The 54392-nt window shown below is 44.8% G+C and carries 73 protein-coding genes, 1 tRNA gene and 10 pseudogenes (2 of these 84 running past the window's edge); 46 read left to right on the top strand and 38 right to left on the bottom strand.

Features of this window, described 5'->3' with window-relative positions:
* The 3 genes and pseudogenes from JCM11216_RS17420 to JCM11216_RS06700 form a co-directional block, all read right to left on the bottom strand.
* Positions 1-59 (bottom strand): annotated as a pseudogene (locus JCM11216_RS17420) (acyl--CoA ligase); it reaches 1156 nt to the left of the window's first position.
* A gap of 1 nt (position 60) precedes the next feature.
* Positions 61-708, bottom strand: coding sequence for an alpha/beta hydrolase (locus JCM11216_RS06705; RefSeq protein ID WP_243675582.1), 648 nt, complete (start codon positions 706-708; stop codon positions 61-63).
* Between the two features lie 222 nt (positions 709-930).
* Positions 931-2232 (bottom strand): MFS transporter, encoded by a 1302-nt coding sequence (locus tag JCM11216_RS06700; RefSeq protein WP_054853697.1) that lies wholly within the window; start codon positions 2230-2232, stop codon positions 931-933.
* Between the two features lie 338 nt (positions 2233-2570).
* Between JCM11216_RS06700 and JCM11216_RS06695 the strand changes: the two genes are divergently transcribed.
* Genes JCM11216_RS06695 through JCM11216_RS06680 form a run of 4 tightly spaced genes read left to right on the top strand, consistent with a single transcriptional unit; the run spans position 2571 to position 5572 of the window.
* Complete coding sequence (locus JCM11216_RS06695; protein WP_054853696.1) at positions 2571-3095, top strand: penicillin acylase family protein; 525 nt, start codon at positions 2571-2573, stop codon at positions 3093-3095.
* Between the two features lie 49 nt (positions 3096-3144).
* Positions 3145-3516: a hypothetical protein gene (locus JCM11216_RS06690; RefSeq protein WP_054853695.1), complete on the top strand. Its 372-nt coding sequence runs from the start codon at positions 3145-3147 to the stop codon at positions 3514-3516.
* Positions 3517-3551: 35 nt separating this feature from the next.
* Entirely contained in the window at positions 3552-5192 is a 1641-nt protein-coding gene (locus JCM11216_RS06685; RefSeq protein ID WP_054853694.1) for a penicillin acylase family protein, read from the top strand.
* The gene (locus tag JCM11216_RS06680; RefSeq protein WP_054853693.1) at positions 5192-5572 is read left to right on the top strand and encodes a hypothetical protein; all 381 of its coding nucleotides are present in this window, start codon (positions 5192-5194) and stop codon (positions 5570-5572) included. The genes JCM11216_RS06685 and JCM11216_RS06680 overlap by 1 nt, the downstream gene beginning before the upstream one ends.
* Before the next feature lie 42 nt (positions 5573-5614).
* On the opposite strand, the gene JCM11216_RS06675 is transcribed toward JCM11216_RS06680, so the two are convergent.
* The 6 genes and pseudogenes from JCM11216_RS06675 to JCM11216_RS17405 all read right to left on the bottom strand — a co-directional run bounded on the left by JCM11216_RS06675 (position 5615) and on the right by JCM11216_RS17405 (position 8454).
* Complete coding sequence (locus JCM11216_RS06675; protein WP_054853692.1) at positions 5615-6022, bottom strand: PIN domain-containing protein; 408 nt, start codon at positions 6020-6022, stop codon at positions 5615-5617.
* Positions 6000-6236 carry an AbrB/MazE/SpoVT family DNA-binding domain-containing protein gene (locus tag JCM11216_RS06670; protein ID WP_054843021.1) on the bottom strand — a complete coding sequence of 79 codons (237 nt, stop codon included), beginning with the start codon at positions 6234-6236 and terminating at the stop codon, positions 6000-6002. Before JCM11216_RS06670 ends, JCM11216_RS06675 begins: the two co-directional genes overlap by 23 nt.
* Positions 6237-6384: 148 nt before the next feature.
* Positions 6385-7063 (bottom strand): annotated as a pseudogene (locus JCM11216_RS06665) (enoyl-CoA hydratase-related protein).
* Between the two features lie 21 nt (positions 7064-7084).
* On the bottom strand, positions 7085-7639 hold the full coding sequence (locus JCM11216_RS17415; protein ID WP_243675630.1) for an FAD-linked oxidase C-terminal domain-containing protein: 555 nt from the start codon (positions 7637-7639) through the stop codon (positions 7085-7087).
* Positions 7626-7991, bottom strand: coding sequence for a hypothetical protein (locus JCM11216_RS17410; protein WP_243675581.1), 366 nt, complete (start codon positions 7989-7991; stop codon positions 7626-7628). Before JCM11216_RS17410 ends, JCM11216_RS17415 begins: the two co-directional genes overlap by 14 nt.
* Positions 7969-8454 (bottom strand): FAD-dependent oxidoreductase, encoded by a 486-nt coding sequence (locus tag JCM11216_RS17405; protein ID WP_243675580.1) that lies wholly within the window; start codon positions 8452-8454, stop codon positions 7969-7971. The genes JCM11216_RS17410 and JCM11216_RS17405 overlap by 23 nt, the downstream gene beginning before the upstream one ends.
* Positions 8455-8554: 100 nt before the next feature.
* On the opposite strand from JCM11216_RS17405, the gene JCM11216_RS06655 reads away from it, so the two are divergent.
* Both JCM11216_RS06655 and JCM11216_RS06650 read left to right on the top strand, forming a co-directional pair.
* The gene (locus JCM11216_RS06655) at positions 8555-9643 is read left to right on the top strand and encodes an alpha/beta fold hydrolase (RefSeq protein WP_054853691.1); all 1089 of its coding nucleotides are present in this window, start codon (positions 8555-8557) and stop codon (positions 9641-9643) included.
* A 115-nt stretch (positions 9644-9758) separates the two neighbouring features.
* Positions 9759-10055, top strand: coding sequence for a hypothetical protein (locus tag JCM11216_RS06650; protein ID WP_054853690.1), 297 nt, complete (start codon positions 9759-9761; stop codon positions 10053-10055).
* 139 nt (positions 10056-10194) lie between these two features.
* Here the strand turns inward: JCM11216_RS06650 and JCM11216_RS06645 are convergent.
* The 4 genes and pseudogenes from JCM11216_RS06645 to JCM11216_RS06625 form a co-directional block, all read right to left on the bottom strand.
* Positions 10195-12038, bottom strand: a pseudogene (locus JCM11216_RS06645) (thermopsin).
* 621 nt (positions 12039-12659) lie between these two features.
* Positions 12660-13256: an MFS transporter gene (locus JCM11216_RS17400; protein WP_243675578.1), complete on the bottom strand. Its 597-nt coding sequence runs from the start codon at positions 13254-13256 to the stop codon at positions 12660-12662.
* The gene (locus tag JCM11216_RS17395) at positions 13234-13803 is read right to left on the bottom strand and encodes an MFS transporter (protein ID WP_243675576.1); all 570 of its coding nucleotides are present in this window, start codon (positions 13801-13803) and stop codon (positions 13234-13236) included. Before JCM11216_RS17395 ends, JCM11216_RS17400 begins: the two co-directional genes overlap by 23 nt.
* A gap of 35 nt (positions 13804-13838) precedes the next feature.
* Positions 13839-14939 (bottom strand): ATP-binding protein, encoded by a 1101-nt coding sequence (locus tag JCM11216_RS06625; protein WP_054853686.1) that lies wholly within the window; start codon positions 14937-14939, stop codon positions 13839-13841.
* A gap of 254 nt (positions 14940-15193) precedes the next feature.
* Between JCM11216_RS06625 and JCM11216_RS06620 the strand changes: the two are divergent.
* Positions 15194-16272: pseudogene (locus JCM11216_RS06620) on the top strand (amino acid permease).
* 235 nt (positions 16273-16507) lie between these two features.
* Here JCM11216_RS06620 and JCM11216_RS06615 read toward each other — a convergent pair.
* Both JCM11216_RS06615 and JCM11216_RS17390 read right to left on the bottom strand, forming a co-directional pair.
* Positions 16508-17629 carry a cytosine permease gene (locus JCM11216_RS06615; protein WP_243675573.1) on the bottom strand — a complete coding sequence of 374 codons (1122 nt, stop codon included), beginning with the start codon at positions 17627-17629 and terminating at the stop codon, positions 16508-16510.
* Positions 17623-17832: a hypothetical protein gene (locus JCM11216_RS17390; RefSeq protein WP_243675571.1), complete on the bottom strand. Its 210-nt coding sequence runs from the start codon at positions 17830-17832 to the stop codon at positions 17623-17625. The genes JCM11216_RS06615 and JCM11216_RS17390 overlap by 7 nt, the downstream gene beginning before the upstream one ends.
* 31 nt (positions 17833-17863) lie before the next feature.
* Between JCM11216_RS17390 and JCM11216_RS17385 the strand changes: the two genes are divergently transcribed.
* From JCM11216_RS17385 to JCM11216_RS17350, 11 genes are all read left to right on the top strand, one after another.
* The gene (locus tag JCM11216_RS17385) at positions 17864-18001 is read left to right on the top strand and encodes a hypothetical protein (protein WP_243675569.1); all 138 of its coding nucleotides are present in this window, start codon (positions 17864-17866) and stop codon (positions 17999-18001) included.
* Positions 18002-18443: 442 nt separating this feature from the next.
* Entirely contained in the window at positions 18444-18593 is a 150-nt protein-coding gene (locus tag JCM11216_RS17380; RefSeq protein WP_243675567.1) for a hypothetical protein, read from the top strand.
* Positions 18594-18617: 24 nt separating this feature from the next.
* Positions 18618-19400: an MBL fold metallo-hydrolase gene (locus tag JCM11216_RS06605; protein ID WP_243675566.1), complete on the top strand. Its 783-nt coding sequence runs from the start codon at positions 18618-18620 to the stop codon at positions 19398-19400.
* Positions 19401-19456: 56 nt separating this feature from the next.
* A complete protein-coding gene (locus JCM11216_RS17375) occupies positions 19457-19639 on the top strand; it encodes a hypothetical protein (protein WP_243675565.1) in 183 nt (60 codons plus the stop codon).
* Positions 19640-19664: 25 nt separating this feature from the next.
* A complete protein-coding gene (locus JCM11216_RS17370) occupies positions 19665-20498 on the top strand; it encodes a serine hydrolase domain-containing protein (protein WP_243675564.1) in 834 nt (277 codons plus the stop codon).
* Positions 20499-20500: 2 nt separating this feature from the next.
* Positions 20501-20707, top strand: coding sequence for a hypothetical protein (locus JCM11216_RS17365; protein ID WP_243675563.1), 207 nt, complete (start codon positions 20501-20503; stop codon positions 20705-20707).
* Positions 20708-20815: 108 nt separating this feature from the next.
* Positions 20816-21028 (top strand): hypothetical protein, encoded by a 213-nt coding sequence (locus tag JCM11216_RS17360; protein ID WP_243675629.1) that lies wholly within the window; start codon positions 20816-20818, stop codon positions 21026-21028.
* 232 nt (positions 21029-21260) lie between these two features.
* Positions 21261-21425 (top strand): hypothetical protein, encoded by a 165-nt coding sequence (locus JCM11216_RS17355; RefSeq protein WP_243675562.1) that lies wholly within the window; start codon positions 21261-21263, stop codon positions 21423-21425.
* The gene (locus tag JCM11216_RS06595; protein WP_243675561.1) at positions 21391-21633 is read left to right on the top strand and encodes a cupin domain-containing protein; all 243 of its coding nucleotides are present in this window, start codon (positions 21391-21393) and stop codon (positions 21631-21633) included. Before JCM11216_RS17355 ends, JCM11216_RS06595 begins: the two co-directional genes overlap by 35 nt.
* 126 nt (positions 21634-21759) lie before the next feature.
* Entirely contained in the window at positions 21760-22665 is a 906-nt protein-coding gene (locus JCM11216_RS06590; RefSeq protein WP_243675560.1) for an aminotransferase class I/II-fold pyridoxal phosphate-dependent enzyme, read from the top strand.
* Positions 22587-22973, top strand: a complete 387-nt coding sequence (locus tag JCM11216_RS17350) for an aminotransferase class I/II-fold pyridoxal phosphate-dependent enzyme (protein ID WP_243675558.1) — start codon at positions 22587-22589, stop codon at positions 22971-22973. Before JCM11216_RS06590 ends, JCM11216_RS17350 begins: the two co-directional genes overlap by 79 nt.
* Positions 22974-22980: 7 nt before the next feature.
* Here JCM11216_RS17350 and JCM11216_RS06585 read toward each other — a convergent pair whose 3' ends face one another.
* Positions 22981-23466 carry a hypothetical protein gene (locus JCM11216_RS06585; RefSeq protein WP_054853685.1) on the bottom strand — a complete coding sequence of 162 codons (486 nt, stop codon included), beginning with the start codon at positions 23464-23466 and terminating at the stop codon, positions 22981-22983.
* Between the two features lie 367 nt (positions 23467-23833).
* On the opposite strand from JCM11216_RS06585, the gene JCM11216_RS17345 reads away from it, so the two are divergent.
* Both JCM11216_RS17345 and JCM11216_RS06580 read left to right on the top strand, forming a co-directional pair.
* Positions 23834-24064: a hypothetical protein gene (locus JCM11216_RS17345; protein WP_243675557.1), complete on the top strand. Its 231-nt coding sequence runs from the start codon at positions 23834-23836 to the stop codon at positions 24062-24064.
* Positions 23968-24636: a hypothetical protein gene (locus JCM11216_RS06580; protein ID WP_243675556.1), complete on the top strand. Its 669-nt coding sequence runs from the start codon at positions 23968-23970 to the stop codon at positions 24634-24636. Before JCM11216_RS17345 ends, JCM11216_RS06580 begins: the two co-directional genes overlap by 97 nt.
* 293 nt (positions 24637-24929) lie before the next feature.
* Here JCM11216_RS06580 and JCM11216_RS17340 read toward each other — a convergent pair whose 3' ends face one another.
* The gene (locus JCM11216_RS17340; RefSeq protein WP_243675628.1) at positions 24930-25247 is read right to left on the bottom strand and encodes a phospholipase D-like domain-containing protein; all 318 of its coding nucleotides are present in this window, start codon (positions 25245-25247) and stop codon (positions 24930-24932) included.
* Positions 25248-25406: 159 nt separating this feature from the next.
* Positions 25407-25994, bottom strand: coding sequence for a phospholipase D-like domain-containing protein (locus tag JCM11216_RS17335; protein WP_243675554.1), 588 nt, complete (start codon positions 25992-25994; stop codon positions 25407-25409).
* Between the two features lie 131 nt (positions 25995-26125).
* Between JCM11216_RS17335 and JCM11216_RS06570 the strand changes: the two genes are divergently transcribed.
* From JCM11216_RS06570 to JCM11216_RS06560, 3 genes are all read left to right on the top strand, one after another.
* Positions 26126-26199 (top strand) — tRNA-Lys (locus tag JCM11216_RS06570).
* Between the two features lie 95 nt (positions 26200-26294).
* Positions 26295-26990, top strand: coding sequence for a hypothetical protein (locus JCM11216_RS06565; protein WP_054853684.1), 696 nt, complete (start codon positions 26295-26297; stop codon positions 26988-26990).
* A gap of 58 nt (positions 26991-27048) precedes the next feature.
* Positions 27049-27579, top strand: a complete 531-nt coding sequence (locus JCM11216_RS06560; protein WP_243675627.1) for a site-specific integrase — start codon at positions 27049-27051, stop codon at positions 27577-27579.
* Positions 27580-27730: 151 nt separating this feature from the next.
* Here JCM11216_RS06560 and JCM11216_RS17330 read toward each other — a convergent pair whose 3' ends face one another.
* Genes JCM11216_RS17330 through JCM11216_RS06535 form a run of 6 tightly spaced genes read right to left on the bottom strand, consistent with a single transcriptional unit; the run spans position 27731 to position 29655 of the window.
* Entirely contained in the window at positions 27731-27946 is a 216-nt protein-coding gene (locus tag JCM11216_RS17330) for a hypothetical protein (RefSeq protein WP_243675552.1), read from the bottom strand.
* On the bottom strand, positions 27906-28436 hold the full coding sequence (locus JCM11216_RS06555; RefSeq protein WP_054853682.1) for a hypothetical protein: 531 nt from the start codon (positions 28434-28436) through the stop codon (positions 27906-27908). The genes JCM11216_RS17330 and JCM11216_RS06555 overlap by 41 nt, the downstream gene beginning before the upstream one ends.
* Positions 28436-28756, bottom strand: coding sequence for a hypothetical protein (locus JCM11216_RS06550; RefSeq protein WP_054853681.1), 321 nt, complete (start codon positions 28754-28756; stop codon positions 28436-28438). Before JCM11216_RS06550 ends, JCM11216_RS06555 begins: the two co-directional genes overlap by 1 nt.
* Positions 28738-29034, bottom strand: coding sequence for a hypothetical protein (locus tag JCM11216_RS06545; protein ID WP_054853680.1), 297 nt, complete (start codon positions 29032-29034; stop codon positions 28738-28740). Before JCM11216_RS06545 ends, JCM11216_RS06550 begins: the two co-directional genes overlap by 19 nt.
* Positions 29027-29464 (bottom strand): hypothetical protein, encoded by a 438-nt coding sequence (locus tag JCM11216_RS06540; protein WP_054853679.1) that lies wholly within the window; start codon positions 29462-29464, stop codon positions 29027-29029. The genes JCM11216_RS06545 and JCM11216_RS06540 overlap by 8 nt, the downstream gene beginning before the upstream one ends.
* On the bottom strand, positions 29449-29655 hold the full coding sequence (locus JCM11216_RS06535) for a ribbon-helix-helix protein, CopG family (RefSeq protein WP_243675550.1): 207 nt from the start codon (positions 29653-29655) through the stop codon (positions 29449-29451). The genes JCM11216_RS06540 and JCM11216_RS06535 overlap by 16 nt, the downstream gene beginning before the upstream one ends.
* Positions 29656-30347: 692 nt before the next feature.
* Between JCM11216_RS06535 and JCM11216_RS17325 the strand changes: the two genes are divergently transcribed.
* From JCM11216_RS17325 to JCM11216_RS17320, 3 genes are all read left to right on the top strand, one after another.
* Positions 30348-30995, top strand: a complete 648-nt coding sequence (locus JCM11216_RS17325) for a cell division protein ZapB (protein ID WP_243675548.1) — start codon at positions 30348-30350, stop codon at positions 30993-30995.
* A 146-nt stretch (positions 30996-31141) separates the two neighbouring features.
* A complete protein-coding gene (locus tag JCM11216_RS06525) occupies positions 31142-31426 on the top strand; it encodes a hypothetical protein (protein WP_243675547.1) in 285 nt (94 codons plus the stop codon).
* Positions 31423-31572, top strand: coding sequence for a hypothetical protein (locus JCM11216_RS17320; protein ID WP_243675546.1), 150 nt, complete (start codon positions 31423-31425; stop codon positions 31570-31572). Before JCM11216_RS06525 ends, JCM11216_RS17320 begins: the two co-directional genes overlap by 4 nt.
* A 204-nt stretch (positions 31573-31776) precedes the next feature.
* Here the strand turns inward: JCM11216_RS17320 and JCM11216_RS17315 are convergent, their stop codons facing one another.
* The 4 genes from JCM11216_RS17315 to JCM11216_RS06510 form a co-directional block, all read right to left on the bottom strand.
* Positions 31777-31953, bottom strand: a complete 177-nt coding sequence (locus JCM11216_RS17315; RefSeq protein ID WP_243675545.1) for a hypothetical protein — start codon at positions 31951-31953, stop codon at positions 31777-31779.
* A gap of 52 nt (positions 31954-32005) precedes the next feature.
* The gene (locus tag JCM11216_RS06520) at positions 32006-33472 is read right to left on the bottom strand and encodes a hypothetical protein (protein ID WP_054853675.1); all 1467 of its coding nucleotides are present in this window, start codon (positions 33470-33472) and stop codon (positions 32006-32008) included.
* Between the two features lie 78 nt (positions 33473-33550).
* A complete protein-coding gene (locus JCM11216_RS06515; RefSeq protein ID WP_054853674.1) occupies positions 33551-33859 on the bottom strand; it encodes a hypothetical protein in 309 nt (102 codons plus the stop codon).
* Positions 33856-34161, bottom strand: coding sequence for a hypothetical protein (locus tag JCM11216_RS06510; protein WP_054853673.1), 306 nt, complete (start codon positions 34159-34161; stop codon positions 33856-33858). The genes JCM11216_RS06515 and JCM11216_RS06510 overlap by 4 nt, the downstream gene beginning before the upstream one ends.
* 158 nt (positions 34162-34319) lie before the next feature.
* On the opposite strand from JCM11216_RS06510, the gene JCM11216_RS06505 reads away from it, so the two are divergent.
* Together JCM11216_RS06505 and JCM11216_RS06500 are read left to right on the top strand one after the other, a co-directional pair.
* On the top strand, positions 34320-34760 hold the full coding sequence (locus tag JCM11216_RS06505) for a hypothetical protein (RefSeq protein ID WP_054853672.1): 441 nt from the start codon (positions 34320-34322) through the stop codon (positions 34758-34760).
* A 23-nt stretch (positions 34761-34783) separates the two neighbouring features.
* Positions 34784-34996, top strand: coding sequence for a hypothetical protein (locus JCM11216_RS06500; RefSeq protein WP_054853671.1), 213 nt, complete (start codon positions 34784-34786; stop codon positions 34994-34996).
* 287 nt (positions 34997-35283) lie between these two features.
* On the opposite strand, the gene JCM11216_RS06495 is transcribed toward JCM11216_RS06500, so the two are convergent.
* Entirely contained in the window at positions 35284-36036 is a 753-nt protein-coding gene (locus JCM11216_RS06495; protein WP_054853670.1) for an SDR family NAD(P)-dependent oxidoreductase, read from the bottom strand.
* A 395-nt stretch (positions 36037-36431) separates the two neighbouring features.
* Here JCM11216_RS06495 and JCM11216_RS17310 point away from each other — a divergent pair, with 395 nt between their 5' ends.
* From JCM11216_RS17310 to JCM11216_RS17295, 5 genes are all read left to right on the top strand, one after another.
* Entirely contained in the window at positions 36432-36701 is a 270-nt protein-coding gene (locus JCM11216_RS17310) for a hypothetical protein (RefSeq protein WP_243675543.1), read from the top strand.
* Positions 36640-37029, top strand: a complete 390-nt coding sequence (locus JCM11216_RS06490) for a hypothetical protein (protein WP_243675541.1) — start codon at positions 36640-36642, stop codon at positions 37027-37029. The genes JCM11216_RS17310 and JCM11216_RS06490 overlap by 62 nt, the downstream gene beginning before the upstream one ends.
* A 37-nt stretch (positions 37030-37066) precedes the next feature.
* Positions 37067-37693: a hypothetical protein gene (locus JCM11216_RS17305; protein WP_243675540.1), complete on the top strand. Its 627-nt coding sequence runs from the start codon at positions 37067-37069 to the stop codon at positions 37691-37693.
* Between the two features lie 71 nt (positions 37694-37764).
* Positions 37765-38154: a hypothetical protein gene (locus tag JCM11216_RS17300; RefSeq protein ID WP_243675539.1), complete on the top strand. Its 390-nt coding sequence runs from the start codon at positions 37765-37767 to the stop codon at positions 38152-38154.
* Positions 38154-38930: a type II secretion system F family protein gene (locus JCM11216_RS17295; protein ID WP_243675537.1), complete on the top strand. Its 777-nt coding sequence runs from the start codon at positions 38154-38156 to the stop codon at positions 38928-38930. Before JCM11216_RS17300 ends, JCM11216_RS17295 begins: the two co-directional genes overlap by 1 nt.
* A gap of 2 nt (positions 38931-38932) precedes the next feature.
* Here JCM11216_RS17295 and JCM11216_RS06480 read toward each other — a convergent pair whose 3' ends face one another.
* The 5 genes from JCM11216_RS06480 to JCM11216_RS06465 all read right to left on the bottom strand — a co-directional run bounded on the left by JCM11216_RS06480 (position 38933) and on the right by JCM11216_RS06465 (position 41663).
* Positions 38933-39736, bottom strand: a complete 804-nt coding sequence (locus tag JCM11216_RS06480) for an AAA family ATPase (RefSeq protein ID WP_054853669.1) — start codon at positions 39734-39736, stop codon at positions 38933-38935.
* 90 nt (positions 39737-39826) lie between these two features.
* Entirely contained in the window at positions 39827-40075 is a 249-nt protein-coding gene (locus tag JCM11216_RS06475) for a hypothetical protein (RefSeq protein ID WP_054853668.1), read from the bottom strand.
* Between the two features lie 52 nt (positions 40076-40127).
* The gene (gene rnhB / locus JCM11216_RS06470) at positions 40128-40781 is read right to left on the bottom strand and encodes a ribonuclease HII (protein ID WP_054853667.1); all 654 of its coding nucleotides are present in this window, start codon (positions 40779-40781) and stop codon (positions 40128-40130) included.
* Positions 40753-40905, bottom strand: a complete 153-nt coding sequence (locus JCM11216_RS17290; RefSeq protein ID WP_243675536.1) for a hypothetical protein — start codon at positions 40903-40905, stop codon at positions 40753-40755. The genes rnhB and JCM11216_RS17290 overlap by 29 nt, the downstream gene beginning before the upstream one ends.
* A complete protein-coding gene (locus JCM11216_RS06465; RefSeq protein WP_054853666.1) occupies positions 40905-41663 on the bottom strand; it encodes a hypothetical protein in 759 nt (252 codons plus the stop codon). Before JCM11216_RS06465 ends, JCM11216_RS17290 begins: the two co-directional genes overlap by 1 nt.
* 18 nt (positions 41664-41681) lie before the next feature.
* Here JCM11216_RS06465 and JCM11216_RS06460 point away from each other — a divergent pair, with 18 nt between their 5' ends.
* From JCM11216_RS06460 to JCM11216_RS06435, 8 genes and pseudogenes are all read left to right on the top strand, one after another.
* Positions 41682-42812 carry a transglutaminase-like domain-containing protein gene (locus JCM11216_RS06460; protein ID WP_243675534.1) on the top strand — a complete coding sequence of 377 codons (1131 nt, stop codon included), beginning with the start codon at positions 41682-41684 and terminating at the stop codon, positions 42810-42812.
* Between the two features lie 185 nt (positions 42813-42997).
* Positions 42998-43513 (top strand): AAA family ATPase, encoded by a 516-nt coding sequence (locus tag JCM11216_RS17285; protein WP_243675533.1) that lies wholly within the window; start codon positions 42998-43000, stop codon positions 43511-43513.
* Positions 43479-43700 carry a hypothetical protein gene (locus tag JCM11216_RS17280; protein WP_243675531.1) on the top strand — a complete coding sequence of 74 codons (222 nt, stop codon included), beginning with the start codon at positions 43479-43481 and terminating at the stop codon, positions 43698-43700. Before JCM11216_RS17285 ends, JCM11216_RS17280 begins: the two co-directional genes overlap by 35 nt.
* A gap of 29 nt (positions 43701-43729) precedes the next feature.
* A pseudogene (locus tag JCM11216_RS17275) lies at positions 43730-43921 on the top strand (magnesium chelatase); the annotation flags it as partial.
* A complete protein-coding gene (locus tag JCM11216_RS06450; RefSeq protein ID WP_243675529.1) occupies positions 43918-44910 on the top strand; it encodes a hypothetical protein in 993 nt (330 codons plus the stop codon). The pseudogene JCM11216_RS17275 and the gene JCM11216_RS06450, both read left to right, overlap by 4 nt.
* Before the next feature lie 127 nt (positions 44911-45037).
* Positions 45038-45553, top strand: a complete 516-nt coding sequence (locus tag JCM11216_RS06445; RefSeq protein ID WP_054853747.1) for a hypothetical protein — start codon at positions 45038-45040, stop codon at positions 45551-45553.
* Between the two features lie 36 nt (positions 45554-45589).
* Positions 45590-46768: pseudogene (locus JCM11216_RS06440) on the top strand (acyl-CoA dehydrogenase family protein).
* Positions 46765-47935 (top strand): annotated as a pseudogene (locus tag JCM11216_RS06435) (acyl-CoA dehydrogenase family protein). Before JCM11216_RS06440 ends, JCM11216_RS06435 begins: the two co-directional pseudogenes overlap by 4 nt.
* Here the strand turns inward: JCM11216_RS06435 and JCM11216_RS06430 are convergent.
* Positions 47936-48592 (bottom strand): uracil-DNA glycosylase, encoded by a 657-nt coding sequence (locus JCM11216_RS06430; RefSeq protein WP_054853665.1) that lies wholly within the window; start codon positions 48590-48592, stop codon positions 47936-47938.
* Between the two features lie 51 nt (positions 48593-48643).
* Here JCM11216_RS06430 and JCM11216_RS06425 point away from each other — a divergent pair, with 51 nt between their 5' ends.
* The 4 genes and pseudogenes from JCM11216_RS06425 (at position 48644) to JCM11216_RS17270 (ending at position 51328) form a co-directional block, all read left to right on the top strand.
* A complete protein-coding gene (locus JCM11216_RS06425) occupies positions 48644-49096 on the top strand; it encodes a pseudouridine synthase (protein WP_054853664.1) in 453 nt (150 codons plus the stop codon).
* A gap of 50 nt (positions 49097-49146) precedes the next feature.
* Positions 49147-50269: pseudogene (locus tag JCM11216_RS06420) on the top strand (tryptophan--tRNA ligase).
* Between the two features lie 35 nt (positions 50270-50304).
* Positions 50305-51210, top strand: coding sequence for a membrane dipeptidase (locus JCM11216_RS06415; protein WP_243675527.1), 906 nt, complete (start codon positions 50305-50307; stop codon positions 51208-51210).
* Positions 51161-51328 carry a membrane dipeptidase gene (locus JCM11216_RS17270; protein WP_243675526.1) on the top strand — a complete coding sequence of 56 codons (168 nt, stop codon included), beginning with the start codon at positions 51161-51163 and terminating at the stop codon, positions 51326-51328. Before JCM11216_RS06415 ends, JCM11216_RS17270 begins: the two co-directional genes overlap by 50 nt.
* 32 nt (positions 51329-51360) lie before the next feature.
* Here the strand turns inward: JCM11216_RS17270 and JCM11216_RS06410 are convergent.
* From JCM11216_RS06410 to JCM11216_RS06400, 3 genes and pseudogenes are all read right to left on the bottom strand, one after another.
* Positions 51361-52579, bottom strand: a pseudogene (locus JCM11216_RS06410) (fructose-1,6-bisphosphatase).
* Positions 52580-52707: 128 nt separating this feature from the next.
* Positions 52708-53679: pseudogene (locus JCM11216_RS06405) on the bottom strand (DNA cytosine methyltransferase).
* A 38-nt stretch (positions 53680-53717) separates the two neighbouring features.
* Entirely contained in the window at positions 53718-54020 is a 303-nt protein-coding gene (locus tag JCM11216_RS06400; protein WP_243675524.1) for a DNA-directed RNA polymerase subunit M, read from the bottom strand.
* Between the two features lie 115 nt (positions 54021-54135).
* On the opposite strand from JCM11216_RS06400, the gene JCM11216_RS06395 reads away from it, so the two are divergent.
* On the top strand, positions 54136-54392 hold the 5' portion of the coding sequence (locus JCM11216_RS06395; protein WP_243675522.1) for an alpha/beta hydrolase. The gene runs 169 nt beyond the window's last position; the window shows 257 of its 426 coding nt (coding positions 1-257); it begins with the start codon at positions 54136-54138; its stop codon lies beyond the right edge, outside the window.

Below are 54392 nucleotides of genomic sequence, written 5' to 3'. Positions count from 1 at the left end.
ACCTTAATAGCTATTGAATCCTCAATTCTAGCCCTATGCCTAAGTAAGCTCTCAAGCATTCTAAATCACCATGGGTTCCTTTGATGGTTTAAATGCGCCGTTAATAACCTCATTTATGAAGTTAAGAACCAACCTATTATAGTCGTCGGCACGCTCGATGATTGCTAAATGCCCTGCCCCTCTAAGTATAACGAGTTTACTATTAGGTATTGATTGATTCATTATGCGGGAATTCTCGGGATTAACCACGTAATCCTCATCCCCCCCAGTCACGATCAACGTTGGAACAGTTATTGCCGATAACTTATCCTTAAAGTCAAATGTTAATACTGCAGCTAATTGATTATTATATGCCTTCGGGTCCTCCTCAAACCTCATCCTCAAATCCACAATATGCTCAATCTCATCCCTATGCCTCTCAAAGAAGCTTCTAGAAAATGCCACCTTCATCCTCTCAATAAGCATCTGCCTTCTATCAAGGCTAGGATTAGGAGGTTGCAATAGTACTTCAAGGGCCTCCTTACTTGGCGGTAATGATTTAACGCCGAAATTTGTCTCGCCAAGAATTAGACCTCTAACTCTACCTGGGTTCTTATATGCGAAGTGCATAGCTATCATACCACCCATTGAGACACCCCCCCATATAAACGCCCTGTCTATTGATAAATAATTCATGAGATCCTCAAGATCATTTGAAAAATCATCCATGGTATATGGTTTATCAGGTCTTGAGGATAATCCAGCCCCCCCCTATTATCATATATTATTAACTTCACATAGTTAGCAAGCGTTCTTTGCCTAACCCACATCCAATTAGCGTAGCCTAAACCCTCGATTAATATTAATGGTTCCCCCCCTCTCCATCAACTTCGTAGTATATTGACGTTCCATCCCTTGTAATTACATAACCACTCCTCATATTACTCCCCATCAGTCAGAAACTTGCTCAAGCCTTAATTTAGTTGTTCTCGGACCGGTGAGTACTATTGATGTTGCGATGATCTCAAATATACCAAGTAATACGAAGGTCCACACACCGGTGCCAAGCGGTTTTAATGGATTAAAGACGAGGTAAATTATGAAGGGAACAACGGCACCACCAAGATGACCAACCCCCCCGTCGGCTAGGGCAAACCCACTTGCTCTAGCCCTTGTTGGGAATAATTCAGCGGTATATGTATAGGCAGGCACGGCGAATGCTGTTGCGAAGGCGCCTAGGAATGCGCCTATTGTTAGTACTATTGGTGAACGTATAGCAACCGCAACAGCGTATAGGAACACCGCGAGCGTGGCTATACTAAAGGCCGATGCAACAAGGTATTTCCTCTCCCACTTATCGGCTATGGGCGCCATGGACAAGGCACCAACTATGTAACCGACACTACCCAGTGCTATGTACCATGTGGCTGTCGTGAATGTAAAACCTGCAGCCACGAAAATATATGGCGCAAACCCAAGCACGCCATACGCAAGCATGTAATCAAAGAACCAGAATAGAATAGCCATTATGAGCCTAGGCCCATACTTTCTATTGAATAATTCGGCAGTTGGAAACTTCGTTAATACCTTTTCAGGAAGTGGCGGTGGAACTGGCGGTAATGGCTTAATCCTTCTCTCAACAAAATCTTCAAGCATCTTAACGACTCTCTCCGCCTCATCGATCTTACCCTTTATTGTAAGCCACCTGGGGCTTTCCGGCATTAAGTATCTTAGTGGTACTATCGCTGCGGCAACAAGCGCGCCAAGCCCAAATAACCACCTCCAGCCTATTGGTGATATTGGTATCAAGGCAAATGCTATAAATGGTGTTACTGCGAAACCCAGGGCGCCTGCTAGGTATGTGAATTGAACCATCTTGCCTCTAATGTGGGCAGGCGTTATCTCTGATATGTATGTATTTATTATAGCTATTTCAGCTCCAATGCCCATACCCGTTATTAACCTACTTACTATCAAAACTATGGCATTAGTTGATAAGGCACTACCAAGGGAACCAACGGCAATTAATATGGCGTTGGTTATTAACCCCCCCCACCTACGCCCCCCCCAATAATCGCTTATTGTTGCCACGAAATAGGCACCAATTATATAACCAAACAGTGAAGCAGAGACTGCTTCACTTATCTCTAGCCTGGTCATTTTTAATTGTTGAACCATGGGTGAAACTATAGCGAATGATAATGTGAGTATATCATAGAACGCAAAGAAGTAGCCAAGCCCAATAATGACCATCCAAGAAACTGGGTAAGGCCTTATGGGAAGTCTATCTATCTCGCCCGAAGTTCACCAAGCTTAAGCTCTTTATCTGACACTTGACCCACCTGTCAAATTATACTGCAATGCCCTATTTAAGAATAGACATTAATAAAATTATAAATAAAATATACGAAAAATAAAATAAGGTCCTTATACTCATTATATTATGGTCATTAAAGACTTGAATATAATTTATTATATCGGGCGTAATAAAGCATTTATTTTTAAATATCTTCTTTTTATTTCATAGTATAATTTACATACTTTATAAAATTTCTATTTTTATAAGCTTAGCCTTAATCGTTAAATATTGTATGGCTGTATCGATTTATGTAAAGTTTGGCTTAGCGTTAGTTGGCTTGGTTTTAGTTGTGGTTTTGATGAGTGTTCCTATTAGTATTATGGCACCGCTTGGGCAGGTTCTTAACCCAGGTACTGGCATCTGGAGTAGTGTTCCTCCTCCCTCCAGTGTTGGTTGCCATAGCAGTGTTATAACGCTTAATGGTAGTTCCGCGGCTGTTGTTGTCTGTATAACTCCCGATGGCTTCATTAGGATTGCCTCCAACGAGACCTGGGCAGTGTTTTATGAGGAGGGTTACCTAACGGCTGAGTACAGGCTTGCCCAGATTTATTTCATGGCAATGATGAGTATGGGTAACCTATCATCAATGCTGGGTCCATCGGTACTTCCCAGCGATGAGTTCTTTAGAACATTATTAACGCCGCAGGTTACCCAGGAAATAGTAAACTCACTGAATAAGTCGGGCTTCACCTATGAGGCGCTGTATTATTATGTACTTGGCGTGAATGCCTATGTTAATTCCCTGACCCCCAAGTAGGATACCAATAATATTTAAGGTACTTGGATTCAGGCCACCTCCATGGACCATGGAGGATACCTTCGCCATACAGCAGTTGCTCACGTGGTCATTGAGTGGGTCGGCTGATCAATTACCGTTCACCGTGGCCCTCATTAAAATGCCACCGCAGGTCATTTATGCGTTTTACCCTGCGTACCCATCATCAATTCAATACCCTGTATATCCTAAGGAATGGAACCCAGGCATTTACAACACCACAGGGGGGGACATGAACTACCTAGACCTATACTCATTGAATCCACTGCCTCCCGGCATTACAAAACAGGAGTTTCTTAACGCGATTGATGAGGCAATAAAGTTCTATATTGAGGGTGATACGGCGTTCAGAGACTCATTAGTTAGTAAACTCCTACCTGGCATAAACCATTCGAGCACTTAGTAATAGGTTTAACCGATGAGGGCAGCAATAATTGGGTGGCTGTATCACCAAATGGGCAGGCATTTCTGGCGAATGATCCCCCCCACCTAACGACAACAGTGCCATCCATATGGATTGGGTTCCAATTAGTTGGGCCCGGCATGAATGTCGTTGGTGTCGTTTTTCCTGGGGTGCCCGGTGTAATACTCGGCCATAACCCATACATTGCCTGGGGCGCCACGGATGCCGAGCCCCCCCAGGTGGTTTATTACTACGTGGAGGTCACAAGCCCAGACCACCCAGGTGAGTATTACTATGATGGTTCCTGGTTACCCTTTGAGGTTATTCATGAGGAGATTTATGTTAAGGGTGTTGGTTATGTGCCATATAATGTCTACCTTGCACGCAATGGTGTGGTAATCGCGAATTACAGTAATGTGATTATAGTTATGAATTGGACCGGGATGTACCCAACAGATGAGGGCGCGACATTCCTGTACTTCGACATTGCGAGGAACCTCTCGGACTTCCTCAATGCCCTATCTTACTTCAAGGTCGGTATTCAGAACTTTGCGTATGCCGATAGGTACGGCAATATTGGAATATTTGCCTGGGGGGGGTTATACCCAATAGTCATGGGTGGCGACCCAAGGGCTGTCATGCTCGGTAATGGGTCATACGACTGGGTCGGTTTCATACCAACTCAATACCAGCCCTACGTATTAAACCCGCCTTCGCACTTCGCATTATCGGCAAATGAAATACTCGTATCACCCAACTACCCGTACTACGTGGGTTGGGTATTCGAAAGCGGCTTCAGGGCTGACGAGATTTACACATTACTATCGCAGTTCGAGGACGAGGGCAACATAACCTACGCATCCATGGAGGCCATACAACTCAATGTACATGATTACTCCACCAACCTATTCCTACCACCACTACTCAATGCGTTATCCACGCACCTAAGCCAACTAACGCCAATCGAGGTCGAGGCATACGAGTTATTGAGGAATTGGAATGGCGACTTCACGACCAACTCTGCCGCAGCAACGATATACTACTTCTGGCTTTGGAATTACCTAAACGACACATTCATGCCCTGGTTCCAGTACTACAACATAACGCCAGCCGACGGCTTAGGCCAGTTCTCACTATTCCTAGGACCAGACGCGGCATTCCACGGGCCATTAGTGCTGGACCTAGCCAACTGGACCAATAATTACCCAAACATTCAGTGGTTTGATGACCCATTAACGGGCCAAGAGAGGAATGCCACAATCGTCATGTTGCTGGCATTCAACCAAACAATAACGGAGTTAATGCATGAACTCGGTCCAAACCCATCAACCTGGTACTGGGGGGGAAGGGTGCATTACAGGGAGTTGACAAGTCTCTTCAGTATAAATGCGTTGTCCATCGGACCATTCCCAGCGCCTGGTGATTGCAACACGATAAACGCGGCCTATGGCCTAGTGTCTAATGAGGGCCCAAGCTGGCGCCAAATAGTCGACATGGCAAATCCACTCAGCGGAATTGGTGTTTACCCAGGCGGTATTTCTGAGAATCCACTAAGCCCGTTTTATAACGACACGACTGAGTACTGGCTCGTTGGTCAATACTACACGTTAATACCGCCCGGCTTACCGCAATACTTCTACTATCTATACATGCCAAATGCGTCATTGCCAGGGTGATGGGCATGGCCATGAGCTACATGACTCGTTTCTGGACCCTATTCATCATTAACCTAGTTATTTCATTCGCATTGGCGTATATGGGTTATTGGTTATTAATGGCTGTGTTAGGGTTAATAATTGGTTACGTGCTAAACGCCAATAAGGCATCATCAGCACTCACCTGCACAGGCGTGTCCGGGTTAATAGGCGTCTTAGTCGTTATTTTCATGAATCCATACGCGATATATGACGGTGAGGTAACCGCGGCAATAATCGGATTACCATACAGCATCATTGGCTCAATAACACTCCTAATAATAACATTATTAGTAGCACTCGCACTGTCAAGTCTCGGTGGATTGATTGGCCATTATTTACGCATGTTAATAAGGCATTAATTTAGAGATGAAACTAGTTATGTAGTTATGTTTATTCAAAGTCTATGGTATTACTGCTACCCCCCCATGCCTATTAGCTATCTTCCTTAGTTTTTGATCGTAAGTAGCTAAATAAGCACCCCCCCTCCTCAGTACCACCGATAGTATTATGTAGTCATTTAACATAGTATATGGAGCCTTATCCTGTTCCATTAAGACTAAGCCATCATGTATTATATCTAGATCCTCATGAAATATTACGAAGTCCCTCAATTCATTCAATTTCAATTTAACAATACCCAAATCCCCCCCGGTCAGCTTTAACAACACCCATATGTATTCATAGAGGACAACATAAGGTATTATGACATCACTTCTTTGCAGTATATCGTATGACTCGGCATAGTACTCGCTATCCTTAAATGTTGCATAAACTAAAACATTAGTATCAATAATTATTTGTGATCTCATTGTTCATCTCCTCAATCAGTTCCTCAATATCCTCAGGCGTTAATTTCCTCCCCAACTCATAAGTTGTCCATTTCCTACGGTAAGGCCTTATAATAATGACTTTCTCCTTCTCGTCATAGGTAATATCCACATAATCACCAACCCTAATACCAAGTCTCTCCCTTATTTCAACGGGTATTGTTATCTGAAAATTCCTAGTAACTTTTATCTTCATATTACTAAGTTAATCAGTAACTAACTAATAAATCCTACTATTTTTCCTCATCTAGTATAAATTACCATGCCTTCCTGCTCCTTCTTTGAAACGTTTCACACCCTCGTATATTTCACCCATCCTTATCGACCTTAATCCATACTCCATCTCAATGATTAAGCCCTCGCTCAACGCTTGTCCAAGCCCTCGTATACGGCAAGCCTATCATCCTAAGGGTTTCCTGGGGGGGATACTTACTTATCAATTCTGCAATCTCAATGGCCTTATCAAGGGCCTTACCCTCATCAACCAAGTAATTAACCAAGCCCCCCCATTGGTAAGCCTCCTCGGCGCTTATCAATCGTCCAGTCAGTATTAAGTCAAGGGCTCTGCTAAGCCCAACAATTTTTGCAAGTCTTTGTGTGCCACCGTCCACAAGAGGAACACCGAACCTCCTCTCCAGGAAGCCGAACTTAGCGGTTTTATCGGCAACCCTGATATCGGCCCACAGGGCGATTTCCAAACCACCAGCCACGCAGTAACCACTAATTGCGGCTATGACAGGCTTGGAGAGCCTAAGCCTAGTGAAGCCAAGAGGCCCCCTCGGAATTAGACACCCTGTTTATCAACCTATCAATGTCGTAAAGGTCAGCCCCAGAGCTGAAGTTACCGCCGGCCCCCCCCGTTATGACACCTACATAAAGACTTGGATTACTGTCGAAGTATGTCCAGGCCCTATAGAGCTCCTCAGCCGTATTGGCGTCAATGGCGTTCCTACGTTCAGGCCTATTAATGGTGACTATGAAGATACGACCCCTCTCCTCAACAACGATATTCCTATAACTCATCATCCAACTCACCAAATCAACTTACCCCCTATTCATTATATTATTCTCATCGAGCAACCCTTTAATGCTCCTCAGTAATTTCCATTGATTTCCCATCTCGATCTTCACGAAATCCCTCTTCAATAGACCCGTGCCGTGGTGATGACTTATGGTGGCGCCAATACCATTAGCCACATTAAAGGCCTCTCTCCAAACCCTCCAGTATAAATCCTCATCCTGTCTAAACACGACAACGCTGTAGAGGGATGCACCGTTTAGATATAGGTGGGTTATCCTTGAGAATACGTGTTTAACACCATCAATGGATCCAAGCCTACTCACCAACTCATTATGAAGCCTAACTAATCTGCTCCATGTTGTCGCCATATCAATGGTGTCAACCCAAAGACCTGATTGGGCAAGCATGATCAATTGTGATTCATAACCCCTAGCAAAGACATCCCTCCACCTCCTAACTAATTCAGGTTCCACACTGGCTGCACCGTGCTTAATTGCTAAGTCATTAATTATGCCGCTCACTGCATTGACTAGGTCCTCATTAAACCACCTAACCCTTATCAGGCTATGACCCCCCATCCTCACCAACCATAAACCTACCACTCTCTTTGTCATGAATAACAACCCTGTGAGGCCCTGGCACATTGATCACTACGTCGCGGGCAAAACGAATGGCATTCTCAAGGTCCTTAAACACGTAGGCCAGGTCAACGTAGTAATTAGCCAACGGTTTAACCCTAAGCACTGCCCTAACAACTATACCAAACGCACCGTCAGAACCTATGAATAGGCCTCTAAGGTCAGGCCAGGATGCCCTAACGAACCTCCCAGGCCCCCCCACTGTTACTAACTCACCATTTGGTAATACTACGTCAAGTGACAATACCAACTCATCAATATTACTCATACTATGTGAGCCTGTACCCCCCATGAGCAATTGCACCACCTATTGTGAGTAATTGAAATGATTGCGGGTGATAATCCAGGGTATAACCTCTCTCATTAAGCCACCTCTCCACATCAACCACCTTAGCACCAGCCTCGACAGTTAATGTTAAGTCCTCCTCGTTGAATTCCAAGACCCTACTTAATCTACTCATGTCAACCACGACACAACCGTTGTGATAAGCACCACCAACAACACTAGACCCACCGCCGTATGGAGCGAGGCACACGCCGTACTTATTGGCGAGCCTAACGACATTAATTACTTCATCAATACTTCCAGGCCTAATAACGGCTGGTGGCGCATCAATATCATGACCAAGCACCTCCCTGAGCATGAGTATCGACCACCAATCCCTCCTGAACGCTGATAATCCGTGACCCTCACTGATGACGTTGTCTTTCCCAAGCAATTCCTCAACGTCTTTAAGGAATTTTACTAACTCCACGATTAATGTGTGATAAAAATAGATTAATGCTATAGCACTATATAAAATATATTTTCCATATAAGCACAAACAATAAATCAAAATCAAGGCATTACTAAGTATGCCAGGTTGGGAACTAACCTGGGAGGGAAGCATTAAGGAATTCCCTGATCTCACAGAGAGGGTTTGGGTTACGGAGCGCCCACCCGGCGGTTGCTTCAATTACATTGCCCTCAGGGAGGTTAGGGGCAGGGATGTGACTTACCCATACCCGGTGCTTGTACTGCCTGGTATGACATCACATGGGGGGGAGCAGTTGATTCATGTTTCATGGCATGGAATACAACCGATAGAACCAGCAATACCGGACTCCATGATACCCATATACCTGGCAAGGCGAGGTTACCTGGTCTATACAATTGATTATAGGACGCACTTCGTACTTCCTGACGTTAAGGACCTCTCATTCATGCTTGACTGGGGGGGCTGGGAGGCGTGGCTAGGCGATATTAAGGAGGCCGTCAACAAGGTTATGGAGGTTAGCGGTAGGGATAGGGTCGTATTGATTGGGGAGAGCTTTGGTGGTATTGCGTCAATGAATTACGTTACCACTCACCCGGAGGATGTTAAGGCGATAGTACTACTAGATGGTGCACCAATAAGGGCCTCCGTTATTCAGACATTGCCTGTGCGTAATGTTGATGAGCTCAGGGCGAGTAAGCTATATGCGGTACCATCAATCCTAACTGGTGGTAAGTATCCAGGGAATATGGTGAACACGGTGTGGCTTAAGGCACTATACAATCCAGCACTGCCAAGCCCAGAGCCTGGCTTCAAGACCTTAAGCGACTATTTGATGAATATAGCCTATAACCAGGGACTTGCAAACCCATACTCATACCCAAACTCGCCTCCCCCCCAAGCCATATTTGCCGTATTAGCGACGCTGGACCCGTACTGGCCTGTTAGGTTATTCATAGAGCCAATGGATCAATTCAGGGCTAAATACATGGAGGTTAAGGTACCAATACTCACAATCATAAGTGGGCTATTTGGTATGAAGGCGGCTGACATGGACTTAGTAAAGAGGTTAACGAGTGATGTGGTAATACTTAATGGTTATGGGCACTTAGACGTTTATGCAAACCCAAATAACGTCAGGGATGTTAATGAACCCGTTCACAAGTGGCTTATTAGGATTAAGGGCTGATTGAGAATTGATAAAAAGCCATTTAAGTCCATCATTATTTTTATTTAGGAAGAATAATGGGCATTACGAAGGTTAAGATACGAATAAAAAACCGGAGAATGGTGCGAGTCGAGATGTGGAACTGATAGTGGATACCGGCAGGGTCTTTACCTGGATTAATAAGGATACCTTGGCATCAATCGGCATTAAACCAAGGAGGATCAGGCAGTTCAGGACCATAGATGGTAGGATGGTTATGAGGAGTGTTGGTTTAATCACAATTAAGTATGAGGATTACGAGGGTGATATAGAGGTGGTATTTGGCGAATCTGGCGATGCTGAGGTCCTTGGCGTCACGGCACTTGAAACACTGGGTTTAGAAGTCGACCAAGTAAGTGGTAAATTGAAATACGTGGGTCGCCTGGCATTGTAAATAGAAGTCCTAGCGAACTCCCGACTCAGGCAATACATCCTCTAATTCAATACCTCACTTAGTCCCTGCTCTTAGCTCCTTTATTCTCATGGTGGGTTTGGATAATGATTCTCGAGGAATTCCACAAAATCCTAAATACTTAATGCTTACCGTGTCTCCTCCTAACTATGAGCATCGTTAATGCGTAAATTACCGCTATCATTACTGCATACATTATTACTGTGGGCGTATAATTAACGTGCCATGCCACGGTTATACTCATCGGACCATTGACGGTGATTACGAGCCCAGGCTCGCTTAGGAATACCCCCCCATCGCTAAATACAGTGCCCGGCCTAACCATGAGCACCTCACCACTATAAAGCCACTCGGTCGTGTTGGTCGTGTAAGTACCATTAATACTCACTGGATATTCACTATGTACAGTAACGAGGTACTGGTGCCTAAAGTCACTTAGGGTTATGTTTAATGGTGAATCTACAATCATCGTCTCATTGTTACCTAGATAAACTAGGCGAGTTTCATTACTTAATACGTAGTACCTGGGTACGAGAATTATTAATGTAGAACTCTCGTTAACCCACGTAACTATTGAATAGCCACTAATGTTTTGTAGCCCCCCCGATAAGGAGACTATCACAGGCACGGGACTATTCACATTAACCCGGTACTGCTTCGTCCAATTAACAATGACCGTATATGGATTATCAATTAATAAATTTGTGACATTAACTGTAACCACATGGTAGAAACTAGTTCCCGTGAGGTATATGTAGTAGGAATTAAATACTAATCGTGTCTCATTACCAAGGTAATAGATCGCCGGTTCATTAAGTGTTACCACAGAATCATAATTATACCAACCACTCCTATCATTAAGTAATCCGCTTAAATCATTAATCGTAAGCATGTACTGTAATGTGTAATTGATATATACATTGGTTGGTCCCTGGAGCACTAAATTCAGTGGATTTGTGGCGACTACGTATGAGTTATTAATTACATAATCCGTAAACACATACCTAGACTCACCAGGAATAACTAATACTATACTCGGCTCACTTAGCATCACCGTACTATTCACAGTATAGACATTAGTAATCGTGCTCTCATTAATGGGATTAGTAATTGTTAATGGTATGAAGTACGTATTCAAGAATGCTAGATTCTCAGGGCCATTTACAATATTGACGTAGCCATAACCGATAGGTACTACGTGAGCATTATATATCATTTCAGCAGTATCAGAACCAAAACTCCACATAGACGGCACTGGCGATAAGTAGTAATTATACGGATACGGCCACGCAAAATAAAGACCTAACGATGCATTTAATGAATTGGCAACCGTGCACTCACTATTCCATGGACCAGCAATCACTAACTCGGCATCGATGGGTAATCCCCCCCTACCATCACCTATTGGTGCAACCTCCATGTATGCTGACATGGTTCTTATCTTTATTGTTACGTTGTCGTACCATGTGGTTGTTTGTCCGTTTAGTGAGTATCCGAAGGCAATCCATGGATAGCCGTTGCTACTTAGCCCGGTCTTTATGACCAGGTAAATGGTGAATGGCAGGGCTGCCGACTCCGGCTGTTCTATACCCCCCCAAGCACCATAATACTGCTCACTACCTACAACCGTCTTTGTTGTGTATACAGCACCATTACCATTAATTAATGCTGAATTAAATATACTCACGCCACTGGTATGATTCCATATACTGTCAAGTATTTGGAATTGATTACCTTGAGAATTAAACTCCAACACATTCTGTAGCCAATAGTACTGGGTATTGCCATTAGTTATATTTACAATTAAGATAGTGTTAAGTTGAGCACTAAACCAATTATTACCGGGTTCTACGGACCAGTTAAGCATGAATTAGGTTCCTGCGTTGCGGCATTGTATATGGTTACCTCACCCACAAACTCATCAGTTTTATAGCTATAGGCTAGGTACTCATTACCGATTTTCATTATTCCATAATCACTAATGCCCATTGGATTAGCCCATTGATTACTTTGTGACTTAGTTACCATTATTATGAGATCCACTAGGGCAGTGCTGTCTCCATTATTTAATATAATCACGTAGTAAATCCCCGTTTCATTTACGTAGTAATAACCCGTGATATTGTTACCACTTACTGAGTATAAGTACCCGCTAAGGAACTTTCCTGTTGAGGAATAATTATTGAATTGATGCTTTGTCAATACATAAAGAGTTACCGATGAATTACTCCAAACACCAAAATCAATGTAATAACCGCCTGATACATTCCAGTAATCATAATAATACCAACCAGGTAATAAAAGCACTATATCACTAGTTATGTTGTTGTCGAAATACCCCCAGCGAAGTGTATGGCGATAGATCCACGAATTTAAACATGGCCACTGAAGGTATCTTAATTATGTAGCCCAATAATTCGTTGGCTGCATAGCCCAATACAGGGCTTATAATCAATGATATAATAAAACCAAGGATTAATAGTTCCAGGAGTAAGGATGCTAACGCATTGTTTTTCATAGTTAATTAAGTGTTTTAGAAATAATTTATAAGATTTATCCTAGTAACAGAAATAAAACATCACGAATTTACTGAATCTTTAATGTTAATTGATAAACTATTGCTGATATGAGTATTATAATACCCATAACAATCCATAACAATTGATAGCCCGCATTAATGAGAATAATCGATGCAACCACCGGGGCAATGGCACCACTCAATTGCCAGAAGAGGTTTGCAATGCCAGTCACGCTGCCGGCTAGTTCACCACCAATCTTGGATACGGCGGTTGAGTTTGCCGGCGTTATTATGAACCTGGTAAAGCCCATGGAGGCCGCCAATATCATTAGCGGTAACTCCCTCGTGATTACGGCAAGAAGCATCGTTGATATACCATATAATGCCTCAAACAATGATAACGTGTTCCTGACACCCAAGCCCCTAATTATGTAACCGGCAATCAATGTTGATGGAATACCCAATAGGGCTAGGAGTGAGTAGGTGAAGCCAGCAACGTAATTGCCGAGTCCTATCGATAGGAAGTATTTATAGGCGTATAGCGTTATTGTCCAATATGACATGAAGAATAGAAAACCAGAGAAACTAACGACTATAACGTCGCTATTCCTCAATAACCTGAGGTTTAATGAGCCACGTGAATTACCACCATAGCCCCCTAACATTTATTGGCACGTATAGTGACGCTATGATTATTGAAGTGAGGGCAATAATGTAGTAGCTCCACCTCCAACCAAGAACCGTGCAGACCTCAGGCAGGGTAGCACCGGCGAGCACTATGGATAACGGCCAGGCAATGCTGTAATAGCCCATGGCCACCGGCAGTTCGGGACCAGTGAAGTTAATGGTCAGTAACTTCACCGTAGCCGGGTAAATCCACCCAGCGCTCAAACCCATGAAGAGACTGGCTACGTACTCAACCCACATGGTATTGGCTATACCAGACACGAAGGATGATACGGCTAAACCAATTAGTGATATCGTGATTACGTACTTTGGACTAACCCTATCCGAAATAATTCCGGCGGGTACCTGGACAACCACGTAACCTATGAAGAATAATGAGAAGACAATACCATCTTCAACAACGGTGGGTCTCAACGATGAGTATGCCGATACAATACCCCAGGCAAGCCTGGAGAAGTAACTCATGAAGAAGGAAGCCGATGCAACTCCCACCACGTATATGTCCCTAACCCTCATGCCCAGCATACGTATTGAATCTTGACCTATTTATGTCATTTCCCTTAAAGTGTTCGTGCGGCAGCGGCGTAGATCGGGTCTATTATTGTGTACTCATCATCCCTCTTCTCAACAATGCTCATATTAATAAGCGTATTCAATAAGTTACTCAATACCGTATCACTCACGTACCTACCCTCAATAATCTCCAACCTACTCTTAATAAAACTCCACCTGGCGGGTCCTTCACCAAGGATTTTAAGGATTATTCTATACCTCGTACTCCTCATTACGCCTAACAGGTTTATTAGCTCGTCACGAGCCATGCTCACCGCCATGCTCCTTATAGCATCAAAATCTGCAACGCCCCTAATTGCGTAGTTATAACCGAAGTACGTCAACCAACCGATAATCCCATCAAACTCATTAATAGCCCTTACCAGCACGTCCTCACTTGGTTTGATACCAACCTCATTGAACCCCTTATTCAGGAATTCATAGGATTCATCGGGACTTAACCTCCTAGTCTTAACCTCGACATAAGCTCTACCGAAGAGTGGTGCCTTGGGATTACGAAGCCCAAGTAGGTCATATAAAAGACCGACCTGTGATCCAGTAAGTACAAAGTTTATGTTTCTGAGGTTATCATAGGCGTAAGCAATCAACCTATCGAATCTAAACCAATTAGCCCTCCTCAACTCCTGAGCCTCATCTATTGCAATGACTACCTTACCTCCTATCTCCCCCGCTAGGTCATTGAGCTTAATTAGTAATTGAGCAATATCTAACTTACCTGGACCCCCCCTGAACCTAGCCTCAACCTTAATAGGGCTAATCCCTATGGCAAGCCCAGCAACATCCTTAAGCACGCTTAGTATCTTCTCCCTAAGCCCAGACTCGCGCCTTATGAAATCCTCAATCGCCCTAGCCCATATGACGGCTAAGTCGGCATAGTTCGGATATGCGCTAAGCCTAACGTCAAGGTATATGTAGGGCAGACCTGATTTCCTAATCGCCACATTCATTAATGAAGTCTTACCACTCCTCCTAACACCCGTGATTACTGTAAGTCTTGACATCCTAACCGCATTAATCAATTGGTTAAGTTCAATTCTAAAGTCAAATAAATCCTCCTCACTAACTTTAGGCTCTGGAGAAAAGAGCATTTAGTAACTAAGTGCAACTTAGTTAATTTAGTTTTTCCGTTGATTCACGTTATTAAACGTTTAACTAAGTATAAAAAGGTGCGGTGTTGCCGTAACTAACGATGTCGAAACAGAGAAGTAGTGAATTGATGAGGAATGCCACGGGATTCCTCGGCTCATTGTATAACTCACTGGCGGGTCAAGCACCAGCCTATAGCATTGCAGGCGGTGCAGCCCTAATAATGGGTAGTGCATACGCCGCTGCGCCATTGGCAATGCTACTCACGTTACTGGGTGTCCTGGCCATCGTCTACTCAATATTCGTACTAGCCCACAAATACCCACACGCAGCAAGCTTCTACGCCTATGTAACAAACACGATAAATGCCAGGACAGGCTTCATAAACGGAATAATCTACGCGGTGTTTTACAGCATCGTTGGCGTTGGCTCAGTGGCGATAGCCTTCGCATACCTAGCACGGAGGGCATATACGCAGTAACGGGGGGGCACGTGATAAACCCATTAATCCTACTGCCAATACCCATAGTCCTAGCCCTAATACCCGCGGTCCTTGGGATAAGGCCCAGCGTTAGGACTGAAATGACTTTAACGAGCATTGAGATAGCAATCCTATTAATATTCGTGGTACTATCATTCATAACCAACATCAATAAACTCTCAGTACTTCCATTCACGGCGCAGGGAACCTTCGCAACAACGCCCACCGGCATGTTAGCGGCATTGTCAGGAGGCCTAATCTTCGCAATAACCTACTTCATGGGCTTCGAGGTTAGTACGCAAATATCCGAGGAGGTTAGGGACCCAAGGAAGAGCGTGCCAACAAGCACGTTGTGGGCCACGGTATTCATGGGAATACTATACATACTAGTCACATACGCAATACTACTCAACATAGGCTACACGCAAAACGCCATTAATAACTTCGTTAGTATGGCCGAGGGCATGGGCCCGAACCCAGTATACACGTTGATAGGGCATTACTTGGGTACGGCAGGGCTAATACTATTTGCAATAAGTGTTATGCTTAGCGTATTCGGGTGCTACCTAGCCACACTGAATGCAACTGCGAGGATGCTCTATGGAATGGCTAGGGACGGATTACTACCTGCATGGCTCGCCGAGACGCACCCAAGGTATAAGAGCCCGCATAAGGCCCTTTATCTAAGCACTGCCGTGGCAGTACTAACCATTGTGCTTGCGTACGTTGCAGCCTACGTGGGCGGTTACGTAAAGCCCCCCCTGGAGTTGACCTACAACGCCATGGAGGACGCCTACGCCATCGACTCCCTATACTACGTATTGAGCCTAATACTCGTGGCGGCGGGAGCCTGAGACTAACCACCTGGGTGGCAGGATAGCCATAGCCATTGGGATAGCCATACTAGCAATAACCTTCTACTACTCAATAGTGAGCACCTGGTACTTAGTTATACTAATAGCGTCAATAATACTTACGGTAGCCATATCATACGCCATAAACCCCCCCAGGATTAGGAAAATAAAAATGACGACATGCCCATACTGCTGATCTATTTTTAACTTTGCTTTAATACCTTACCTCAAACGATTAAGAGTAAATTAGGTATATTAATGAGGCCGCTATAAACGATACGAAGTAGCTTATGTCGGCGCCGCCGAGGGCGTTGGCTACTGGGCCTATGAAGGGTATTAAACCTCCTGTGGCGGCGTCTAGGTTCATGAATGGTACCGAGATTAATAGGCCGATTATGTAGGCGAGCAGTGCCTTCCAAATTACCTTCGGCCCATTCTCCACGAGTTTCCAATCCCTGGTCCTATTCACGTAGAACATCACCAGTAGTATTCCGATCCAAGGCGTTATCCAATAATCTAGGAATAGTAGGAATCCCTCGTAGTAACCCACGAAGTTTAACCCACCGAGTACGGCCATCAATGTACCAACCACTGCGCCAGCCACTAACGCCTGCCACCTCCTCGCCCTATTATATATTGCCAAGGCGGAGAGTGAGTTGGTGTATATGTTGAGGACATTGGCGGCCAACGCGCCCAGGAATAGGGCTATCACGGCTATTATGGCGTAAGCCATCCCGTAACTACCCATGAACTGCACAAGCACGGTTGGTAAGCCACTCGTGTTTCCAGTCGCTGCGCTGACGGCAAAGCCCACGGCCTCACTCCATAGGCTGGCCAGTAGACCGCCAAGGGCTGCGTAGGTTATTATCTTTAGCCTGCTCGTGCTCTCTGGTAGGTAGCGTGAGTAGTCGCTGGCGTATGGGCCCCCCCACGACATTATGTAGCTGAAGACTGTGGCTAGTGCTATTGCGAAGTTGAATGGATTAAATGAGGTGTTCCTAGCGTAGGTATTCAATAGGTGAGGTTTCGATAATGACAGGGCTAGGGAAACGGCGAACATTATCCCAAGTACTATTGATAGTACGTACTCAGACCTATGTATTATGTCGTAGCCAAAGAGTGCGATTATGAATTGGGTTAGCACGGTTATGAGAATCGCCGCATAAAGCGGTATTGCCGGGTCTATGTAATTTATTATGTAACCACCGATTATCGCATTCACGGAGAACCAACCAAGCGTGCTAATCCAATTCGCTATTGCGAAGGGTAGGTTGCCTACCCTGCCATAGGCAGCCCTTGAAATCATTATCTGTGGGTAGCCGTAGGTCGGTCCCATAGCTGCTAATAACCCTACCAATAAACCACCGAGTACGTTACCAAGTACGAGGCGAGTACCAGCCAGGGTATTGGCAGGCCAAGCATGTATAGTATTGGGCCGAGGGCGTAATCAGCTACTGTCAGGTTACTCGCGAACCACAGCGTGAATTGGTACATGGTCCTACCATGCCTCATTGAGTCTGGTATGTGCTCTATGCCGATTCTTTCTATCATTGATGACATTGAACAGAGGAACAATAAAATAGGGAAGTAAGTGCTATATGGCAAAAAATGCGGTGATACAGTACAGGCCTTGTTAAGTGGGTTAGGCAGAAAATGCCCAATAAAGATTTACACCGAGGATTATGTAACCATGCGTTATTACGGGGGGGGATTACCTCTCGATACTTGATGATGAGTACGGAGTAATTAGTACCAGGAATAAGGATGTTGCTGGTGCTGGCACTTTCATTGGTGACGCCGCGATTTATTTCATAGGGAAAAGGTGCGAATGAGGTAGTGGCTGTTGAGTCTAATCCAAAGGCATTTGGGTAACTGATTAGAAATGTTGAGCTAAATGGCTTGGTTAATTGAGTAATACCTATTAACGCAGCACTTAATAGTATTCCTAGTAATACCTGTGTTCAGAGAGATCTCGACTTAGGGAGTATAATGGCTATGTACTTTGGTCCTCCATGGGTAATGAAAGCACATGCGATTTGGGTTGGATTGGCGACTTTAGGTGAGGTCATTAATGGGGCTAGCGTTGGTACGGGTGTTCTGAAGATGAATTGCGGGTTTTGTGAATATGAGGTTATACTAATGATTATAAGCACGTTAGGCTGTTCAGAGAGTTGGTCTTTGAGCAACATAGGTGGGTTATGGGAATACCTGTCCTGAGGTTGATGGATGTGTTAAGGAGGGGGGGTTTGGGTGTGCGGTTGCTGGTGTGCATGAGAATTATGGCTATGCTTATTGTAAGTGAACGACTTAAAGTTAATTAATTACTCCATACTTGTTGTAGGATAATGATAGAAGTTAACGAGAAGGTTAGTGGCCTAATTTATCAATTGAAAATATATATGCCCATGGACCCTGGTTACGTATTCTCCTACGTGATTAGGGAGGGAAATGATTGCTTGATGATTGACGCAGGTTACCCCCCCAATATGGACCTACTTAACCCATTAATTAATAGGTTGAGGGAAATACCAAACTGCAGGGTTAGTACCTTGTTCATTACGCATATGCACATTGATCATACGGGCTTAGCTGATGAGCTGCGTAATAGGCTTAGCCTTAGTGTGGTAATGCATAGGAGGGATTATGAGCAGGTCATGAAGATGATGGACAGGGATTCCTTTGTTAGAGGATTTCTGGAGTTGTCGGAGTATTATGGTGTTCCAAGTACGGAAATGGAACTTTATAGAAACGTTACCAGCAGCATATCTGGTAGGAGGAGGATGAATTCGGTAAACCCTGATGTGATTATTGATGGTGAGGAAAATCGCATTGAGAGTGTACGGGTATTACTAACGCCGGGTCATTCGCCGGGTCATGTTTCAGTTATCCTTGACGAGAAAGGAATAGCATTTACAGGTGACTTAATACTACCCACAATAACTACCCATGTTGGTTTAACACCAATAAATCCAGGTAACCCACTCCTTGAATACCTTAATTCATTAATTAAGATACGTAACATAGGCCTTAAGTGCATATACCCTGGGCATGAGGGTGAGATATGTAACGTTAATGCGAGGATAGATGAATTAATCATGCACAGGTTTCGAGACTCTGCGAAGTATTAAATGCGTTAAGGAATGGTGAATTAACGATATTTGAAATAACGAAGAAGCTCAGGTGGATGGATAACAAGGGCTATGTTGATTTAGACCCAATGAATAGGTACATGGCGTTAACGGAGACTGCGGCCCTCGTTAAGTACCTGGAATCAATGGGCATTGTTAAGGCAGGTAATGACTACAGGTACGGAATTACGAGGGAGGTCTCCTGCAATGTTAGGGAGTTAATACCGCAATTAGGTTAATTAATTCGAAGTTATTAATTTATCGATGGATTTCGGGGGGGAAATTGAGGAGTTTATTCTCAGTAAAATTAGGGAGTCGAGACTGCCCGGCCTAAGCATTGGTGTTGTTAGGAATGACGAGTTGGTTTATGCCAAGGGCTTTGGCTTTAGGGATATTGATAAGGGCTTACCTGCAACACCACGGACTATCTATGGTATCGGTTCAATAACGAAGTCCTTCACCGCATTGGCAATACTTAGGCTTGTTGAGGAGGACAGGCTGAGCCTTGAGGACCCAGTCGATAAGTACGTACCAATTAAGTTAAACCCAATGGGTACGGTCACGATACACCACCTACTAACACACAGTAGTGGATTACCCGCGCTTGGCTATGCCGAGGCCTACATAAATGGTGTGCTTGGTCTTGACAGTAATTGGTTGCCGCTGGCCACACCCGAGGATGTGCTGGCGTTCATGAGGAATGCCGCGGATTGGGCTGTGGCTAGGCCGGGCGAGAGGTTCTTTTACCTTAATGAGGGTTATGTAATACTGGGCTTAATAATAAAGAGAGTTAGCGGTATGCCCTATGAGGACTTCGTTAGGGAGAAAATACTGAAGCCACTTGGCATGGCCAGGACCTACTTCATGGCTGAGGAGGTTCTCAAGGACCCTGAGGTTGCGATACCGTACATAATTGATAGGGAGGGCAATCACGTACCGAGTAAGTTTCCATTCGGCATAACCTCTGATGGCGGATTACTTAGCAATGTCGTTGACATGGCCAGGTACGTGTCAACGCTAATCAATAGGGGGGGTGAGCTTAATGGCGTTAGGATAGTGGGTAGGGAGTTGATTGAGACTGCGAGAGGGGTTATATAGACGTGCCCTGGAAGATCATCGGTGATGAGAAGTATGGCTATGGGCTAATAGTGAGCCAGAACTTCTATGGTAGGAGGTTGGTCGAGCATAGCGGTAATGTGGGTGTCTACACGGCGGATATGGCATACATACCAAGCGAGAAGATGGGGGTTATCATAATGGCGAATGCGAGGGCTATCCACTATCAAAGATGGGAATTTACGTACTAAGCAAGTTGCTTGGTCATGACCCAAATGAATTAAGGGCATTCATGATTGAGGAGGTGAATAAAAGGCTCGAGAACATACGAAGCATATGGTGGTACTGTAAAGATCTCAATACAAAGGCAAGGAGACTACCTAGTAATAAAGAGCGTAACGAAGTACACCGAGGAGACAACAATACTCGTGCCCAATGAGGTAAGAAGGGACTACGCCAGGTTCTACACCCTAGTGAATGGGGGGGCCAAAATACCCGTTGAGTTTTTTATTAACAATAATGGGGGGGTTGTCCTTATCTATGAGAGGTTTAAGTTTATAAAACGAGAATGAATAGTGAGGGGGATACTTTTGTAGAAAGATTTTTAAAGAACTACGTTATATGGAATTCGTATGATTAGAATAAAGTTTAATATTAACGATAAAAGAAGGGACTTTTCGAATGAAAAATACAATAGATATATGTATATGAATTATATTCAAGAATATAGTAAATACTATGCATATATGCGGCGAATACCAATGTAATGGTACTGCTTATTTACTCCATCAATATGTCCTACCTGTGATTGTGGGCAATATAAACAATGTGCCATCTGAGGACGTTTCAAAACTACTTAAGGGTACGAAGGGCTTCTATGTTCAGTGGTTAATAACTAAAGAGCATGGTTCTAAGTACGCGGTCAGGAGATTCATTGTTAAGCCAGGCGGTGTTATGCCCCCTTCATAATCATAAGTATACTGAGGCCGTTGTAATACTTAAGGGTAAACTCAGGGTTAGGACCAATGAGAAAATTTACGAACTTGGTCCAGGGGACTTCTTCTTCACGGGCCCGTACGAGCCCCCCCATGCAATTGAGAATATCGGTGATAGCGAGGCTGAGTTTATATGCGTGATTTCCTATGAGGATGACATGTCATTGAAGCCTCTGGAGTGATTGAATAGTTTTGAATTTTGTTCTTATTGTTCGTGTTCAAAACCGCAAGTTATATAGTAATAATTAGTGTGATGTAGATTATTTGTTGAAAAATAGTTATTAAGAGGTAATTATAACGTACATTCAATGAACCCAATTAATGATTACCTCAAGGACGCTGTTAAAGAATTACAGGGTGAGAAGGCCTTCACATACCTGGCTAAGGCACGTGAGGTTACCGAGAAGAAGGGTATTAAGGTTATTTCGTTCGGTATAGGCCAACCTGATATACCAACCTTTGACAACATAATAAGCGCGGCCAAGAGGGCCCTTGATGAAAAATTCACCGGATACACGGAGACAGAGGGTATTAGAGAGCTTAGGGAGGCCATTGCCGACTACCTTAACTATAGGTACCGCACTAACGTTAGGCCTGATGAGGTCATTGTAACCACAGGTACTAAGACGGCCATTTTCCTAGCCATAGCGGCCTACGTAAGGCCAGGCGATGAGGTGATAATACCAGACCCAACATACCCGGCATATCCAGAGCTCACGAAATTCTTCGGTGGTAAGCCAATCTATGTTTCCATGAGATTTGACCCAGAAGATGGATTTAGACTTGATTTAAACGCTATTGAGAGTTCAATAACCACGAGGACTAGGGCCATCGTGATAAATAACCCACACAACCCAACGGGCGCCATATTCAGGCCTGAGGAGGTTACCAAACTCCTTGAGATAGCTAGGGACCATAATCTATTGGTTATTGTTGATGAGATATATGACAACTTCGTTTATGAGACAAGCGCATTTAAGAGCGTCCTAGAGCTTGAGCCTGAGTGGAGGAATTACGTGCTCTATACCAATGGCTTTAGTAAGACCTTCTCAATGACTGGTTGGAGACTTGGCTATCTAGTGGCTAGTAGGGATGTTATTGATCCGATAAGGAAGTTAGCAGCAAACACCTATAGTTGCCCACCGAGCATTGCCCAAAGGCTGGTGTTGAGGCCCTTAGAAATGAGGCATCTTGGAGGAGTTCCAAGGCCATGATTGATTTATTCAGGAGGAGGAGGGACGTGATGTATGAGGAGTTGAGGAAGATACCTGGTATCGAGGTTTGGAGGAGTACGGGCGCCTTCTACATGTATCCAAGGGTTAAGAAGATACTCGATAAATTGGGCATGGATGTTGAGAAATTCGCCGATTGGCTACTTGAGAATTACGGAGTCGTCGTACTGCCCGGAACCGCATTCTCAGAAACCCACATGGGCAGGGAATACGTGAGACTTAGCTTCGCACTTGATGAGAAGCTGATTAGGGAGGGTATAGAAAGGATTAGGAAGGCTGTTGAGGGTTAGGGCTTAATTAGCAGGATGCTAGTAAATTGAGGACCTGCTCCGTAGATGCCACCTTGAGGTCATCCATTACGTTAGTTATTATTCTTAGCGTTAAATCATCACTGGGATTACCAGCCCTACCTCTCATATCAATGGCATACCTGCATGGGTTATCTATGAAATCCTCATTACCATAACCCATCAATAACTCCCTCCTAACCCCCCCTTTGCATACTACCCGCATGAGGACATTATTGCCCTTCACACCACGAATAACGTTACTATACATACGTGAGTACTTCGTATAAACCTCAAACCTAACCTGGACGTAGTTACCCGGGCTTCGGAAAATTGGCCCCTCAACTATTAATGAGTCAAGCAACCCATCATCATTGATTACGAACTCAACAGTCAGCTCAAGCTCATGAAACCAAAAATGAACAATCAAGCAATCAAACGCACCCAAATACCTTGAGCACCTAATTCCACCTGAGATACAATCCCTAACACCCACGTTAAAGCAATTATCCCTAACCCACTATTTAAACATTAATTATCCACACGATACTTTACAAACAGCAAATAAATTCACGTTAATAAAAACAAGGTTATTCCAAAGAAAACACCAGAGAAACCTTTAAATAAAAGCAAAATTATGAAGAAATCAGAGAAATATAAGGTAGGCCCACTATCGTGGGCTAAAATAAGTACGTTTCTTTCTTCTTTTCTTCCTTGGCTCAATTATTACATTGCCTCTGTATTGCATCTATCGTTTTATTTTCTACAAGGGAACAAATACAGTAATATATAGAGACCTATAAAATCTTTATCCAGAGAAAACTAAAAAGATTTAAATTAATCCTCAAGGCATAACCTATCGTATGAGTTATGCGGAAATCGGGCTTGGGGGGGATATCATTGGGATAATTAAGGAGTTGAGGGCACTTAGGGATACACTTAGGAATAGGCTTACCATTAAGGTCCTAGGGACTATGTCGTTGGTAATGTTGATGTCTTGGCCAGGCCGATGTTCACTGATGGTTTTATTGTTTCATTCAGGGTTGGTCAGCGTGAGTATAGGGTTTGGTGGTCTAACATCGAGGAATCACTGAGGGGGGGAGTGGGCAGTGATTGGGGTGATTATAGGGTCGTGGTTGGTAAGGAGCCGTACATTGAGTTTTTAAATATAGACGGTAGCACTGCGGCTAGGGTTAGGATTAATGAGGAATTAATAAGTAGGTTAGACAGCATGTTAAACGCGGCATTTCTACTCAGTGTTGTGGATTGGTTTATTGAGGATGATGTCAGGAGCATAGCCAACATAGCCAATGTATTCGTACCGGAGGACTACTCAGAGCTAAGGTACATCAGTGACTTTGTTGAGACCGTGCACTCGAAATTAAGTGAGTTGAATATTATCAAGGAGCTTGAGGATGGCGTTAGGAGGATAGAGCTCGAGTGCCACATGAATAACCACAGGAATAGGGAGGTTGTCGAGGTAATACCAGTTGGTAAGTACTACCTATGCCCAGAGTGCCTGAGGAAGGCTGAGAAGTACGTTGACGATGTACTTAACAAGTGGAGAGACGTGAAGATAAAGGTGCCACTCGAGACATGGCAGGGAATACAGAAAAGCATAGAACAAACAAAGGAAATAATAAAAACAATAGAAAATACAACATAACGCTAACAATAAAAATACTAAGCATAATCATTCAACCTCAAACTCACATCAAAGTCACTAATAAGAAATCTCCTTAGGAACAATAATTAATGAAGAAAATAAGTAAAACTGCAAAATTAATGAATGGTGGTGCGGGGGCCGGGATTTGAACCCGGGGGCCTCCCGGTTATGAGCCATACGCGGGGCTACCGCCCCCCCAGGGCGCTCCAACCAGGCTGAGCTACCCCCCCCGCGACTCGTTGTATTTCATTCACTGGTTTAAAAGTATTTTTCTACGGTCGTTTATCCATACCTCATAGCCTTGGTATTCTTCGTCTCCTTGGTCTTAACGTATATCTTAACATGTACATAATTAGAATAATTAGGATTAGCAGTAGTACGGCCTGTATTGGCATTATGTAGTTGGGCTGCGGTGTTACTTGCGGATTTTGCGTGTTATTTTCGTTATACCATTGTTGTATTACTGTGGTTATTTCCTGAGCTATCTGTGGGTTCTCGATTATTATACCGAGTTCCCTATTGCTATTTAGTGAGTTATAATCGAGGTTCACACTGCCCACATACACGTAATTGCCAACGACTATCGCCTTAGCCGTTAAGTCACTAACCATCACCGCGCCTAACTCATTGACTGCCTCCTCGTTCTCGGCGTGTTGCCCAACGAGTATAAGCTATCATTGTGTGCCAGGATTAGGCTGTACATCTCCGAGGATGGGTAAAGCTCCTCCATAGCCATGTAAAGCGCCCCCCCGGTTGACTGAGTAGGTCCTCTAGGTATTCCCCCCCGAGTTTATTGGTGACATCACAATGCCTGGGTAATTAATCTGCGTGATTGATTCATTACGGTAATCAGTGAGTATTACACCGGCGAAGACCTGGGCAATGCTTGAGTTATCAATCACAAGGTCAATGCCCAGGTCCCTCTCAAAGCCGTAGTAGGTTGGGTTTATTGAGCCTATTATCACGGTCTCATTATCAACAACAAAGACCTTACTATGCACATAGTCATAGCCGTAATTAAACGAAACGTGAGCGCCAGAACTAATTAACTCATTAACGGCTGAATACTCCTCCTCAGGTATCCCGCCATATACATTGCCTGACAAAACCACGTAAACCTCAACACCCTTCTGAGCCAAGCTCGCAAGCTCATTAATAAGAGGTTGATAAGTCAATTCATAAACCTCAGCGTACACGCAACACCTAGCCTCACCAATCACGTTGAGGATGTATGTTGAATTCATCGGCGACACAACAATGGAAACCTGACTCGAATTAATGGGTAAAAACCAACTCTGAGCGTAAACCGGCATGGACAGAACCATGACGAACGCAGCAATAATAATGAAAAACCTCATCAGAACTTAACTACCAATAGCCAAATTTAAGTACTATTACTATACCAAAAATGCGCAGTACCACGTAACGACCAACGAATATGTAAAAGCCTAGAAAAATGCTTTTAAATCAGAGAAAAAACAGCCGAACTGGGCCCGTAGCTCAGCCAGGTAGAGCGGCGGGCTCTTAACCCGTAGGTCGTGGGTTCGAATCCCACCGGGCCCGCTAACTCTCTATCAATTTCTTCGTGGCCGTGTTACAGTTCGTTGTTTTTCCTGTTACAGAATCCTTAAATATGGGTTTGTAGCAGCTTGTACAGAATGGTTGATTGTGAGCTCTATGACCTGAGTAGGATAACCAATGATGTTAGGGTTAAAATCATTAACTACGTGATGGAGCAGAAGCGTGTTAAAGCCAGGGATTTGGGTGTTACGCTTAATCTCATTAGTATGATTCGCTCTGGCAAGAGACGTGTCACTGAGGATCTTCTCTGCCGCGCAATGGCTTATCTCTCACCTGACGAGTTGGCTAGGTTGCTTGGTGAGGTTCCTGAGGTTGAGCCTGCGAGCGTCAGTGACATCATTAAGGTGATTGTTAGGGCTAGGGCAGACCCTGAGTTTAGGGATTTGCTCCTCTCGTACCTCGATAGGTACCTCGGTGATTACATTCGTTCCGCGGGTAGGCAGTGGGTTGTGAGTAAGGAGGATATTGACGCGTTCATTAAGGCTAAGCGTTTGAAGGGCTTGAGTGAGAAGACGATTAATGACGAGCTTAGGTACATTGAGAGAGCACTTGCAGAGATGGATTGGGTGTTGAGTCCAGAGAACATCCGTGAGTACCTCGCGAGCCTAGCCGAGGACGGTGAGGACTACGTCCTCAAGCACACAACCTACAGCCTAAAGTCCTTCTTAAAGGAAGTCCTTAAGCCAAAAGACCCAGGGCTCTTTGGGCTACTCTACAACAGCTTCACCGTGTTCAGGCCAAAAAATCACAACAAGGTGAGATTACCAACTTGAGGAGCTAAAGCAAATTCTGGATAAGATAGAGAGCGTTGAGGCAAAGACCTACTTCATAATACTGGCAGAGACCGGCTTGAGACCTGGAGAACCGTTTCTAGTCACAATGGATGACGTTAACCTAGAACACGGCATGCTCAGGATCGGCAAAATCACAGAGACTAAGAGGGCTTTCGTGGCTTTCCTAAGACCGGAAACCCTTGACTTCATCAAGCGTGAGTACCTGCCAATGCGTGATAGGTTCGTTAGCAACATAGCAAAGCCGATTGAGGCCAGTGGCTTGTTTGGGCAGGAGGTCATTGATAGGCTTAAACAGCGATTCCTACCATTCGACCAGGGTAGGCTTAGGCGTGAAATCAAGGAAGCTGCCAGGGCAGTCCTTAATCGTGAATTCGAGCTTTATGAACTGCGTAAGTTCTTCGCAACCTGGATGATTAGCCAGGGAGTACCAGAGTCCATTGTCAACACCCTGCAGGGCAGGGCACCACCCACTGAGTACCGAGTCCTAATCGAGCACTACTGGAGCCCGAGACACGAGGAGCTCAGGAATTGGTACCTAAAACACGCACCGTGCCTACTATGTCCTTAAATCCTTGAGAAGTGAATGGGTTAATGATGAGGGCCGCGGCCCTTGACCCCCCCTCGTCACTTTTGATGTGGGGGTCACGCCTTGCGTGAGAGTACTTCTGCATGACAATAGCTACGGCGGGGAAAATAAAACTTTTGCCGTGGCTTTTCTTTCAATTTAGCATTGATTCGTGGCTCCACACTCTCTGCATGGTCGTTATAAAGTCGTCTCCGCAGTATGGGAGTTTTGACACTCTCAGTGGTGCTAGCAATATCTTGAGGCTTTGGCGGTTTTTTGATTTCACGATCTCGATGTACGCGGCTGCGACGTAAGTTCGGCATTGCCTATCACCGTGAAGCAGCATGGCAATCCTGACCTTTCCAGGCATTGGAAATCCACGAACAAACCAAGAAACCGGCACAACCCACAAGCAACAAAGACCCCCCCTTAAATTCATTACCACTAGCTTGACACCTTCTTACTCTGAAGGCACTGAAGTACACATTCGTAGCTTGCCATCGGTCTCTCAGCCTGCTCGGTGTTGGACCGCACGCCTCTATGCACGCCCTAACCGCCTTTTCACGGGCTTCGAGGCTATCAGCGATGCCCTCCAGGGCAGCCCTCACATCAGCAGCTAATCGCTGAAGCTTGACGTAACGCCTGTAGGCGATTCTTAAATGACCTATGAATTTACCGCCGTCATACCGAAAGCGATATGCATTCCAATTCCCCGTGAGGTCCAGGACGCAGTGAAGCGACTCCCCCCCAATGTAGTGATAAAGCTCGAAGCCGTTTAATTCCCACCATTCCCTGCCTTCTCTACAAACGACCTTATACCCGTGATACACCGTCTCGATGAAGCACTCGCCGATGCTCATTATGCCCACCCCACGGTTATTAAGTTAGTAGCAATCGGCATAATCGAGCACCGGGGGGGTCCCAACCGTGGCGCCAGGTAGGAAGCCCTTAACGACCTCGCTCGGTTTATTGGGCATTGCCCAAGCCTAAACAACGCCTTGTAATCACCCATGAACCACTGCGGGCAGCGTAATCGCAACCCATCAAGGCTTATCTCGGCGATTTCGCGTAGGCATGTCGTGTCGAAATACATAACGCCATTTTCCTTATAGAAGCAATCAGAGTCGTCATCCTCGATGACGTCAACAGCGTTGTAAACCTTTATCCTGCCGTTGCCCACAACGCAACCAGGGCCCAGCTGTGATTGAATGGGCATGAGGAGATGCTGTTCTTGAGCTTGACGAGCGCATCAAATTGTTGAGCGCTTAGGTTCGGCTTGTTTATGCCCTTAACCTCGATAATGAGGATCACCGTGCCGAGCCTGATGTCGTTAGTTTCTACGGTCCTCTGACAAATGATATCAGGAGTGGGCGATAGGTTGAGATAGACGCAGTGGTAGCCGAGGGCCCTAAACGCCCTTAGCGCCAGGTCCTCAGTCGCCCACGGCACATCAACCACCCCTCCTTATGCCCCCCCTCGTGCAGAAAAGCGGGGGGGCTTGATTGCAGTCAATGGTTATGGGTCCCTCGGGCGTGTTAATCGTGAGCACGGGCGAACTGGGCGGTGGAACAGTGGCAGGCTTTGGTGGTGGTTGATTGCCAGCACTGCTCTGGAGCTGCGCACCGCCACCGCCAACGCTGCCAGCAACCTGGGCAGCGCGCCCATCACCAGCCCTGGCTTGCCCACGCTTCAATGCAGCGGCGGGCAACCCCCCCTTTTCTTTAATGATCAACAACTCCCTAGCCTTAACGAGTAGTTGCTTGCCTAGTTCAGAGTTCTCGGTGATTATTAATGGGTTATTGCCTCGCCAAATAATCATGAGCAGCATATCCCTCCCTTTGAATGGACCGTTGATGACGTCCTCAAACGCCCTTAGCCTCCCGGGCATGTAAAAAATAGTCTCAAGACAATCACGTATCGTTTCGCGCCTCCACTCGCTAACCCTACCTTCACAGCCTCCGCAACGGCGCCCTTGAAGTCACTCAGTAATTTTCGAACTGCATCACTCCTAGTCAGGTTCAGCTGATTCGCGATCTTGTCAAGCAGTTTCAACTCCTCATCCGTCATCCTAATCGTCACATTTCGAGTGACCACGCTTACTAACCACGCCAGGGACAATAAATCTTAAACCGCAGAGTTGCACGCCTGTGCACTAAATGATTGCATTCAACGTGGGGGGGCACGTTAATGAGGGATTGAAACATATGGAACAACCACGAACGACCTGAGGACACCACCAAAGGCACGGCCAAGAAAACCGAACGCGCGGGGGGGCATTGCGGAGAAACCAAGCAAGGGGGGTTAAAGCGGCAAGCGCCAGCCAAAGCCAGGGAGAGGCCCCCGCAGCAACTGCCTAAAGCAAGGGGGGGAATTAGTAGGGTCAGCGACAACAAGCTGTTTGGGGGGGTAACTCAACACTTAATAATAAGCCTGGGCTGCCTCGTCGCTTTCAATTACTCGTCCACGCGCTGGGCAATTCCTGCGCTTAAAACTTTAAAAATTAGTTTGCTCGTTCCTTCCCTATTTCTGCTTCTCGTGTCTGCGTTCAATCCCGCCGTGAATTGTCCCACTGGGACAGTTGGGCATTTACAAAGCCACCGCTTGGCTTTTGTTCGTGACTCCCTGGGCTAAACTTCGGGTGTGTAGCCGTGCATCGATGGAGAAAGATTCTTAAAGGGGGGGTGGTTGATATGGAATTGAATAAATAATATTTTAAAACTTACTTTTATAATAAGTTTTCATATGGGCATTGGGGGGGCGATGTCAAATCAATGGGTGTGTCCAGAGCCACTATTGCATTAGCTGCATTAGTCTTCCTATTGTTAATAATTATTATTGGATTATATAGTTCGTACGAGTCTGTGATAAGTAGTTGTAACTCACAACAGTCCTCGTATTTTAACCTACAGCAGCAATATAGTTCACTAAATCAACAGTATCAATCCCTTCAGAATTCTTATAACTCACTGCAGTCTGAGTATAATGCTCTTCAGCAGCAATATCAAAGCCTAGAGTCTCAATACAGTGCCCTTCAATCTCAGTACAACAATTTGCAACAACGATATACACAATTACTGAATTCCTTAGGCTCATGCTCATACACTAATTACCAACTCTCTAATGGGTATGCAGTTGGCGCGTGCGTCATTGTTGTTCCACCTGGCTATTCCGCAACCACGACTATTTCCGTAACCTCTACCGCAACGCCCGTCGAGGTTTACGTCCTCACGGTATTTTGGCAGTACGCTAACTGGGCCGTTAGTTGGCACCCAAGTTCATACGTTTATTACGGTAATGGCATGAGCATATACACAACACTTAACCTCGGTTCAGGCGACTACGTTGTAGTAATACAAAACGCAGGTTCACAACCAACATTAGTAACGTACAGCATAACAACAACGTATACGCCAAGTTAGAACTTCACGATTACCGCATTTATTTAAAAATACTAAAGCATAATCATTTACGCATATTACATATCCCACAAGTGAGGGTAAGAAGTACTTAAAAGTTCCTCATTAAGTAAATAGCTTAGGTACAAAATATGCAAAGATCAGTAGGCATGCCTAGGGTCGTTTTAGTATTAATAGCATTAATCATAATACTCCTCATAATAATAGGTATATTATATAGTGCTTATTCAAGTGCTGAGGCATCGATCTCGCAGGAGAATCAACGCTTTTTAAGCATGGCTAATAATTATTATAACGTTAGTAGCCTACTTAATGCCATTATATCAGGTACATATATTAAATCCACGGCAGGCTATGTAGGACCAACCGAGCCCAATTTACCCACCCCCCCTGTGGAGGTATATTCGTACCTGGTGGGTGCACCGAAACCGTGACACTGTATATAACAGCTGGTGCGCCAATAACCGTATACATCGTTAATTTTGCTAACTTCCTCAATGCATATAGTGATTTGTATGTACTGCATCAACCGCAAATCCCATGGATATATATTTACTCATTCGCGGGCACGAACATTTAACAAACAATAACCCTCTCACCATCACCATCTGAGGAATACTATCCATATGGTGATACCTACTTTATATTAATCTCAAACCCCAACGCATTCTCGGTATTTGTTACGATTAACGTCACTATAGATCATATAACCTGTAGCAACACATAGCAGGTGTGGAAAAACATTAGCAATATTTAATAATAATTCTTCCACTCAATTTCTCTTTTACATTTCGCTAGCAATCTTAAGGCATTTCTTAGAGAATTGAGCATGATCAATGGCTTTGTCGTGCATGAACGTAAGTCGTTGATTTTGCTTTGCTTGCTTCTTCATGGCTTCCTGGAACACCTCGTCGATCACCTTTATCGCCTCCTGGACGCCACCCCCCCTCTTCCACGCCAAGTAAATCCTCTTGTGTATCCTCGGCAGCTCCGACGGCTCGAAGATGCCCTTGTCATTCGGGTCGATTATGCCGTTGGGGGAATAGTTGCTCTAACGGCACGACAAAGTCAATGTTCCGCCTAACCATTGGGCTTAGTATATCACGCCAATTCTCTTCACTAGCTGATTTCGCAGACTCGGCCTTCGCCTCCACCCTCTTTATGACTCTCAGTGGGGGTTCACCACTGCCTTGCTGTGGCTTATCGGCTTGCGTTGGCGCCGCAGTTGTTTGAGGCTGCTGAGCTGGAGCTTGCTGGATTGTCGCTTGAGCTTGCTTTCGACCGAGCACAGACTGCGAAAGCATTGACAGGATGTCGACGCGATGCACCGTGTACAGGTGCTCGATGACGTCATGTTTATCTCCCAATGTAACGCCGCATTTTTCGCAAACGTACTGACCACTTTCAGTTCTACGTAAAATACCCAGCGCCTGAACATTCATCAGGACAACATCGACCAGCCAATCAACCAACATTATCTTCAGGCTTGGATGAGCCCTGGGCACGAAATCGTGCATGTACCTCTCGGCGACCTGAGCCGCCGCTCGGTTAATGTCGTCCACCGTCCTCAACCCATGAGCCTCACGAAAGTGCTTGATTAGCGACTTAATGAATTCAGTAGTGAGACCCGTCGCTGGTATCGACTCACCACAGATCAGGCACGTGACTTCACGAACATCATCCATTGAGACCTTACCCGATTTAGCGACGGCGCCGATCCATAGCAAGCCATCAATCACGGCTTTAATGTAAAGTGCTAACCCATCGATACTATCGAAGCCAAGCTCATTAACAAGGTTTCTAACGAATTCGTGATTAGCGAAACCGTGCAGGTCGGGTAGATCCAACGTACCGACACCATCAATGTACTTGTCGAGTTCGTTAAGCACGTACTCATCCCTAAGCGCCATGATGAGAAGCGACTTAACAAGCCTAACATCGGGTGCATCCCTGAGCCTAACCACGACATACCCAGGTTTGTATATGCCGGCTCTACTGATGAATTTCTCAATTCTCTTCACCTCATCAAGTGAATGAGTGCGTAAACCACCGCGGGCACGATCACGACCAAGGACAGGGCAAAGCCTGTTTACGACATCGCAAACCCTAACCCCAAGCGCACTAGCGACCTGACCCACGAACTCATAAACATCAATCGGCAAACGAACACCACGAACACGACCACAGCAGCCACCGCAGGGCCTACAATTCACCTCCACAGTGCGGTTGCTACTTCTGGTTGTTAGTGAGGCTGGCGCAGGGGGGGCTCCCACGCTCGTGCGAGCCTCAGCCGGTGTGCCAGCTGAGGCTTTTGCGTCCATCAAGTACGGCGCCTCAGCCTCAGACACCACAGAAGAGGCAGCAGAACCAATGCCGAGTCGTTGCAGTATTTCGTTCACGAGCTCGTCCGTTTTTTGGCTCGTTGCGTTAGGTTTATTTGCTCCTGTCTCGTTTCCTCCTTGGGCGTCCTGCCTGGCCATGGCTTTCCCGGCCCGTGGGGGGGTCGTCCCCCACGGGCTCGGGGCTGGTTTTAAACGCGTGTTTTTATTTTTCGGTTCTTAATCGCCAACCAACGGCTTATAATCACGCAAATGTAGCCATATCGTGTTGTCCCTCTCCTTTGCCAGGGCGTGCGTTGGCACGTAGATTATATAGCCGTCCCTCTCCTTAACGATTAATTTCTTATTGACGAGCCAATTAATGAGCTCGGGCACCGTTGTGCCAGGGTCACCGACCACATTCAATCTTTTAACGGCGCCATCGACCTCCACGTTTAAGATTATCATTGGTCTCTTGTCAAACGTCATCGTCGGCTTCACAAAGTCCTTGATTTTCAATTCCCTGAGGAAGGAAATGGGCACACTCATGACACGCCACCCTGTGGCTCGATTACGACCTTAGCCTTAGCCTCGTTTATCAACTGCCACAGGGCGTTGAGCCTCCTCGGCAGCGTGAACAGGACGTACGTACGATTACCCTGTCTTTCCATTATTGGCTTGGCGTCGATTGGGATTAGGACACCGCCGTGTATTATCATTAACTTGATTTTTTGGTTGGTGTACTTACTTAACTCCTCAGCTGCAACTTCATCCTTAATAACGGCGATAAATTGTTTTCCACGTTTCCATATTCGGATCTTTACGGGGATTACTTGGATCGCCCTCTCCATGCTCGCTCCCGGGAATGAAAACTTACCGCATCCTTTAAAACCCTCCTTGATTCTTGATCTGCGGTGTGGTCTGCGGTAAACTTACCGTGAAAGATTGGGTGTGCGGTAAGCCCTGTATTTGGTAAGGTATAAAAACCCATGTTTGCCGTGTAATTTGGGTGACAGGCGTGGCGAGGGTTAGTGATGAGGACCTGGACATACTCCAGTATCTCTGGCTTGCGTCGTTGGTTCACGGAAGCCCACCCACCGCCTACCAATCCTGTGCCTGGCTGCGTGACTTTGGCATAACCTCATGCGACTACGTGAGCAGGGTAATAAGGAGGCTCGTGGCCGCGGGCTACGTGAAGGTTGAGGAGATCGGGAGGAAAAAGCTGAGGAAGGTGACTTGCAAGGGCATTGAGGCATTACTAAACAAATTAGCAAACACTGACCTGCCTTCAATACTCACACTGCGCATGGGCGAGCGATACAGGAACCTTTTGGTGCTCATTCGCATAATGAGGCCGAGGCCCGACGCACTCTGCGATGGCGACACCGCGGTGATAGACCTATGGAAGATCATAAGCGGGTCCCTAGGCTCCGAGGAGGGGGGGAATTAATTAATCTTATTAAGGAATTATTAGTGATCGAGTCTAAGTACGATGAGTTGGCCCAAGCCTTGAACGCACTGGGCATTGACGTGCCTGGCGTTGTCCTCAATGAGGTTAGGAGGGTCCGTGATGACCTGAGGGTTGCGAGGGAGAAACTGGAGGATGCGGCTCAGTCAATGTCATTCCTATGTGGTTATGAGGAGTTGGCTAGGTCCATCCAATCAATGCTGGGCAGTGTTACGTAGCAACAACTCCTGACTACGGAAATACACAGGCAGAAACTCAGTAAAGGTAATCAGCACAACATCGGTTACGAAAAACCAAGCAAAACCACGCCCATTAAGTTACGGAAATGTGGTCTCTTAACCCGTAGGTCGTGGGTTCGAATCCCACGGGCCCGCTAAATTTTTACTATTTTTTACATATTTATTAATGAAGTAAATGAAGCATTGCTTGTAATTATTTCCTGCACTGTACTGTTAACGAAGAAAGGGGTGTATTTTTATTAACTGTAATTGGATTTACCATGCCTTTACGTTATTGACCATCCACCATCAACGATTATTAGGGCTCCTGTGATATAACTCGCCTCGTCTGATGCCAGGAATGCGACTACAGATGCTATGTCCTCGGGCTCTGCCAATCTTCCCGCTGGTATTATTTGTTCCATCATCTTCACTTGTTCCTCACTGCCTGGTTGCATCGCACCTGGCGTCTTAACGGCACCTGGTGCTATGGCGTTTACTGTTATTCCGTAGCGGGCTAATTCAAGGGCTAGGGCTCTGGTGAAGCCGACAATTCCTGCCTTGGATGCGCTGTAGTGCGTTAGTCCTGTGAAGCCCATGATGTTTCCTGCTATGGATGATATGTTTATTATCCTGCCATACTTCTGCTTAACCATGTAGGGCACTACGGCTTTCGTTACGTTGAATGTACCGTTTAGGTTTATGTTAATTACCTTATACCAATCATCAAATGACATCTCGAGGAAGGGCTTGAATGGGTATATCCCAGCATTATTCACAAGAATGTCTATATGGCCATATGTGTCATAGACCTTCTTAGCCACGTCCTCAGCCATCCTTGGGTCAGTTACGTCAAGTCTTAATGCCATTCCCTGACCACCTAAATTCTTTATTTCATTGAGTGTTTCACTTTCTTTTCCAGTTATATCCGTGACAATAACGATGGCGCCATCTCTTGCTAATCTTAGGGCTATGCTTCTTCCTATTCCCTGGCCCGCCCCCCCTGTAATTATCGCAACCTTATTTCTCAACATAGGCATAGTTATAATTATAACTTAAAAATATATAAGCTTTCTTACCATAAATTATAATAATTAAATATCACTCTATTTTATTATAAATAGATATACCGTTTTATAGAGATTTATTTCTAGCTGTAAATTAATAACAATGATACATTAATACTTAGTCTTACGAATATGCAAATATGAGAGTAGGTGATAAATTATACATAGACTCTTCGCTATATGTTTCATAAGACTTAATGACTTAGCTAGGGTAAAGGCTGTGCAAGTCACGGCGTAGTTTATTTAAAACTATGTGAGCATCAGTCGGTCAAGTATTCTTCATGGTCTGCTGGGTCTATCCTCATCATCTATTATTAACTTAGAATTTATGCGCAATTTTTAATTTTAGGCGTTAAGTATTTTCCATAATGCTTCAGCAGTTTTATAATTTCGTGATTGGGATGGTCTTTGGATTTCTCCTTGCTGTTCCCCCCCCTGGCCCTATGAATGCGTTAATTGCCGCTGAGGCTACGCGTTCGCCGATTCATGGCACAAGTGTTGGTCTTGGGGCTATGTCTGCAGATGGTATTCTCATGGTTATTACGTACTTCTTCTCCAGGGTTTTGGGGGCACTACGTGTATTACCTATACTTCATTGGTTTTGCAGTTATGATGTACTTAGCTATATCGATACTTAAGTCCACATTTTCACCCAGGAATACCGGCGGTAACAGGTCTCCATTTCTTAATTACTTCATGGGTATTTCTATGGGATTAACAAATCCCTACCAGGTTTTTTGGTGGCTTACAGCAGGTCTTTCCTTCATGAGCGTCTTTGGTATTTTCAGCGTGGTTGGTTTATTTACGGCGATACTTATTTGGGTTTTCGTGTTTCCATACGCTGTTTATGTTGGTAAGGTTTATGGTGGCTCCAGGGTTGATTTTGTGGTAAAACTTGTTTCAGCATTGGGTATTATTACGTTCGCTGTTTACATAATTATACGTGCACTGCTTTACTTCATGTAGAGGTAAGTTTATAAGGGTTGAAATTATAGAATAGAATGTGGATCTCGACGAATTAGCATTATCGGTGATGGGACCATTAATCCTGAGGTTAAGGAATACAAGGGTTTATGAGAGATTGCAGAGGAGCCTTAATGCATCGTTGTCATTTACAAGCTCAGAGAGGTACATGGCTAGGGTCCTATTCATAACAACAATAATGCTCGTAATAGCGGCTCCACTTGGTGTAATTCTCGTAATGATGAACCTAAACAACGCATTAATACTACTTAAAATGAGACTATTATTCTCAACACCTTACGGTATTAGGGATCTCACCCTAATAATTATGGGTATTGTCCTCATTATCATTCCACTAATCGTCTACGAGTTAATGATTGGGTTGCCGAGGATAACGGCGAGTGACCTCGCCTTTAAGGTAGATACTGAGTTGCCATTTTTCGTGGCCTACGTATCGGCAATAACGAATTCAGGGCTTTCCGTGTTCAGGGCAGTGGAGAGGATTGCCGAGGCCAAGATCCTGGAGGTCATGGGTAAGGTGGCCAGGTGGACCTATATTAGGTTTAAGATCTTCGGCGAGGACCCACTTACGGCGTTGTCCAACGTATCCTCAATGATAGAGAGTAGGTCGCTTAGGGAGTTCATCAGTGGTTACGTAACACTGTAAGGACTGGAGGTGACATAGTACATTACATAAACACCAGGCTCCATGACATTGTCAGTAATGCCATTGAGCGCATGAATAGGGCTGCCGAATTCCTCGGAATGCTCATGGAGAGCTACATAGGCTCAGCGGCGATACTCCTCATTGGCTTAGACGTGCTTTACCTGGCGCAGGCAGTGACGCCCTTCGGTAATAGGTATGCAGCCTTCATGCAGGCGATAAACTCGAACTACATGTTCGGTCTATTTGTAGTACCCGCAATATCCGTAGCATTCATATACCTCGGTGAGGTATCAGCCTTTAGGTCGCCATATACCGATTATAGGCCGTATAAGTGGGCCGGTGCGTCTATGGCTGTTGTCGCTGTACTCGGTTTTCTTGAATATTCAATGCTGTTTCACCAGGACTTAAGCAATAGGATTTATATCCGTGGGTCACCGATCCCCCCCTTGACTTCACAATAGTGTTTGGGCTGACGTTGGCCTTAGCCTTTCTGCCTACCGCAATATACTCAATTAGGGTGGTTAATGAGAGGTGGGAGATTGATAAGGAATACGCGGAGTTTCTCAGGGACGTTACTGAACTAAGAAAGAGTGGTTTTACGCCTGAGAAGACCTTTGAGACCCTGAGGTATACCAGGAGGTATGGCGCCTTTGATAAGTACCTGGATACCATGGTTAGGCAGATTAGGTATGGTGTGCCAATGAGAGACGTGCTTTCCTCAGTAATGGGCAAACTACATAGTTACTACTCGAAGGTATTTACATTCCTACTTACAGAGACTATAGACCTTGGTGGTGCATCGCCGCAGGTCCTTGATATGCTTGCTAACTTCGCATCATCAATAGTGAGTGTTCAAGAGAACATGAGGGCTAGGTTGAGACCCCCCCTAAGGTATGTGCCGTACATCGGCGCTGTCATATTAATAGTTACATTGGTTGTCTTGATTTTCTCGGTAGTTGCGATAGTGACTAGGGTTGGCCCTGGTGGTGTTACTGCAGGCCCTGCATCTGGTTACTTAGTTAATTTATTGGCTACCTCATTCTCCTTCACGATAACTATTGATTCATTCATAATGGGATTGATAGCTGGGAAGCTCGGTGAGGGTGAGTTATCCCTAGGGTTTAGGCATGCCGTGGTGCTGACGATAATGGTGGTCATCGTCTATGCCATGTCGCCATTCCTAGCGAATGCATTATTTGGATCAATGTCTGGCTTATCAACAAGCGTGCCCTATTAGGTCTAACTTGGTGGTACTGCTTCCATTAAATAATCTATGTACTTAAAAATTGAGTCGAGGGCTGGTGATTCATAAAATGATAGTTTAAGGCTTTCTATTTCCAATGCCTGTCTCGATATTGAGAATAGTTCATCGTATGGGATCACATGAGGCTCAATGCCGACTATGTCCCTCAGGAGCTTTGTCCATGGGTAACCACTTACCGCATCGACTGGGTACTTGATATTGAGCATGTTTAGTATGGGCTTCAGCAATTTATTACTTGCCTTAAGTTCATGTACGAGATTAACTACATTACCAACAGCCTTCAAACTGCTGTGGTCGGGTATGGCGATTAAAATAACGTTATTACTAACCTCAAGTAATGTGACTAATGCATCATAGGATAATCCAAGGGCTGGCGTATCAATTATTACATACAACGGTATAATCGCCTCCACGGCATTCAATAGACCCTTGAGGAGGTATCTATCTATCTTAACCTGACTCGGGTATTGGCTTATGGATGCTGTGAAAACGAGCTTAAATATATCGTTATCAATTTGCCAGGTCTTTACGTAAAACGTTGAAAGAGGGTCCGGTATCTTGCCCATGAAATAGTCAGCCAATGTATATGGCATTTGCTCCTCAATATTACCAAGCATCAGCATGGTGGCAGTACCACTATCTAACCCTAAGTCAATAAGTACAATAGGGTATTGAGCCTTATCCCTTAATTCATAGGCCAGTATTACGGCCATATTCACGGCTATCGTGGTCTTGCCCGTGCCGCCCTTCGTGCCGCTCGTTATTAATATTGTCTTCACAGAATCACCAATGTATAATCACTTATTAAATTAGTAAATAAGAGTTACTAGGGTTATGGTTGGATGACATGTGTAAAGGCTTTGCTCAAATTATCTCTTTGGTCTTCTAAAGGGTCTTCTCTTAATATCATCCGGGCTTGGTTTGTTATGTTCCATTTCAAGCCTAACAAGTAGACTTTCGATATCCCTATTTATCATCAATATGCCCAATATATCGAGTAAGAAACCTATTATGAAAAATGATGATGAGAGTAATATATTACTGGCGATTGAGGATAAGATAAAACCAATAATCATAAATGTTAATCCAATTATTGCCACCATTAGGCTCGTCCTCATATTAATTTGCTAGTAATTACCTGGGTATTTATACTTAGTGAAATTATGAATATCATAGGTACCTATCCAATCGCCCACTAAGTAATCTCTTAACTGTCGACCAGCTCCTCCTAACAATAGGCGGTAAATCGCCATGGCCCTCAATCCAGTTCTTAAGGAATGCTATTGTTCTTGGGTCACTTGGATAACCACTGCCAAAGTCTCCATACTCCCTGTGTAGTTCCTTAATTATTGAGTCTCTGATTACCTTAGCCACTATACTCGCGGCCGACACCACAGGTATTAACTTATCAGCATTGTTCATAGCCACAACCTCAACATTACCCTTTATTCCCTTCTTAACCATATCCTTAAACCTCTCTGGTTTCGGATCTGGAGAATCAATATATATTGTTCTAGGCATTACTGCGCTCAATGCATTATTTATCAATCGAGTAGCCACCTCAACTTCAAGTATATTTAAGGAGTTCATATAAACGTAATCATCGATTACCCAGGGCTCAATGACCTCATAATCTACGTAATCAAGCATTGATTTAAGAATTGAGAATAAACGAGACCTACTGGTTGGGCTGAGCTCCTTTGAGTCCCTAACGCCGATGGTTCTCAGCTTATCCATATCACTGGTAATGGCAATAGCCATTACCATAGGTCCAATGATAGGGCCACGGCCAGCCTCATCGATTCCTCCCACGAGAACCTGCATTAAGGGCTTCCTTAATCAGTTTCTTAAATTCCTCACACTTAATGGGTCTATTTCCATAAATCGCCATTTCATAGTAATTTATCACCTTGTCAATGATGTCATTATTAACCTTTGACTTGTTCATTAGGTAGTTACGAATGTCCCTATGGTTAATGACAGGTCTTTTAACCCGGTTTTCTTCACGAGTTTCGTAAATAACTCATCTATGCATTCCTTATCATTATGCACTCGGTATTTAAGTAATGGCATTATCATAGACATTGCTATTAGGGATATCGTTGCGATTACCGAGGAATTAATGATTATGTAAATAATAATGCCATTATTACTTACTTCAATATTTGCGCCATGTATTGCACTAAATTGGATATTACTTGCCTGCCCTTTATAAATTGCTGATGAGTTATTACTACCTGTCATCGCTGTGTTAGTTGCTGTTTTTTCTATTACCTTGCCTATGTGGTATGTTCGTTGCCCAACTACTTCATAATCTGAGGGATAGGTAGTGATGTTGTAGCTTGATTGCGTGTTGATTTCGTTATTAGAGCTTAAACCTACTGATGCGTTTATTGCTGTTATTTCCGCAATACTTATTGTTCCATTGGCGTAAATAATACCATTGATCAGGAGATAATTATTACCTATTAAGCCGATGCCTGTGAAAGCACAGTATTGCTGGTTAGGCAATTCCTGTGGTGATATTACTATGACTATCCCATTGCTTGTGTATGTTCCATTAATTATCGATACGCTTATTACCGGCCAATTAATTATATTGTAAAAACCTGTGTATGCGCTTCCAAGCGCATTAATTGGTGGAATAAGTGTTATGATAAGTGTTAGTAGTATTGTCATATAAACCAATGCTTTATTAATTGGCATTACTAATGATTAGATAGAATGAACCTGTTAATAATGCTTTTGCTACTTGGGCCATTGCAGGGAAATTCATCAATACCCATCAATGCTTCGCTTACGTATGTTGGAAGTGCATTCTCAATTAATGTGTATCAACTATTTTTTGCAAATGCCACGGGTTACATAATGGTTCCCCCCCAGGGTACGTATGAAGGCGAATTCGCTGGCTTACTTAGGGTGAATAACCTGACGTATGTTGGGATGTACCATGGTGTAGTATCCAGTTCATTTTTCATAGGCTACTTCACACCTATGGTCACCTATAGACCTGTATCATTACCTACGGTATTAACGCCAGGTAATTATTCAGGTTTTGAGGCTATTGCGCAGTCCAAGGTGCCTATTTACTTAAGGTATTTAGTCTTTAATGAGTATAGCAATGGAACTCTAATGAATACATTATCATTAATAACTATTAGTGCCACAAGTCCTCCATTAACAATATGGTTTAGCAATGGCTATGATTGTATTGCATACCTCATAAACATAACATTCAACGAGCCAATGAAGGTTGTTCCAATACCCATAATTGTTAATACGCAATCACCAATATCCTATTTTATTAGCAATGTGACAATAACCAGTGTATATCCACCGACGGAATTAATGCTTCTTGAGCCGGGGGGGGATATTGTTGTTGCTGAAACGCCAATTATTAGGGCTAACTACACAATGTACGTCTGTGGTAATTTAATTAACAATGGCTCTAATTTCTTAGACGTAGTTGAATATTTAGGGCCTACGGGTGTGTCAATATCTGGCCTAGACATTACAAAGGCGTTTGGCATTAAGAAAACAAGCAATCCAATTGCGATTGTTAATAAGGTATTTTATACATTAATGAACAACAAGTATGAACTCACTACTTATTCCGTAGGCCCTGAAAACCTACTTAGCACTGGAAAGGGGGGGTCTATTATTGACTTTACAGCACTTGCAATGACCGTATTGAGATATTACGGCATACCGACCAGGGTAGCCCTTGGTTTCTATGGTACTAATGAGGGTAATGATGTATATGTTTTTAGTTCCGAAACGAATATTTTATGGGTTGAGTCATTTGTTGGCGGCTGGGTAATGTTCATTCCAGCACCTATTCACAGCAAGCATTAATAGGTATCAGCACTGCAGGTATTGGGTCCTCGGTTATAATTGGGTTATTACTTGTCTTACCTTGGATAATCGGTTATTTAATATACATATTAATAAGTCATGTTAAGGCGCGATGAGTTTAAAATATATATGCATTTTTATATCTTAGGTAAACAATAATGAATTCAATAAACCCAAGGCAAATTATGGATAATCTACTGAAGGAGGTTTCTAAGTCCGTGATTGGTTATGAGCATGAAATTAAACTATTATTTGCATGCCTAATCGCTGGTGGTCATGCATTAATTGAGGGATATCCAGGGCTTGCCAAGACAACGCTGGTCAAGGCATTTGCAAAGGCCCTTGGCCTTTCCTTCAGTCGCATTCAATTCACACCTGACCTACTGCCCAGTGACATAACGGGTTCCCTCATTTTCAATCCCAAGATTGGGGGGGATTTCGAGGTTAGGTTTGGCCCAATCTTCGCGAATATAGTCCTTGCCGACGAGGTTAATAGGGCTCCTCCTAAGGTTCAGTCTGCTTTGCTTGAGGCTATGCAGGAGGGTCAGGTAACAATTGGTGGTAAGTCGTATGAATTACCGAAGCCATTCATGATAATAGCTACCCAAAACCCCCATCGAGTTGGAGGGTACATACCCACTACCAGAGGCACAACTGGACAGATTCATGATAAGAATAAGACTGGGGGGGTATCCAAGTGAGGAGGTTGAGTTTAGGATTGCGGAGAACATAGACCTTGGTAATGTTGATTCAATTAATACCGTGGTGAGTAAGGAGGAGGTTGATTTACTTCAATCCCTAATGCACTCGGTATACGTTGATCAATCAATAATTAGGTACATAGTGAATTTGATAAGGCTACGAGGAATGCCCGCGATGTTAAGCTAGGTGCGAGCCCAAGGGCTGCGCAGGTACTTAGTAAGTTGGTTAGGGCCTGGGCTTTGTTGGATGGTAGGGATTACGTAATACCTGATGATGTAAAGATTTTGGCGCCATACGTCCTGAACCATAGAATAATAACCCTCGGCACTGACAGTACAGTATTAATTAGGCAGTTGCTTCAGCAGGTACCAACACCACTCATGGAGAGGGTGCTTCGTAGGTCATGATACGCGTAATACCAAGTAATAAGTTATTGGTTATATACATTACCCTATCTGGCATTACATATATTGGGTTATTGACCAATAACCTATTCGGTACATACTTCGGTATAATGCTCTTCCTGGTTTTTACGTCTTACGTACTATCATGGTACCTACTGGCAATCCTAATGGCGTTATACTCACAATTAATCTTTAGCCAAGGTAGTGCAGAACTTACAGTAGGTTCATCGGCGACAATCGGCGTAAGGGTTTCCTCCAGGTTACCAATACGGTGGGATGCAGAACTTACGTTGGTCCATTCGCCTCATATTCTATCTGATACCTTGAGAATTAAGGTTAATGATGGCGATTACCTCGTCAAACTAGTGGGTAGGTGGATTGGCAGCACGAGAATTGTTGGCGGGATTATGGAATTTAAGGAACCACTGGGGGGGCTCTTGGTAATTCAAAGGTTATTGTTACGTAATGTTGATGTCATTATAAAGCCAAGACAGGTAACTGGGTCCATTGGTAAAACGGGGGGGGTTGGTGGTTACATAGAGTATGGCTTATCCCTAGAGGGTAGGTTAGGTGACCTTAGGTCTTTATTGATTTATGATTATGAGAGGCCTGCATCATCAATACACTGGATAACCAGCGCGAGGGTTAATGAGCTGATGATGATTAATAGGAGTGATTATGGTTCATGCCCAATATTCATAGTTAGTGCATCATCGAGGATGCTAATACCCAGGAACGGCAAGAGACCCATAGATGATGCTCTGCAGATGATAAGTGATTCAGTACAATACTGTGGCGAGGTTAAGGTTGTACTAATACGCAGGGGCTACATTGAGGAAAAGGTCGTGAGTAGGGGCGCTATTCCATATTTAGAACGTGAGGTGAGGATAAGCGTTATCAAGAATTACCATGGGAGTAACGTATCAGTGGATATACCGACTTACTTTCGTAAGTACATAAGTGAGGATGATTTAAGTGACATAGCTACGTAAGCAATCCCATTAATGATGAACCACTTACTGAGGAATTGAATAAGGTTCTTAATAATATTGGTGGTAGAAATAAAGTTATCTTATTAAATTTCGATATAATCAATCAATAGTTTTAACAGTGATTATTATGATCAAGTTAAGTAATTACGTCTTATACATGTTGGTTGGTGTTGTATGGCTAATACTTGAGTTGATACTAACGCAATATACTGACATGGCGCTTCTTGGTATTATTATAAACATGGTCTCCATGATAATCATATCATATAAACCCACATATAGTAATTACATTTTCATAATCAATGCGTCATTATTAATAGTCATGGGCTTTCTAATACCATCTACATTCTTAATAAATTACACGATTATACTGATAATAAGTATAGTATTATATCTACTACTAGTTGGAGCCCTTGAGCCCTATTCCCTATTGTTATCCCTGTTGATAATATATTTATCATACATTATGGAGAGGGTTCTCGTCAACTCGCCGGTATTCAATGTAATTAACCCAATGATTAAGGAGGCCGGTATTAATCCAGGTTTATTTACGTTAATATTTGCCTGGTATTTCTCGTTATTCACTATCTCATTAATCATAGTATTACTAATAATATTTTTGATTAAGAAAGTACTAACATGAGTAATACTTATTAATATAATGATTTTATTTAGTTATATGCCAGATCCCTTCCTTACAGAGGAACACCAGCTCATTAGAAACAGTGTCAAGGAGTTTGCCGAGAGATACATAGTCCCCCCCTAGCCAGAAAAATGGATCTTGAGGACTACTATCCAAGGGACCTAATAAGGAACTTGCTAAGCAGGGCTTCCTAACACCATCTGCACCGCCTGAATACGGTGGACCAGGCATTGACCTTAGGGGTAGTGTTGTGGTTGTTGAGGAGTTGAGTCGATACAGCCCAACCCTAGGTTTCATAACAGAGATAGTAAATGATAACATAGTATACGCGTTGCTCAAGTATGGTAGTAACAAACAGAGGGAGGAGGTACTGCCGAAGATAGCCAGCGGTGAGTGGGTAGCATCGTACGCACTCACCGAGCCTTGTTGTGGTAGTGATGCCGCGGCTATCGAGACTAGGGCTGAGAGGAGGGGGGGTGGTGAGTGGGTAATAAACGGTAGAAAGATTTGGATAACGCAGGGAGCCTATGCAGACGTTTACCTACTCTTCGCGAGGACGGGGGGGCCAAGGAGGCCAGGCATAGGGCAGTAACGGCATTCCTCGTGAGAAGAAGTGATTGCGTTGAGGTTAGTAAGTTGGAGATGATGGGTATGAGGGGGGGTGCTGGCGAGGCTGAGGTTAAGTTCAATGATTGTGTGGTTGGTGATGATGATGTTGTTGGTAAGGTTAATGAGGGGGGGTTCAAAATAGCCATGGTCACGCTGGACCTAGCCAGGATAGGCATTTCTGCGGTAGCCCTTGGGCTTTCCCAGGGAGTGCTTGATGAGGCCCTTGAGTGGGCCAAGACAAGGACGGCATTTGGTAAGCCGCTTATTGATTGGGAGTGGATTCAATTCCAGTTAGCTGATATAAAGACGAAGCTTGAGATTGGCAGGACGGTGACTTACAAGGCTGCCTGGCTTTATGATAATAAGGACCCATCATTCGTACTCTACGCCTCAATTGCCAAGCTATACACGGCACAAATGGCCGTTGAAATAGCGAGGGATGGCGTTCAAATACTCGGTGGCTTCGGATACTCAAAGGAGAGCTTCTCCGAGAGGGCTTACAGGGATGCCAAGGTCCTCGAGATTGCCGAGGGTACGAATGAGGTTCAGAAAATAGTAATTCATAGAATATTAACAAGGGGGGGGCTACCGGAGGTAGAATTATGATACCGATAAGGCACCCATCATTGACGAAGGATCACGAGAAGTTCGTTGAGTTAGTTGATGAGTTGAGTAGGAGGTTTATAGAGCCTGTTGCTGACAAAATAGATAGGGAGAATTACTACCCACGCGAGGTAATTAGGGAGTTGGGTAAGAATGGCGTATTGGCCCCAATATTGCGAGGGAGTATGGTGGTTATGGAATGGATGTTCTGGGCACAGCATTGTCTATTGAGGTTATATCGAGGTATAGTGGATCAATGGGAATATTAACTGAGGTGCAGGGGGGGTTCCTGGTAACGGACGCGTTCTATACGTATGGCAATAAGCAAATGAAGGAGGAATTAGCTCCTAAGCTGGCTAGGGGGGGTGAATTAATAGGTTCATTTGCGCTCAGTGAGCCTTGTTGCGGCAGCGATGCTGCCGCCATAGAAACAAGGGCTGAGAGGAGGTGGTGAGTGGGTAATCAATGGGAAGAAGATGTGGATTACCCAGGGGGGGCTTTATGCCGATGTATACATAGTGTTCGCGAGGACGGGGCCCAAGGAGGCCAGGCATAGGGCAATAACGGCATTCCTAGTAAGGAGGAATAAGTGCATTGAGGCAAGCCCAATACACGTCATGGGCATAAGAGGCACGGGCACATCCGAATTGACATTTAATGACTGCGTAGTTGGTGATGATGATGTTGTTGGTAAGGTTAATGAGGGGGGGTTCAAAATAGCCATGGAGGCGCTGAACCTGGGCAGAATTGCCGTGGCCTCCGTGACCCTAGGCCTCGCTGAGACAGCGCTCACGGAAGCCCTTGAGTGGGTTAGGAATAGGAGGGCGTTTGATCAGCCACTAAGTGAGTTGGAGTGGATTCAGTTCCAATTGGCTGATATGATGGCTTATATAGAGACCATTAGGTCCACCGTATACGATGCGGCGCTGCGCCTTGACCGTAAGTACGAGGACTATTACGCACACGCATCAATGGCTAAGTTAACGGCTGTGCTCCTGGGCATGGATGTGATTAGGAGGGCCGTACAATTAACCGGGGGCCTATGGCGTTTGGAGCAATAGTAAGCTGAACAGGATTTACAGGGACGCCAAGCTTATGGAGATTGGCGAGGGCACAAACGAGGTCCAGAGGATGGTTATTTACAAGTGGTTAAGTAAATACCTAGGCTGATCAACAACCTGCGTGTTCCATGGCCATCCTCAAAATACTCACTAAATCCTCAATCCTCAACCTACCAGTATTAGTATTCCTTGGGCTTGGGTGATAACTCATGAATATCCTAACTCCATTAAAATCAATGTAACCACCATGCCTAAACTCAGCCCTAATACCAAGGGCCAGTTTAATGCCGAGAAACGCTATGTGTCCAAGGGCAATTATCGCCCTCGGCATGACACGAACAAGTTCATACCTAAACCAATTGTTCACGCAGGTGTGAATCTCCTCATTATTTGGCCTGTTGTCTGGCGGTGCGCACTTAACGACTGACGTTATGTACACGCACCTAACAGCAACACCATCATCCCTGGAAATACTATAGGGCTTATTAGACAAGCCAGCCTCGTATAAGGCCCTAAACAGGAATTGAGCACTGCTATCCCCCCCAGTGAACATACGCCCAGTCCTATTACCACCATGCGCAGCCGGCGCTAACCCAACGATCATTATCCTAGCATTACCCAGGTCACCCCATGGCGGTACCGGTCTCCTCCAGTAATTATCATCCATAAACCTCGGCAGTGGCTTAACACTCTCCCTATAACTCACTAGCCTTGGGCATGCCCTGCACTGTATTAATCTACTTACGAAATCGTTATACCAACTCACAGCGACAATGCTTAAGCCTTAAAATTAAGTCATTACTTTAAGTGTGGAGGGATGGATCAATTAACTAGGGACATAATCAGGGGGGGAGTATTGTCGTACATTTATGGACCTAGTATACTAAAGAAATTAAGTGGTGAGTTTAAGATTGAGGTTAGCAGGACGGGTGGTTTAAGGAGAATTTACCTGGGTGATGAGCTTATCTTCACGATTAGGGCTAGCGATGGCCGTCCATTACCGACATTAGAGGGTGCGCGGTTAATCGATAAGGTGGTTATCGTGAGTAGGGAAGCCGCTCCATTCGTGAAGCAGGGCAGGAGCGTCATGGCTAGGTTCGTCATTGACATTAGGAATGCCGTTCCCGGCGATGAGGTAGCCATTTACTCAGAGGATGGCGAGTTCCTCGGTGTTGGTAGGCTACTGCTCTCTAAGGATGAGGTGTTGAGTGTTGGCAGGGGTGTTGTGGTTAAGTTGCGTCACCACGTAGGGACTTCTGAGGTTAAATAACCAATAATGCTTATATTTACTAAATTCTCTATGGGTACGGTGGTTATTATCTGGCGAATGAGTTCACAGTAACGCCCTGGGAGGTAAAGGGTAAGGTAGACTACATGAGGCTCGCCCGTGAATTCGGTGTTCAATTAATAACGGAAAACGAGATAAACACGCTGCGGGAATTAACGGGTGAGGTTCACTACCTAATAAGAAGAGGGTTCTTCTACGCACATAGGACCTACAGTCAATACTAAATCGGCAGAGGAGCGGCCTAAGGTGGGCGCTGTATAACGGCAGAGGACCCAGCGCTGATCTGCACATTGGCCACCTGGTTCCCTGGATGCTCAGTAAGTGGTTTGTGGATAAGTTCAATGTTGATTACTTCTTCGAGCTAACGGATGACGAGAAATTCCTAGTTAAGGAGGGGTACACCCTGGAGCAAACGAATAAGTATGCCTACGAAAACGCCCTGGACCTAATAGCCCTGGGTTTCACGCCAGATAAGCTGCACATAATTATTGATAGTGAGGACATTAAGTACCTATACAAGATAGCCGTTAGGTGGGTAAGAAATTAACGTTGTCAACCGTGAAGCATACCTTTGGCTTCACGGACTCAACCAACGTAGGCGCGGCCTTCTTCCCAACACTGGAGATATCAGTCGCCTTCCTACCCACCGAGCTATATGGTGAGCAAGCGCCTGTACTGATACCAACGGCCATTGACCAAGACCCATACTTCAGGCTCGCCAGGGACATAGCTGATGAGTTGGGATACCCAAAGCCATCCACGATATATAGCAAGTTCATACCTGGATTAACAGGTGAGGATAAGATGAGCGCCTCAAACCCGGACTCGGCAATTTACGTAACCGACAGCGAGAAGGACGTTAGGAGAAAGATAATGAATGCCTTAACCGGCGGACAACCAACGGCGGAGCTCCAGCGTAAGTATGGTGGTGACCCAGACAACTGCGTTGTCTATAAGTACCACCTATTGTTCCAGGACAGCGATGAGAAGGTTAAGAGGATCCATGAGGATTGCAAGGCTGGGAAGTTACTATGTGGTGAGTGTAAGGCAATGCTCTTCGAGAGGATTAGGGAGTTCATGAAGGAGCATAATGAAAGGAGGGAAAGGGCTAAGGACGTGATTGAGCAATACAGAATCTCCGTAAAGTTTAGATAATACTTAATTAGGGTCATTGCATTAATACTAAAGTCATGGTTAATTACCCAATTATTGACTTACATGAAGACATAGCGTATCACCTAATGGGCTCAGGGAGACTCGAGGAGGAATTTCAGGACTTTGATGTTGACGTGCCCGACAGGCAATCGGACATACCTAAGCTCATTAGAGGGAATGTTAAGGTGGTCTTCAGCGCCGTGTTCCCAATACATGATACGTATAACCCAATGATTGGCGAAAGGATATCCTCAGGCTACGGAACACGTTCAATAAAGTCCTACACACCAGCGGCATCCAAGTTAATAGGCCTTGAAATGATCAAGATCTACCTAATACTGGCAAAGAGATTCGGTAATAGGCTTAGGATCATTGAGAATTATTCCGACATTGAGCAGGTGATGAATAGCGACCTAATAGGGCTCTTAATCTCTCTTGAGGGTGCTGACGTGCTTGATGACATATACGACTTATTACTGCTTCACAGACTCGGCGTTAGGGCCTTGGGCATTACCTGGAACTTTGACAATAGGTACGGCGCATCATGCTTCACGAGGAAGGACTACGGATTAACGGCAGACGGTGAAGAATTAGTCAAATTGGCCAACGAACTCGGCATAATAATCGACTTGAGCCACGCCAGCCGTAATACCATGATCGATGTATTAAATACTTCCAAGAAGCCCGTCGTAATTAGCCACGCGAATGTCCAGGGTGTTCATAAGCACCTGAGGAATATCGATGATGAAGTGCTGGAACTCCTCGTCAGGAATCATGGCGTGATTGGTGTAACGATGATACCATCAACGATAGGGCCAAGGCCAAACACGGATTCGCTGGTTAGGCATGTACTTTATATACGCGAGAGGTTTGGGCCTGACATAATAGCCATTGGGACGGACTTCCTGGGAATCGAGAAAACCCCCCGAGGACTTAACTAACATTGGCGAGATCGCGAAATTCCTAAATAAATTGGCTGAGTATGGAATGAGCGATAGCGACATTAGGAAGATAGCCTTTGAAAACGCCCTTAGGGTCCTTAGGAATAATCTCTCGTGAATTTTAAATCCCCCCCTTAGTAACTAAGTACTTTAATCATGGCTTGGGCCCGTGGTCTCTTGACCGCTTGTCTGCGATGTTACGAATTGAATGTACTGAAGTCTATTCTTCTCATACTCATCGACTGGTATTGGCTTAAGCTTCGAGAGTATTTGTGGTAATGTCGTGTACTCCATCTCCTCAGGCGGCAGTCTATGCGGCATTACAGGCCCCATCCTCCTTATGTAATCCGTTATCTGAGCAGCCAACTGCCTACTATAGTCAAAGGCTGGGTCATCAAATAAGTCCACGGGGGCCCTCCAGGTAACCATCATGCAGCTGGAAGCCGAGGGCTATGACCTTTGGTGGTCCATCGAACCTAGTCATCTTTGGGCCAAGGGCTATCTTCCTCTCCTGATCAATACTCACCATCTTTGCGGGCATTAATGGACCAACATGGCTACCCCCCCTCATCCAACCCTCAACCAGGTGTGGGTAGGCAAAGGCCTCGAGTACCTCACCAACCGCTGGTAAGCCATGCTGAGCCCTGACTATGGCCACCGGGTCGTCCTTACCAACATAGCGGCCGGCGATTAAGTTCAGCCTCTCAACACTCGTCACCGAGGCCTGCACCAGGTCAGACTTCCTGTAAATCCTCCTTATTATGTACCTGCCCGGTGTGCCTATTAGGCCGAGTATGTCGTAACTATTCTCAGGAGCGTCAAGCAGGTAGACCTTACCCTCATATACATCCAGTATCTCAAACCTAAACCCCCCCTGGTGCATTGCCGGGTCTATGACTAGGCCGGCCGTGTTGAACGGGTCGGCGAATATCCTATAGAATGGTAAGTTGAAGGCTCCGGGCTCCGTCTTATCCGCGGCAAACACCACAAGCGGTTCACTGGGTCTCTCCTCAAACTCCATCTCAGCAACCTGTGGGCCTAATCCCCCCCTAATGTTCCCGCTGAATGTATCCTTAAGCAGGTCCTGACCAGCGCCATAAAGCTTAACCTTCTTTGCAATGTTCTCCGTGGCCTCCTTGAATATTGACCAGGCAAGGCCATGGATGTCCGGGTTATTCTCACCCTTAGTGTGTGTCATAAGTAGTGACATGTCATCACCGACATTATAAACAAAGTAATCAATAAGCAAGCCGCTCCTCTGCTCCTCCCTCAGTCTTTCAGCAGCAAATTCAAGTATCTTGGGATGTACCCACGCATGTCCTGGTAAGCCACCTATGTCGGCCTTTATTATTGAGACCGTAACCTTCATTGGTAAGTATTGCTTCATCAATGTATTAATACTTTACCCTTATAACGTTTATATTTCTAATAATTATTTAAATAAAATAAAAGCAGGTATAAGAAATATTGACTTATTGACAAAAATAAATCACTAACCTAAGAACTAGCCTTCTCTAGGTATTTAAAGACAACCCCCCCTGCTATTGCACGGGCTAATGGCGGTGTACGGCCTCGCCAATTTGGTTAAATTGAGAGTCTTTCGGCCCAAAGAACACGTGATTGTCGGGAAAGCCCATAAGCCTAGCCTGTTCCCTAACCGTCAATACCCTATCCTCGAATGGATGCACAAAACGCACACTACCCATGACCGTTGGCGCGGGCTTCCATGGATTAAGCCTCACGAAGTTCCTAAACGACCCTGTGGCGCCCCCCCTGAACCTATAAAGGGCATCATCCCAGCCAAGCTTGCTATGCCCTTAATTTTCCTATCACTAACGGTCACATACTCATGATTAGGTATCCTAGGGTCACCGGGTTCGGGTAAATCACCAATGGCATCCCACACGGTCAACACCCCCCCACCCACCCTCTCAGGCCTTATGGTATATTACTAATGAAGACCCTACGCCTAACACTCGGCGTTCCATAATCCTCAGCATGAAGCACATTGAAGTAAATCTCCTCATAGCCAACCCTGGCGAACTCATTGATTAAGGCATCCCTCAATGGGCCATCCATTATGTGAACCACATTCTCAAGAACAAAGACCCTAGGCCTCAACTCACCAACGAGCCTAATGAATTCGAGGGTCAGCCTACCAAGTTCATCAACATAAAGCCTATCAAGTGGGTCCTCAGCCCTCCTTGGATTAGTCTCAGTAAATGCCTCGCAAGGACTACCGCCAATTACCACGTCAGGCCTACCACCAATGTACTTAATAATATCCTCACCCCCCCTAACATTCCTAACATCATCAACGAGCATCACAGCCTCCGGGAAGTTAAAACTATACGTTCGTGCAGCATTAACATCAATCTCGGCACCAAGGGCTACGTCAAAGCCTGCATCTCTAAATCCCCTACTAAATCCTCCAGCACCCGCGAATAGGTCAACTACGGTATACCTCATCACTGAATTGCAGCTATAGCGCTACATTTTATTTAACCCTAATCCTCCTCCTGCTCACTCTCAGTCTCGTAAAGATTATCAAGGAGCTGCTTAACGTAGTCCTCCTTAAGCTCCTTCTCCTCCTCGCCAGGCTCCTTCTCCTCATAACTCTCCACAATAACCGCGCCCTTCTTCTCAACACTCTTCTTATCAACGTAGGACTTGGCATCACTACTCTTCATCTCTTCCTCATAACCACACCTCTGACACCTGAGGTAAACCTTCCCCCCCTCCCTCTTCACGGGAACCATCAAACCCCCCCACATCTGGGACAAAACCTCATTGCGAATTAACGTAGACAAAGAACTTACTTAAAAACCTTATGACCACCTTAACCAGGAATTACATAGTAATGGAATAACGCATCATAGCTAATGCCTGGGAAAGCAAAATAAAAGGTTGACCTATGCTTAGTTCGTGAGCGAGAACCGGATAACAGTGAATGGAAGGTCGGTGAGGTATTTGGTGCATGGTGAGGGTAAACCCATGGTCATGGTCCACGGATTCAGCTTCAGCGCTGATGATTGGATTAATTGCTGCGGCAATAACTTCGAAGGTCTTAAAATATATGCAATTGATATGCCGTATGGCCCTAAATCGAGGAGCGACCACTTCATGCCGAGGAATGATGATGACTACGCCAACCATCTCTACGCAATCGTTAAGGCCTTAAA

Source organism: Vulcanisaeta distributa JCM 11216, assembly GCF_001315985.1.
In the GTDB taxonomy this organism is placed as follows: Archaea; Thermoproteota; Thermoprotei; order Thermoproteales; family Thermocladiaceae; genus Vulcanisaeta; species Vulcanisaeta distributa_E.
This window is presented reverse-complemented; position numbering and strand designations above follow the sequence as displayed.

What these genes read in the sequence shown, in the direction of transcription:
- JCM11216_RS06705 (WP_243675582.1), bottom strand. Translation starts at nt 708, where the DNA reads ATGGATGATTTTTCAAATGATCTTGAGGATCTCATGAATTATTTATCA.
- JCM11216_RS06700 (WP_054853697.1), bottom strand. Translation starts at nt 2,232, where the DNA reads ATGGTCATTATTGGGCTTGGCTACTTCTTTGCGTTCTATGATATACTC.
- JCM11216_RS06695 (WP_054853696.1), top strand. Translation starts at nt 2,571, where the DNA reads ATGGCTGTATCGATTTATGTAAAGTTTGGCTTAGCGTTAGTTGGCTTG.
- JCM11216_RS06690 (WP_054853695.1), top strand. Translation starts at nt 3,145, where the DNA reads ATGGAGGATACCTTCGCCATACAGCAGTTGCTCACGTGGTCATTGAGT.
- JCM11216_RS06680 (WP_054853693.1), top strand. Translation starts at nt 5,192, where the DNA reads ATGGGCATGGCCATGAGCTACATGACTCGTTTCTGGACCCTATTCATC.
- JCM11216_RS06675 (WP_054853692.1), bottom strand. Translation starts at nt 6,022, where the DNA reads ATGAGATCACAAATAATTATTGATACTAATGTTTTAGTTTATGCAACA.
- JCM11216_RS06670 (WP_054843021.1), bottom strand. Translation starts at nt 6,236, where the DNA reads ATGAAGATAAAAGTTACTAGGAATTTTCAGATAACAATACCCGTTGAA.
- JCM11216_RS17415 (WP_243675630.1), bottom strand. Translation starts at nt 7,639, where the DNA reads ATGGGGGGTCATAGCCTGATAAGGGTTAGGTGGTTTAATGAGGACCTA.
- JCM11216_RS17410 (WP_243675581.1), bottom strand. Translation starts at nt 7,991, where the DNA reads ATGGGGGGTACAGGCTCACATAGTATGAGTAATATTGATGAGTTGGTA.
- JCM11216_RS06655 (WP_054853691.1), top strand. Translation starts at nt 8,555, where the DNA reads ATGCCAGGTTGGGAACTAACCTGGGAGGGAAGCATTAAGGAATTCCCT.
- JCM11216_RS17400 (WP_243675578.1), bottom strand. Translation starts at nt 13,256, where the DNA reads ATGTTAGGGGGCTATGGTGGTAATTCACGTGGCTCATTAAACCTCAGG.
- JCM11216_RS17395 (WP_243675576.1), bottom strand. Translation starts at nt 13,803, where the DNA reads ATGCTGGGCATGAGGGTTAGGGACATATACGTGGTGGGAGTTGCATCG.
- JCM11216_RS06625 (WP_054853686.1), bottom strand. Translation starts at nt 14,939, where the DNA reads ATGCTCTTTTCTCCAGAGCCTAAAGTTAGTGAGGAGGATTTATTTGAC.
- JCM11216_RS17390 (WP_243675571.1), bottom strand. Translation starts at nt 17,832, where the DNA reads ATGTCATCAATGATAGAAAGAATCGGCATAGAGCACATACCAGACTCA.
- JCM11216_RS06605 (WP_243675566.1), top strand. Translation starts at nt 18,618, where the DNA reads ATGATAGAAGTTAACGAGAAGGTTAGTGGCCTAATTTATCAATTGAAA.
- JCM11216_RS17375 (WP_243675565.1), top strand. Translation starts at nt 19,457, where the DNA reads ATGGATAACAAGGGCTATGTTGATTTAGACCCAATGAATAGGTACATG.
- JCM11216_RS17370 (WP_243675564.1), top strand. Translation starts at nt 19,665, where the DNA reads ATGGATTTCGGGGGGGAAATTGAGGAGTTTATTCTCAGTAAAATTAGG.
- JCM11216_RS06590 (WP_243675560.1), top strand. Translation starts at nt 21,760, where the DNA reads ATGAACCCAATTAATGATTACCTCAAGGACGCTGTTAAAGAATTACAG.
- JCM11216_RS17345 (WP_243675557.1), top strand. Translation starts at nt 23,834, where the DNA reads ATGAGTTATGCGGAAATCGGGCTTGGGGGGGATATCATTGGGATAATT.
- JCM11216_RS17340 (WP_243675628.1), bottom strand. Translation starts at nt 25,247, where the DNA reads ATGGTTAGTGACTTAACGGCTAAGGCGATAGTCGTTGGCAATTACGTG.
- JCM11216_RS17335 (WP_243675554.1), bottom strand. Translation starts at nt 25,994, where the DNA reads ATGAGGTTTTTCATTATTATTGCTGCGTTCGTCATGGTTCTGTCCATG.
- JCM11216_RS06565 (WP_054853684.1), top strand. Translation starts at nt 26,295, where the DNA reads ATGGTTGATTGTGAGCTCTATGACCTGAGTAGGATAACCAATGATGTT.
- JCM11216_RS17330 (WP_243675552.1), bottom strand. Translation starts at nt 27,946, where the DNA reads ATGCCTGGAAAGGTCAGGATTGCCATGCTGCTTCACGGTGATAGGCAA.
- JCM11216_RS06555 (WP_054853682.1), bottom strand. Translation starts at nt 28,436, where the DNA reads ATGAGCATCGGCGAGTGCTTCATCGAGACGGTGTATCACGGGTATAAG.
- JCM11216_RS06540 (WP_054853679.1), bottom strand. Translation starts at nt 29,464, where the DNA reads ATGCCCGGGAGGCTAAGGGCGTTTGAGGACGTCATCAACGGTCCATTC.
- JCM11216_RS17325 (WP_243675548.1), top strand. Translation starts at nt 30,348, where the DNA reads ATGGGTGTGTCCAGAGCCACTATTGCATTAGCTGCATTAGTCTTCCTA.
- JCM11216_RS06525 (WP_243675547.1), top strand. Translation starts at nt 31,142, where the DNA reads ATGCCTAGGGTCGTTTTAGTATTAATAGCATTAATCATAATACTCCTC.
- JCM11216_RS06520 (WP_054853675.1), bottom strand. Translation starts at nt 33,472, where the DNA reads ATGGCCAGGCAGGACGCCCAAGGAGGAAACGAGACAGGAGCAAATAAA.
- JCM11216_RS06515 (WP_054853674.1), bottom strand. Translation starts at nt 33,859, where the DNA reads ATGAGTGTGCCCATTTCCTTCCTCAGGGAATTGAAAATCAAGGACTTT.
- JCM11216_RS06510 (WP_054853673.1), bottom strand. Translation starts at nt 34,161, where the DNA reads ATGGAGAGGGCGATCCAAGTAATCCCCGTAAAGATCCGAATATGGAAA.
- JCM11216_RS06495 (WP_054853670.1), bottom strand. Translation starts at nt 36,036, where the DNA reads ATGCCTATGTTGAGAAATAAGGTTGCGATAATTACAGGGGGGGCGGGC.
- JCM11216_RS17310 (WP_243675543.1), top strand. Translation starts at nt 36,432, where the DNA reads ATGCTTCAGCAGTTTTATAATTTCGTGATTGGGATGGTCTTTGGATTT.
- JCM11216_RS17300 (WP_243675539.1), top strand. Translation starts at nt 37,765, where the DNA reads ATGAATAGGGCTGCCGAATTCCTCGGAATGCTCATGGAGAGCTACATA.
- JCM11216_RS06475 (WP_054853668.1), bottom strand. Translation starts at nt 40,075, where the DNA reads ATGAGGACGAGCCTAATGGTGGCAATAATTGGATTAACATTTATGATT.
- rnhB (WP_054853667.1), bottom strand. Translation starts at nt 40,781, where the DNA reads ATGCAGGTTCTCGTGGGAGGAATCGATGAGGCTGGCCGTGGCCCTATC.
- JCM11216_RS17290 (WP_243675536.1), bottom strand. Translation starts at nt 40,905, where the DNA reads ATGAACAAGTCAAAGGTTAATAATGACATCATTGACAAGGTGATAAAT.
- JCM11216_RS06465 (WP_054853666.1), bottom strand. Translation starts at nt 41,663, where the DNA reads ATGCCAATTAATAAAGCATTGGTTTATATGACAATACTACTAACACTT.
- JCM11216_RS06460 (WP_243675534.1), top strand. Translation starts at nt 41,682, where the DNA reads ATGAACCTGTTAATAATGCTTTTGCTACTTGGGCCATTGCAGGGAAAT.
- JCM11216_RS17285 (WP_243675533.1), top strand. Translation starts at nt 42,998, where the DNA reads ATGGATAATCTACTGAAGGAGGTTTCTAAGTCCGTGATTGGTTATGAG.
- JCM11216_RS17280 (WP_243675531.1), top strand. Translation starts at nt 43,479, where the DNA reads ATGATAAGAATAAGACTGGGGGGGTATCCAAGTGAGGAGGTTGAGTTT.
- JCM11216_RS06450 (WP_243675529.1), top strand. Translation starts at nt 43,918, where the DNA reads ATGATACGCGTAATACCAAGTAATAAGTTATTGGTTATATACATTACC.
- JCM11216_RS06445 (WP_054853747.1), top strand. Translation starts at nt 45,038, where the DNA reads ATGATCAAGTTAAGTAATTACGTCTTATACATGTTGGTTGGTGTTGTA.
- JCM11216_RS06425 (WP_054853664.1), top strand. Translation starts at nt 48,644, where the DNA reads ATGGATCAATTAACTAGGGACATAATCAGGGGGGGAGTATTGTCGTAC.
- JCM11216_RS06415 (WP_243675527.1), top strand. Translation starts at nt 50,305, where the DNA reads ATGGTTAATTACCCAATTATTGACTTACATGAAGACATAGCGTATCAC.